The sequence below is a fragment of the Alteromonas sp. 76-1 genome (assembly GCF_900654235.1).
GTDB lineage: Bacteria > Pseudomonadota > Gammaproteobacteria > Enterobacterales > Alteromonadaceae > Alteromonas > Alteromonas naphthalenivorans.
Genome location: NZ_LR136958.1, coordinates 3,921,082 through 3,978,752 on the forward strand (window position 1 = coordinate 3,921,082; position 57,671 = coordinate 3,978,752).

The 57,671-nt window shown below is 42.4% G+C and carries 39 protein-coding genes (2 of these 39 only partly in view); 16 read left to right on the plus strand and 23 right to left on the minus strand.

What is annotated here, in order from left to right; genetic code table 11:
* The 4 genes from ALT761_RS16665 to ALT761_RS16680 form a co-directional block, all read left to right on the plus strand.
* Positions 1-1,392, plus strand: the 3' portion of a protein-coding gene (locus ALT761_RS16665) for a TonB-dependent receptor (protein ID WP_129740045.1). It extends 1,053 nt beyond the left edge of the window; the window shows 1,392 of its 2,445 coding nt (coding positions 1,054-2,445); the start codon falls outside the window, past its left edge; the stop codon is at positions 1,390-1,392.
* Between the two features lie 213 nt (positions 1,393-1,605).
* Positions 1,606-2,835, plus strand: coding sequence for a porin (locus ALT761_RS16670; RefSeq protein WP_129740046.1), 1,230 nt, complete (start codon positions 1,606-1,608; stop codon positions 2,833-2,835).
* A gap of 97 nt (positions 2,836-2,932) precedes the next feature.
* On the plus strand, positions 2,933-3,763 hold the full coding sequence (locus ALT761_RS16675; RefSeq protein ID WP_129740047.1) for an SHOCT domain-containing protein: 831 nt from the start codon (positions 2,933-2,935) through the stop codon (positions 3,761-3,763).
* Positions 3,764-3,915: 152 nt separating this feature from the next.
* On the plus strand, positions 3,916-4,575 hold the full coding sequence (locus ALT761_RS16680; protein ID WP_013782723.1) for a response regulator: 660 nt from the start codon (positions 3,916-3,918) through the stop codon (positions 4,573-4,575).
* 64 nt (positions 4,576-4,639) lie between these two features.
* Here ALT761_RS16680 and ALT761_RS16685 read toward each other — a convergent pair whose 3' ends face one another.
* From ALT761_RS16685 to ALT761_RS16715, 7 genes are all read right to left on the minus strand, one after another.
* Positions 4,640-7,243 carry a hybrid sensor histidine kinase/response regulator gene (locus ALT761_RS16685; protein WP_232043483.1) on the minus strand — a complete coding sequence of 868 codons (2,604 nt, stop codon included), beginning with the start codon at positions 7,241-7,243 and terminating at the stop codon, positions 4,640-4,642.
* On the minus strand, positions 7,230-8,405 hold the full coding sequence (gene nosP / locus ALT761_RS16690; protein ID WP_129740048.1) for a nitric oxide-sensing protein NosP: 1,176 nt from the start codon (positions 8,403-8,405) through the stop codon (positions 7,230-7,232). The genes ALT761_RS16685 and nosP overlap by 14 nt, the downstream gene beginning before the upstream one ends.
* A complete protein-coding gene (locus ALT761_RS16695; RefSeq protein ID WP_129740049.1) occupies positions 8,371-10,461 on the minus strand; it encodes a 4Fe-4S binding protein in 2,091 nt (696 codons plus the stop codon). Before ALT761_RS16695 ends, nosP begins: the two co-directional genes overlap by 35 nt.
* A 40-nt stretch (positions 10,462-10,501) precedes the next feature.
* Positions 10,502-12,019 carry an acetaldehyde dehydrogenase ExaC gene (gene exaC / locus ALT761_RS16700; protein ID WP_129740050.1) on the minus strand — a complete coding sequence of 506 codons (1,518 nt, stop codon included), beginning with the start codon at positions 12,017-12,019 and terminating at the stop codon, positions 10,502-10,504.
* A gap of 143 nt (positions 12,020-12,162) precedes the next feature.
* Positions 12,163-12,792 (minus strand): response regulator transcription factor, encoded by a 630-nt coding sequence (locus tag ALT761_RS16705; RefSeq protein ID WP_129740051.1) that lies wholly within the window; start codon positions 12,790-12,792, stop codon positions 12,163-12,165.
* On the minus strand, positions 12,789-14,030 hold the full coding sequence (locus ALT761_RS16710; RefSeq protein ID WP_129740052.1) for a sensor histidine kinase: 1,242 nt from the start codon (positions 14,028-14,030) through the stop codon (positions 12,789-12,791). The genes ALT761_RS16705 and ALT761_RS16710 overlap by 4 nt, the downstream gene beginning before the upstream one ends.
* Before the next feature lie 171 nt (positions 14,031-14,201).
* Complete coding sequence (locus ALT761_RS16715; protein ID WP_129740053.1) at positions 14,202-15,026, minus strand: alpha/beta fold hydrolase; 825 nt, start codon at positions 15,024-15,026, stop codon at positions 14,202-14,204.
* A 689-nt stretch (positions 15,027-15,715) separates the two neighbouring features.
* On the opposite strand from ALT761_RS16715, the gene ALT761_RS16720 reads away from it, so the two are divergent.
* Together ALT761_RS16720 and ALT761_RS16725 are read left to right on the plus strand one after the other, a co-directional pair.
* Positions 15,716-16,447 carry a FadR/GntR family transcriptional regulator gene (locus ALT761_RS16720; RefSeq protein ID WP_057789538.1) on the plus strand — a complete coding sequence of 244 codons (732 nt, stop codon included), beginning with the start codon at positions 15,716-15,718 and terminating at the stop codon, positions 16,445-16,447.
* A 241-nt stretch (positions 16,448-16,688) separates the two neighbouring features.
* Positions 16,689-18,152, plus strand: a complete 1,464-nt coding sequence (locus ALT761_RS16725) for a polysaccharide lyase family 7 protein (RefSeq protein WP_232043484.1) — start codon at positions 16,689-16,691, stop codon at positions 18,150-18,152.
* Positions 18,153-18,257: 105 nt separating this feature from the next.
* On the opposite strand, the gene ALT761_RS16730 is transcribed toward ALT761_RS16725, so the two are convergent.
* The 7 genes from ALT761_RS16730 to ALT761_RS16760 all read right to left on the minus strand — a co-directional run bounded on the left by ALT761_RS16730 (position 18,258) and on the right by ALT761_RS16760 (position 31,589).
* Complete coding sequence (locus ALT761_RS16730) at positions 18,258-19,199, minus strand: hypothetical protein (protein ID WP_129740054.1); 942 nt, start codon at positions 19,197-19,199, stop codon at positions 18,258-18,260.
* Between the two features lie 240 nt (positions 19,200-19,439).
* The gene (locus ALT761_RS16735) at positions 19,440-22,472 is read right to left on the minus strand and encodes a TonB-dependent receptor (RefSeq protein ID WP_129740055.1); all 3,033 of its coding nucleotides are present in this window, start codon (positions 22,470-22,472) and stop codon (positions 19,440-19,442) included.
* A gap of 51 nt (positions 22,473-22,523) precedes the next feature.
* A complete protein-coding gene (locus ALT761_RS16740) occupies positions 22,524-25,241 on the minus strand; it encodes a chondroitinase-B domain-containing protein (RefSeq protein WP_129740056.1) in 2,718 nt (905 codons plus the stop codon).
* 444 nt (positions 25,242-25,685) lie between these two features.
* Complete coding sequence (locus tag ALT761_RS16745; RefSeq protein WP_129740057.1) at positions 25,686-26,687, minus strand: polysaccharide lyase family 7 protein; 1,002 nt, start codon at positions 26,685-26,687, stop codon at positions 25,686-25,688.
* 48 nt (positions 26,688-26,735) lie between these two features.
* On the minus strand, positions 26,736-28,031 hold the full coding sequence (locus ALT761_RS16750) for an MFS transporter (RefSeq protein WP_129740058.1): 1,296 nt from the start codon (positions 28,029-28,031) through the stop codon (positions 26,736-26,738).
* Positions 28,032-28,106: 75 nt separating this feature from the next.
* Complete coding sequence (locus ALT761_RS16755; protein WP_129740059.1) at positions 28,107-30,428, minus strand: polysaccharide lyase 6 family protein; 2,322 nt, start codon at positions 30,426-30,428, stop codon at positions 28,107-28,109.
* A 414-nt stretch (positions 30,429-30,842) separates the two neighbouring features.
* Entirely contained in the window at positions 30,843-31,589 is a 747-nt protein-coding gene (locus ALT761_RS16760) for an SDR family NAD(P)-dependent oxidoreductase (protein ID WP_129740060.1), read from the minus strand.
* A gap of 771 nt (positions 31,590-32,360) precedes the next feature.
* Here ALT761_RS16760 and ALT761_RS16765 point away from each other — a divergent pair.
* The 5 genes from ALT761_RS16765 (at position 32,361) to ALT761_RS16785 (ending at position 39,737) form a co-directional block, all read left to right on the plus strand.
* The gene (locus ALT761_RS16765; protein WP_129740061.1) at positions 32,361-33,239 is read left to right on the plus strand and encodes an NAD(P)-dependent oxidoreductase; all 879 of its coding nucleotides are present in this window, start codon (positions 32,361-32,363) and stop codon (positions 33,237-33,239) included.
* A gap of 420 nt (positions 33,240-33,659) precedes the next feature.
* A complete protein-coding gene (locus ALT761_RS16770; protein ID WP_057789516.1) occupies positions 33,660-34,004 on the plus strand; it encodes a cupin domain-containing protein in 345 nt (114 codons plus the stop codon).
* A 4-nt stretch (positions 34,005-34,008) separates the two neighbouring features.
* Entirely contained in the window at positions 34,009-35,316 is a 1,308-nt protein-coding gene (locus tag ALT761_RS16775) for an MFS transporter (RefSeq protein ID WP_129740062.1), read from the plus strand.
* Between the two features lie 373 nt (positions 35,317-35,689).
* Entirely contained in the window at positions 35,690-36,253 is a 564-nt protein-coding gene (locus ALT761_RS16780) for a DUF2780 domain-containing protein (protein ID WP_129740063.1), read from the plus strand.
* A 91-nt stretch (positions 36,254-36,344) separates the two neighbouring features.
* A complete protein-coding gene (locus tag ALT761_RS16785; RefSeq protein ID WP_129740064.1) occupies positions 36,345-39,737 on the plus strand; it encodes a DUF748 domain-containing protein in 3,393 nt (1,130 codons plus the stop codon).
* A 50-nt stretch (positions 39,738-39,787) separates the two neighbouring features.
* On the opposite strand, the gene ALT761_RS16790 is transcribed toward ALT761_RS16785, so the two are convergent.
* The gene (locus ALT761_RS16790) at positions 39,788-41,179 is read right to left on the minus strand and encodes a DEAD/DEAH box helicase (protein ID WP_129740065.1); all 1,392 of its coding nucleotides are present in this window, start codon (positions 41,177-41,179) and stop codon (positions 39,788-39,790) included.
* A gap of 603 nt (positions 41,180-41,782) precedes the next feature.
* On the opposite strand from ALT761_RS16790, the gene ALT761_RS16795 reads away from it, so the two are divergent.
* Complete coding sequence (locus ALT761_RS16795; protein WP_232043485.1) at positions 41,783-43,861, plus strand: EAL domain-containing protein; 2,079 nt, start codon at positions 41,783-41,785, stop codon at positions 43,859-43,861.
* On the opposite strand, the gene ALT761_RS16800 is transcribed toward ALT761_RS16795, so the two are convergent.
* The 6 genes from ALT761_RS16800 to ALT761_RS16825 all read right to left on the minus strand — a co-directional run bounded on the left by ALT761_RS16800 (position 43,858) and on the right by ALT761_RS16825 (position 49,021).
* Positions 43,858-44,274 (minus strand): hypothetical protein, encoded by a 417-nt coding sequence (locus tag ALT761_RS16800; protein ID WP_129740066.1) that lies wholly within the window; start codon positions 44,272-44,274, stop codon positions 43,858-43,860. The two genes, ALT761_RS16795 and ALT761_RS16800, sit on opposite strands and share 4 nt — an antisense overlap.
* Positions 44,274-45,470 (minus strand): hypothetical protein, encoded by a 1,197-nt coding sequence (locus ALT761_RS16805; RefSeq protein ID WP_129740067.1) that lies wholly within the window; start codon positions 45,468-45,470, stop codon positions 44,274-44,276. The genes ALT761_RS16800 and ALT761_RS16805 overlap by 1 nt, the downstream gene beginning before the upstream one ends.
* Before the next feature lie 166 nt (positions 45,471-45,636).
* On the minus strand, positions 45,637-46,056 hold the full coding sequence (locus ALT761_RS16810) for a hypothetical protein (protein ID WP_129740068.1): 420 nt from the start codon (positions 46,054-46,056) through the stop codon (positions 45,637-45,639).
* A complete protein-coding gene (locus ALT761_RS16815) occupies positions 46,056-47,252 on the minus strand; it encodes a hypothetical protein (RefSeq protein ID WP_129740069.1) in 1,197 nt (398 codons plus the stop codon). The genes ALT761_RS16810 and ALT761_RS16815 overlap by 1 nt, the downstream gene beginning before the upstream one ends.
* Before the next feature lie 195 nt (positions 47,253-47,447).
* A complete protein-coding gene (gene eda, locus ALT761_RS16820) occupies positions 47,448-48,062 on the minus strand; it encodes a bifunctional 4-hydroxy-2-oxoglutarate aldolase/2-dehydro-3-deoxy-phosphogluconate aldolase (RefSeq protein ID WP_129740070.1) in 615 nt (204 codons plus the stop codon).
* A 29-nt stretch (positions 48,063-48,091) separates the two neighbouring features.
* On the minus strand, positions 48,092-49,021 hold the full coding sequence (locus ALT761_RS16825; protein ID WP_129740071.1) for a sugar kinase: 930 nt from the start codon (positions 49,019-49,021) through the stop codon (positions 48,092-48,094).
* 456 nt (positions 49,022-49,477) lie between these two features.
* On the opposite strand from ALT761_RS16825, the gene ALT761_RS16830 reads away from it, so the two are divergent.
* Both ALT761_RS16830 and ALT761_RS16835 read left to right on the plus strand, forming a co-directional pair.
* A complete protein-coding gene (locus tag ALT761_RS16830) occupies positions 49,478-50,209 on the plus strand; it encodes a FadR/GntR family transcriptional regulator (protein WP_129740072.1) in 732 nt (243 codons plus the stop codon).
* A 438-nt stretch (positions 50,210-50,647) separates the two neighbouring features.
* Positions 50,648-51,973, plus strand: coding sequence for a mechanosensitive ion channel family protein (locus ALT761_RS16835; protein ID WP_129740073.1), 1,326 nt, complete (start codon positions 50,648-50,650; stop codon positions 51,971-51,973).
* Here ALT761_RS16835 and ALT761_RS16840 read toward each other — a convergent pair.
* Both ALT761_RS16840 and katG read right to left on the minus strand, forming a co-directional pair.
* A complete protein-coding gene (locus ALT761_RS16840) occupies positions 51,970-52,455 on the minus strand; it encodes a hypothetical protein (RefSeq protein WP_129740074.1) in 486 nt (161 codons plus the stop codon). The two genes, ALT761_RS16835 and ALT761_RS16840, sit on opposite strands and share 4 nt — an antisense overlap.
* 394 nt (positions 52,456-52,849) lie before the next feature.
* Entirely contained in the window at positions 52,850-55,150 is a 2,301-nt protein-coding gene (gene katG, locus ALT761_RS16845; protein WP_129740075.1) for a catalase/peroxidase HPI, read from the minus strand.
* 502 nt (positions 55,151-55,652) lie between these two features.
* On the opposite strand from katG, the gene ALT761_RS16850 reads away from it, so the two are divergent.
* Together ALT761_RS16850 and ALT761_RS16855 are read left to right on the plus strand one after the other, a co-directional pair.
* Positions 55,653-56,231, plus strand: a complete 579-nt coding sequence (locus ALT761_RS16850) for a porin family protein (RefSeq protein WP_129740076.1) — start codon at positions 55,653-55,655, stop codon at positions 56,229-56,231.
* A 175-nt stretch (positions 56,232-56,406) separates the two neighbouring features.
* Positions 56,407-57,671, plus strand: partial view of a monovalent cation:proton antiporter-2 (CPA2) family protein gene (locus ALT761_RS16855; protein ID WP_129740077.1) — the 5' portion only. Its footprint extends 595 nt past the window's final position; 1,265 of the gene's 1,860 nt are visible here — the first part of the coding sequence; it begins with the start codon at positions 56,407-56,409; its stop codon lies beyond the right edge, outside the window.

The window sequence follows — 57,671 nt, forward strand, 5'->3', positions numbered from 1 at the left end:
GATGACGATGACGACGATTTTGAAGAGGATGATGACGAACTAGCCACCGTTGGCGATGATGTAGAAGCCGTTGCTTTCATTGGATACGATGAAAATACTGCGCTATCTGACATTTCAGATGTATCTCCTGATGAGATAGACGGCACTTACAACACTGGATTATCAAGTTCAGAAGCCTTTGGGGTTTCTTCCCAGCTTGCCAGCAATTATGAATTATTAGGCAAACCATCGGTACTGGTAATTGGCGCTACCTACAATAAAGGGGATATCAATTACTCTGCCGATACCACCTTTGGCATATTGGAAAATGACACGGCAAGCGACTCCCGAACTGTCATTCCACTTCAAGGGCTCCAATCTGCTGAAGCACGAGTTAGGCTTGATGTAGACACCTCAGCGTGGTCCTTACTCTTTGTTAATACTACCCAGCTTACTGACAAAGTATCACTCAACATAGGGGGCCGGTTCAATCGCGACCATGTACTAATGGAAGATTTAAGCGAAGACGGTGATGACTCTCTTGATGGCGATCATAGATTTACCCAGTTCAACCCTGCCATAGGGCTAGATATTGCGCTTAGTGATACGTCGCAGTTAAACCTAGCGTTTAGCCAGTCATCTAGAACACCAAGCCCTGCGGAATTAAGCTGTGCAGACGAAGATGATCCATGCCGCCTACCTAATGGTTTTGTTGCAGACCCGCCGTTAGATCAAGTCGTCACACAAACCATTGAAGCAAACTATGCCGCGACCTTTAACAACATCGACATGATGCTAAATGTTTACCGTAGTGAGAGTGAAGATGACATCATTTTTCAGCAGGCAGGCTCGGTGGCATCCAGAGGCTACTTTATTAACATTGATGCCACCCGTAGACAGGGCGTTGAGTTCAGCATTAGCTCATTTTGGAAAAAGCTGAATTATCGATTTAATTATAATTATTTAGACGCGACTTTTGAGTCTTCCTTTACTTCTTTCAGCCCATTCAATCCGTTAGGAGCAAATAGACAAGTTGAGGCAGGTGATACCATTCCTGGGCAACCAAAGCACAATATCAAATTTTACCTAGACTACGCGTTTAGCCAACAAACCGCCTTGGGTGCAGAAATCATTTCAGCCTCTAGCCAATACTTCCGTGGTGATGAAGCCAATGAAAATGACACCTTAGATAGCTATGTTGTTACTAATCTTTATTTAAACCATCAGTTTAATCACACATTTAGTGCCCAATTACGGGTGAACAATGTATTCGATAAAGAGTATGAAACCTTCGGCACTTACGGCGAAGCTGATGAAGTATTAGAAGACATCTACCCCGAGGTTGAAAGCCCCCTATTTGTAGGTCCAGCGCAACCTAGAATGGTAAGTTTAAATGTGAAAGCTAAATTTTAATTTGGCGCAGCTTTAAATTAAAAATACAAATTAGGCGCCATGCGCCTAATTTTTCTTAGTCCTAAAGAACGAGTCTAACAAGCCTTACGTCCAATGGTTCAAAAACTATATAAATCTATTATCAATTTTACTGACACCCGAAACTTAAATTAGGGCACATGAGAAAAATAAATTCTCATTATTAAAAAACACCACTCACACTGGGACAGTAAAATGAAAAATAAATTGCTTGTTAAATCATATTTATCTATCGCTATTTTAAGTACGTTAAGTTTGAACAGCTACGCAGAAGAAGAAAACTACTCTTGGAATATCTCTGGCTGGATTAATGAAGGATTAACGTATTACGATGATGGCATTGGAAGTGATGTCGCTCAACTTTCAGATAATGGCACCACGCTTGGTAGCCGCATTACCCTTTCTGGTGATTACAAATTAGAAGAGCACGGATTAGATGTGGGTTTCGAAGTCATTATTGAGCCGCTTTCAGGTACACCTAACTATTCAGGCGGCGGCCACCAAACTCCCCTTCTGTTCGCAAACCAAGATAATTTAGATACCTTCAATGGCGGCGATATTGGGCTTCTAGGTAGTAGCCTTCACATTGGGGGGGATTGGGGGAAAGTAACTATAGGCCTACAAAGTATGCCTACCGATAACATTGCTGTTCTTGCAGATCCATCAGGCACTATTTGGTCTGGCATTTCGCCATTATTCCGCGCTAATGGATTCTTCATTCGCGGCATTGACGAAGGTACGACTAATGTTGCCTGGGGTCAGTTTGCACAATGCTTAGCCACACCTGGGCTCGGTATCGGCCTTGACTGTAATGGGATTTACCGGAACGGCGTACGTTATGACTTGCCTAAAATGGGTAATTTTAGCGTGGCAGTTGGCTATGCCAATGATGAAATATACGACATCGCGGTTAAGTACTCAGCCGAACATGGCGGGTTTAAAACAAACCTACATGGTGGCTATTCAGTGAATAAAGACGGCGGCACTAATGTGGGCGGCGACGGCTCATCAACCTTACAATTTCAAACCGGCGTAATGCACCTTGAATCTGGTATTTTCGGTGTGGCCACCTATCAAATGGAAGAAACTGATGATGCGATCATCGGCTCAGGGGACGACACAGATGCCTATTACTTTAAAGCCGGTATTCGCAAGCAATATAACGCCTTTGGCGACTCCGCTTTTTACGCAGAATACGCAAGCTATAACGACCAATACGGTATGGCTCATCTAGACGGTGTAGTAGGCTCCGAACTTAATCAATGGGGCATTGCGGCAGAGCAGTATTTTGGCTCTCGTTTTCTCATTTATGCAAAGTATGAAAATTTAAGTCTCAGCGTAAGTGGCTCTGAAGCAGCACAGTCACTTTATGATAATGCAGAAGATCTCACGCTTATTCAGTTAGGTGGCACCATTTTCTTCTAACTCTCAACTCAAATAGGGAGCAATTCTGCTCCTTATTTAGATGTTTTTTAAGAGTAAGTAATTTTAAACGAAGCTTATATTTACTTGGTACTAAATTATGATGAGATTAATGTTAAGAATTCAAGTGATTATTATCATGGTATTTTTCTCCACGCCATCATTTTCATCAGATACTATTTTATGGCGTGAAAGTGAAAATTCTCTTATCAAAATACAAGACAACAATATTGATGGGAAAAAATTAAAAAATGGCGACATCGCAGAGAGTGAATTAACCGAAAAACTAAATTCTCAACCAGTCGAGATAGATGAAAAAGACATATTAAAATTTTTATCTAGTATAAAAATAATAAAAAATAAAAGTACAACTGAACCTCTATTTACAGAGAAACAACAAAACAACCTCGCGAAGTATTTAAGCATAGGCCTAAAAAAAGCAAAGCCTTATCAAGATATATTATTTTCCTTGGCAAAAGAAAAAAGAACCCTAGGAGGACTAAAAAAACAAACTTACTTTATAGCAGGTAGAGCATTTTTCAACGAAGGCCTACTTAATCTCATCATTGGTGAATACAATCGAGTAGCAAACAGCGCCTATGAAATGGCCTACGACCCCACTAACCAAGGGCTCGTTGAATACGACTTTAATTATGGTGAAAGAGTAGTATCAAAATTCCCTTTCAATGAAAAGCTAGCATTCACTTTATCGGGTGTAACCATGATGCCTACTAGAACTGATTGGGTCACCGTAAACGTAGCAGAGTTACATAAAACGCCACTGTCGCCCGACATTGTTAAGGAGGCATTAAAACCGAATGAAGATACGCTAATAAAAAGATTCAAAACCCTTGAAAAGCTTAGAAAAGAAGGGTTAATTACTGAAGAAGAATACGAACAAAAGCGTAAAGTGCTTTTAAGCAATTTATGATGAATTTTAAGGCTTTTTTGTTATAAGACTTCGGTCGTATTTGCTTGCTCACATTGTAACTATTTTGTTAAAATAAATTTAACAAACATAGCGATAGGTTACGTATTGTGTGAGTGCATTTGGGTACTTACTAAGCCGAGGGTAGTAATAGTATGCAAAGAATTCTTATCATTGACGATCACCCTATTTTTCGTCACGCCATGGTGACGATATTAGGCAAAAAATTTCCCGACTCTCAAACCATTGAAGCTAACTCACTCTCTGAAGCGCTTGAAGTACTCGAAGCTGATGCTGCTTTCGATCTTGTGATGCTAGATTTAAATATGCCAGAAACCTGCGGGCTCAATGGCTTACTTGAAATTCGGAATCAGCACCCTAACCTTCCTGTCGTTATCATCTCGGCGGAAACGGAAAAGCACAACATTCTGCAAACCATTTCTTATGGTGCAGTAGGATTCATATCAAAGAGCAGTAAAATAGAGGAAATTGCCACGTCAGTGGAGTCTATTTTTGAGGGTAACGTATGCCTTCCTTCTGAAATTTTACGTACATCATCGACAAGAAACCGAGTGAAAAAAGAAGACGCTATTTCTCTTGATCAAATTCGCTCGTTAACCAGAAAAGAATTAGCGGTTTTGAAATATTTAACCCAGGGTTTAGCTAATAAAGTTATCGCTTATGAGCTCAATATTTCAGAAACAACCGTGAAATCACACGTCTCATCTATTTTGAAGAAATTAGGGGCAAGCAATCGAGTTAAAGTGGTAGCTAGCGCTGCCAATATCGATTTTAATCAGTACGTATTTAACTAATACGTACACAGCATATATGTGTTGTGCCTAGTGTCCTCCACCTATGGGTTTATGCGAATAGCACTTAAGAAACAGCCGATTTAAGTGCTTGTTTCAAGCGTAGTGAATTAATCGGCTTGTGCAACAGCTGTATATTTGTCCCTTCTAATTCATTTTCTAGCGCTTTAGAATGATTGGCCGTACACAGCATAATGGGCATAGCCGGCATGGTTTGCTTAATATGCTTCGCAATTTCTAACCCATTCTCTCCGTCATCTAAATGATAATCGACAATAAGCAAATCACACTCGTCAAAGCAATGGTTCATCACCGCCATGCATTGTGCAAAACCTGAAAACGTAACCACTTCCACACCCCAGTTTTCGAATAGCGTCTGCATGGCTATCCGCATATTGGTGTCGTTGTCGATATGCCAAATTTGTTTATTTAAAAGGTTATCAGGCAAGCTATCTTGAGGTACTGCATCAAACAAAGCCTCGTGCTCAATGTCTTGAATAGATGCAAGGGGCACCGTTAAAGTAAAACAAGATCCTACCCCTTGCGTAGATATAACGTTGATATCATGCTCTAGTAGACGACTCATTTTATCAACGATATAAAGCCCAAGTCCTAAACTGTAAGAATAGTTAAAGTCATTTTCCAATCGACTAAATTCTTTGAAGATTACAGCTTGATCGGCGTGGCTTATTCCAACCCCTTGGTCGAATATACTGATGCGAAGATAGTTGCCTTTCGTCCTTGCCACAAAAAGCACTTTCCCTTTTGCACCGTATTTCATGGCATTACTTAGTAAATTACGAAGAATTCGTGACAGCAAACTTAAATCAGTATGCACAATAGCGTCTTGGAATTTATATCGAAAATTTACTTCATAGTCGTAACTGATGTGGCTGAACTCCTCGGCTAACTGCGTTAGCAACGGGAGTGCATCCTCTCGCTGTTTGTCAGGTTGCACCACTCCCGCGTCTAATTTCGATGTCTCAATCAGAGTACGGATTAGACTGTTCAAGTCGGATAGTGAGTTATCTAAGGCGCTTACTATTGGTTCAGCAGATGCTTGTACCTGATCTCTTAAAGACTCATTAAATAAAATAGCCGCACTTAAAGGCTGCATTAAGTCATGACTAATGGCCGCTAAGAATTTGCTCTTTGAATTCATCGCTTCTTGCAGCGCAATATTTGCGTGATTGAGTTCTCGAGTACGCTTTTCTACATTTGACTCTAGCTGGTCTTTCGCTGCTTGTAGCTGTTGTTTACTTCTTACTTGGTGGGACACATCAGTAGCAAGAACAAAATGCCCTTCTATTTCATTCTTATCGTTGAAATGGGGTAGATAGACTTTTTGTAAGAATCCGATTTCACCTTTTGCGTTAGTTTCTTCACTTTGAAAACTAACCACCTCTCCTTTATTTACTCGCTCTACATAATGAATAAGACGAGGATAGACGTGTTTAAGGTGGCTTTGTTCCATCGCTACGCCGTACAAGGGTTCTTCTCCTAGCCCATACCAATCTCGATAACCCTTGTTGGTGTATAAGAAGTTTTTATCTGTGCCGATATAGGCGATAAGTGCGGGCACATTATCGGTAATCATGCGGATCCAACTTTCGTTCTGCTTCAAGGTTTCCGCATACTGATGCTGAGACGTCACATTGGTAAAAGTACACAGGGTGTTTCCGTCAGGAAGCAGAGTAATTCGCCTATCGACTACCAAGTTTTCGCTAATAATTTGAGTGGTGTCACCACCTTTCTCAAGGTTTAAACCGCTCCAGTCAGCATGCATTTGCAGAGAATAAATATTCTTACAATCAAACATTGCCTGCTTCGACAAATTAGATTGGGTTATAAACGTATTGTTCCAAAAGGCAACGCCGCCCTCTTGGTTAATAAGCAAGATACCAACATCAACATTATCAATAAGACTTTGTAGCAGTTTGTTTTTCTCTTTTATTACTTGCTCATACCGATTTGACTCATTTAACTTCACTTCAGTGATATCGTTAAACAAGATAACTTTCCCGCCTTCTTGAGTACGGCGAATAGTGAGTTGATACCACCGGCTATTAGACAGCTGATAGATAACTCGGCCTTCGGAGTCAGGGGGAAGCACACGGCGGATAATTCCTAAATGCTTGGCAAGTTGAGTAATGTCATAATAATGATCACCAATCTTGGGCGTAACTGAATAGTTGTCCCAAACAGTTACAAAATGCCGATTGAAATAAACCACTGCCCCTTTACTATCGAGCAATACCATCGCTTGGTTGATACTTTCGATAGCGTCATTTAGGCGCTGCTTGAGTTGATTAGTTTCTTGATTAGCGCGTGCAATTTCAGTATTCGACTTTTCTAACTTCTGCAGCACGATTTGCAATGCTTCGGTTTTCTCGTTTACTTTTTCAGATAACTGCACGGCATGTTCAAAGGCCCGGTAACTATGGTGATTGAATCCACCTTCTTCGATACGATACATAAGCGCAGCGTTAATCTTTTCAAGCTTTTCATTTTCATCGATTTGGCGTGTGAGTTCGCGACGTAGCTTCTCTAGTTCAGTTTCCTCGTGCGTTTTATCCTCTTCAATCTCTGGGAACGCTTCATTCTTATTACGCGCTAGGTTCTCTTCATTACTTTGAGAGTCAATGGTTTGGTGCTGCTCAGTTTTTAGCAAAGTACACCCCCGTGAAGGTCTGGTTTAAATGCACCGAATGAATATGTTCGCCATAAGCATTAAACCCGCCTACATGATATTTTTGCTGCAATCGCTGAATTTCAGATTCTTTTTTGTTTTGTTCAATTTCTAAACGCCGCAAAAAGCAATCACAGGTATACACAAATTCGGCCTCTCCTAACTCCTGAGTTAGCGTTTCTAACTTGTTCTCTAGAACATCGATACAATCACCAAGTTGCACAAAGGTAAGAATAATGCCGATATCAACCGCACAGTAAAACGTTATAGCGTTGGTGGCCAAATCTACTTTTTGTATTGAGCGGATAAAATATCTATCCCCTACTAGTACCGCCAATGGGAATACTGAAAACACATCTGGGGTTAGATCAGAAGCCTTTAACCCAAGCAAACTTGCATAGTATTGCGCAGCGGGTTCGCCGTTAATCTCGTAAACCGTACGAGACTCTGGATCAGCTTTGGTTACCACCAACTTAGACACTGGCGAGTCGATATGATCGACAGAAAAAACAGAGAACGCTTTACCGGTTCCTATCAACATTAACACTGCTGCGTTTTGATGAAATTTCCCCTGATAAAAAACATAGGTGGCTTCAAGTTTTAAATCGTCACCAGCACTGCCGCCTAAATGAGGAATATTTCCGAACGCTGTGGCAAAGGTCTCTAAAAAATGTTCTTCGTGTCGGGTTAGCCCGTCTAGCACAGAAATGACAAAGTGCTGATTGGTATCGTACCGTTTATCTCTTGCCTGCAAGGTATGGCGCAATCCACTTGCAATGTCATGGGCTTCGTCAAAATTAATTTTATCTACGTTTGAAACTAACGCGGTAGCTATGGAAAAATCATGCTTTAAGAAAGCAACAACAACTAAGCTTTCGGTACAATACCCGTTTTTATTGAACTCTCCGGCACTAGTGCAACCGACCGTGGGCACATTGACAAACAGCGATGTCATATTATGCGCGACTTCATCTAAATCGAACGACGTTGAAGTATGAAAAAGTACCAGTTCTATTTCATCTAAAGTCGTTTTAGATAGAATTTCCCTGGCAACGTCATGACACGCGTCTGCCGCCGCATATACAGCGGACGCTGACTGACTGGCAGGCTTACTCAGCGCGGACAGGATGGAAGTTTTTGACACGTGTTGGCACCTTATTTTTCTTATATTTATCAATTTTGCATAGGTTAGGATTATCTAACGTCACTACGCATTCAAAGCACTGCACACATTCAGCATAATCAATACTGCCATCTTGTTCGATGGCATCTATACCGCATTTTTTCTGCTTACAGAGTTGGCATGGACTACCACATTCTTTACGACGCTCTAAAAGCTTAACTAAAGGGAAGCGGCCTAAAACAGCTAATCCAGCACCCAACGGACAAAGGTAGCGACAATATACCTTGTGAATTTTTAAACTTAATCCTAATAGTAAAAGCGCATAAAGTACGAACGGCCAATAGCGTACAAAATGGAGCGTGATCGAGGTTTTAAATGGCTCAACTTCTGCTAATTTCTCGGCCAATGTTAATGAGTAAAACGATGTTGCAACTAAACTAACCAGCACGACATACTTAAGTTTTTGCGCATATTTATGATGCTTTGGCTTTATTCGAATCTGCCTTATTTTTAACTTTTGTGCAACAATTGCCATAATTTCCTGAAGCGCTCCAAATGGGCATAACCAGCCGCAATAAAGCCCTCGCCCTACAATAAATAGCGACACAAACACAAAGCACCACAACACAAAAATAACAGGGTCGAGCAAATAGACTTCAATAGAAAAACCATCGGCTAAATCTAGTAGCAATGTATAAATATTAACGACCGACAATTGCCCTTGCGCGTAGAAGCCGATAAAAAACAAGACAAAGAGCAATGATGCCCCTCTAACAACATGCACCATGCGCGTATATTTCATTAGCTTGCGTTGGAAACCAAAGAACAACGACAGCGCAACTAAGTAAACAAGCGTAATACTGAGTTCCAACCACCTGCTTTGCCACAACTGCTGCCAAAGCGGCACACTAGCACTTTGTTGCGCTTCTGGGTTTTCCATGAATAGCGCGTCAGGTAATAAAAACGTGTGGTTAAACAGGTGCTCATCTTGCTCCATAAACCGAGGGCTAAAGGGCAAACTAATCGAGACCGTCATTTCTTGGTCGAGGGACAGCCCACCTTGTGATTTAATCCTAAGTACTTTTATGGTTTCAAATTCTGGCATCGGTTGCTTAAAACTAGGATCGTAAAAGCTATAAAAATCTAAGTCTCTAGCATCAATCGTAAATGCGGATTGCGAGAGGCGAAAAAACTCTGGCGCGGTTTGAGGAATAAACTCATCACTAACGAAACTAAATCCTTGAGTATTCAAGACTAGCAAGGCCACTTCGCCAGGTTTTAAGCTTTCTTGAAGCCTAAGGAATTCATCTTCGCTTAATAGGTTTTTCCCCACAATGGGTAAACTAAGAAAGCCGAAAAAGTGCTCGGAAAATATTGACTTTTGAGGGTCGGTAAAAGCATTTGCCGCGTCGATAACTTCAGTAGGAAGGTCATCTATTTCACTACGGTAAATGGTTTTTTTTTGGATATAACCGGCCGTAGCTAGTTGCTCAAAGGTGAGAGTTTCAAAATAATCAGGATTAATAATGCGTGTGCTGGGCAATACAAAACCATCTAATTTGGCCCGCGCTACCGCCAATGCAGAGGTAACAATAGTATCGTTTATTACCAGTACCGACACTGTGGCTTTTGTCACCCCATCAAAGTAGGTCGCATTTTTGCCCACATGGCTTTTTCCACCCACCACGAAACGTTCTTTCACATTGTGGCTTTTGTATTGCGCGATAAAATCTCTTAACGACTGCTCACCTAATCCATGCAAAAAAATGGGTTCGCTGTGTTTTTTTATGGCCAGATCGGCAAAATTACCTTGGGTGTCCAGTCCAATTAACACATTGACTGGTTTACCGGAGAAACCGATAAAGTCGACAAAGTCTTTTGATTCAAACACGTAGCCCAGTAATTGTTGCAATTGATAAACCGGTATTACGTTAATGTCAGTGTGCGCAGTGCCTACACGGGTAGCGGTAGGGAATAATTGATGAACGTCTTCGGGGATCTCAGTGGCATCTGATTGCGCATGAGCTAATGATATGGAGGTTATCGTAGCAAGAAGGAATAAAAGCGCTTTAAACATAAAGAAATAGGCAGCACACAAGTGCTGCCTTCCCGCTTAATTAAAAGAAACCAAGTGGATTGATGTCGTAACTTACCAGCAAGTTTTTAGTCTGCTGATAATGATCCATCATCATTTTGTGAGTTTCGCGGCCTATACCCGATTTTTTATAACCACCGAATGCTGCGTGAGCAGGATAAAGGTGATAACAGTTGGTCCACACGCGTCCAGCTTCAATAGCTCGGCCTACTCTAAAGGCAACATTGGCATCTCTGCTCCATAACCCTGCGCCTAGACCAAAGCTGGTGTTGTTTGCAATTTCAATCGCTTCTTCTTCGGTTTTAAAGGTTTGCACCGCGATTACTGGGCCAAAAATTTCTTCTTGGAACACACGCATTTGGTTGTGCCCTTTCAGAATAGTGGGCTGAATGTAGTAGCCTTTATCTAAACCTGGTAACTGTTCTTTTTCACCGCCGGTGACAACTTCAGCGCCTTCTGATTTACCGATATCAATGTACTTAAGGATTTTATCAAATTGTTCACTAGACGCTTGCGCCCCCACCATGGTCTCGGTATCAAGCGGGTTGCCACGCTTAATTTTGTGGATTTTTTCAATCACTTTATCCATGAAGGCATCGTAGATATCTTCATGAATAACAGCACGAGATGGGCAAGTACACACTTCACCTTGGTTAAAGTAACCCAGTACTAAACCTTCGGCACATTTATCAATGAACTCAGGTTCATGATCCATGATGTCGGGGAAGAAAAGGTTCGGCGACTTACCGCCTAGTTCAACCGTAGATGGAATAAGATTTTCAGCCGCGCAACGAAGAATATGTTCACCTACTGGTGTAGAGCCAGTAAAGGCGATTTTCGCAATTCGGGTGCTTGTAGCAAGCGCTTGCCCCGCTTCTGCACCAAAACCATTAACAATATTGAGCACGCCTGGCGGCAGCAAGTCTTGAATAAGTTCAGCAAAAACCAAAATAGACACTGGCGTTTGTTCTGCAGGTTTTAACACCACTACGTTACCGGTCACGATAGCCGGTGCGAGTTTCCATGCCGCCATAAGTAGTGGGAAATTCCATGGAATGATTTGCCCTACTACACCGTATGGTTCGTGGAAGTGATAAGCCACTGTGTTCTTATCAATTTCGCCGATAGTACCTTCTTGGCTACGTATACAGCCAGCATAATAACGGAAGTGGTCAGCGGCTAATGGGACGTCGGCGTTAAGTGTTTCACGCACGGCCTTACCGTTATCCCATGTTTCTGCAACCGCGAGCATTTCAAGATTAGCTTCAATACGATCGGCTATTTTTAACAGAATGTTCGAGCGTTCAGCGACTGACGTATCCGCCCACCCTTTTTTGGCAGCATGAGCAGCATCAATGGCTAGCTCAATATCTTCTGCAGTAGAGCGTGGAATTTTGGCTATATCACTACCATCGACAGGAGACGTAGTAATAAAGTATTCGCCCTTAACTGGCGCAACCCACTCACCACCGATAAAATTACCATAACTTTCTTTGAAACTGAGTACTGAACCTTCACTTCCTGGATTTGCGTAAATCATAATGACACCTTTTTTGAATGCTTAGCGCGTCAACACGCTGCTAGTTATCGCTTACTGTGTCATTTGATAATCGTACTTTTGCAGCCAATCCACCATAATGCGATAGGCCGATTTGGCTCCTACTTTAGGAGGGGAAAAGAAGTTTATGCCTTGCCAATATAACCATGCTTTGTGGCTAACTCGGTAAATTCTGAAGGAATGGTATTTAACTTTCGCTTTATCACTGTTAGCGCGTTTGACACTGTTTTCGCAGACAGGGCTAATTCTTTGGCAATATCAAATCGGGTTTTACCCATCGCCGTTGCCATGAAGATTTCAAACTCACGCTTCGTCAATTTTGCAGCAATATCGACATCAGCGTTTAACAGCTGATTAGCCAAATTCACCGCCAACGAACGTTCGATGTACTTTTGCCCTTTGGCTACCACTTTTATCGCTGATATAAGCGTATCCGGCGGGCTACTTTTACTGATATATCCCATAGCGCCTGTTTGCATTGCCCGCTGTAATATGGCGCAATCCTCAAACATGCTAAAAAATATGATTTTCAAATTAGGTTGCATGGCTAAAAAGTCAGCGGCGAGCAATAAGCCACTCTCTTTCGCAAGATTAATATCCAGAACCAAGGTGTCGATATTGTGCGTTTTAAGTAGACGATGAGTTTGCTGCCCATCAGCCGCTTCTAAAACGGTGCATTCAGGCATCATGGCATTTAGCAAAGCTTTATAACCTTCTCTTACTACAGCATGGTCATCTACTAGCAAGATATTCATGCCACGTTAACCTGACGCAAGTCTTCAGTGCCACGTAAACTTAGAGATAACTGTACCCTTACACCACCTTCTTGGTGTGATTTTACAGCACAGGTAGCGCCTATACATCTGGCTCTACTGTGCATAGACAGCATACCAATACTTTCAACAGCGTTTCCATCAAACCCTTTTCCGTTATCTCGAATATTGATAGTAAGCCCTTGCTTATCACCAGCAATATTCACCCATACTTTTGACGCTTCAGCATGCTTTACCACATTGTTAATCGCTTCCTGAACGAAGCGATAAATATGAATATCTCGCTCATGCTCTTGGGCAAATTTATTTAAATTGATAGAAACTTGCCACTGGGTTTGAGGTAACGCTAATTCTTGTTCGAATACCAGTTTTTCAAGGGATTGCTGTAACGATACTCTGTCTAACACTAACGGATGAAGGTGAACCGTTAAGTGGCGAATGGCGTCACTAATTTGCTGGCTCATGGCTTGCACTTTATGGGCAGACAATTCAAGCACACTGGGCTCATTTGAATTCACTAAAATATAGGCGTGAGCTTTAATGGTAGTAAGTAGTTGCCCTACATTATCGTGTAACTCTCTAGCAAGATAGCTCCTTTCTTGCTCCTGTAACAACGCGAGTTTCTTATCTATTTTAACCAACTGCCTTTCTTTGCTTTGAAGTGAATCTTGTAAACGCTGAAACTGCCCAATTACACGCTTAACTTCTTTAATATCACTGTCTTCAAAATCATTCGTCGCTTTCCCCTCTACAAGTTGTTGCAGAGCGTCGCCCAATTGATTTAAAGGCTTCAAGCGCTGCGCTACGGCAACTTTTAGCGTAAATAGCAATACGCTTAAGGTTGTAAAAAACAGCGCGGCCACTAGCCAAAAAAGGTTCATGTTTTGCACCAATTCGGCAGTATTGTGCGCTCTAACTACCAAATATTGATTTTCATGGATGGGAATATAGATAGGTTGATTGTCAGAATGATAATTAGTAGGCATTGATAACCGACCAGTAAAGCCTGATACCGATAGGTGTGGGCTTTGCTCTGCAACTGCCTTGATATCGTTAGCATTCATATTCGCTTTAAGCATCTCTTGCACTTGGTTTAGCGCGCTGGATGTTTCATCGTTTATATTTTGGCGAATTTGGAAATAGACCGCGCAGGAAAAGACAATAAAACACACGATAAAGACGGCCACGATGGCACTGGATATTTTCTTAAATCCCGACATGGCAATACCATAAACACAAAATAGACGTGTCTATGCTAAACAGTCTTCGTTAACAAACCCATCCTGCAATAGCGCTGTTTTATTCATTCAAAAGGAGGAGAAGATGAAGGCGGCTAATAAGGCAATCGTCAATTTTACCAGTGTTCAGCCGCCAGAAGTACTTTGGTTAAATTACAAAAACGCTACGAGTGACTCCGACACAGATTCAGGTTGCTCATCAGTAACCCAATGTGCGGCGCCCTCTATCCACTTGATAGAAGAATCGGGAATAGCATTCGCTAACATTGGTGCATATTTGGGTTTTTGAAACTCGTCTTTATCTCCCCATAGTATTAGTGTTTCATGAGCAAGGGTGGGAAGACTTCCCGCAATGGCTTGGGTGTATTCTTTATTCAGTCTACGCATATTGCGGAAGAACGCAGCTTTCCCCTTTTCGTTACTCCAAGGAGTAATGTATAAATCTATCATCTCTTCAACCGGCACCTCGTCTCCGTAAACGCCGTTAGGAATGAAATCTTCAAGAATACCGCTAAACTTTTCCACACTCGTATTTTCTTCGAAACCAGGCTCTAGCATGGGTTCAAATTCAGAAATGGGCCAAGAATCGAAACAAACACTGTCAATTAACACTAGCTTGCTAACCTTTTCAGGAGCGTTCACTGCCATTAACTGTGCCACGCCACCGCCAATGTCGTGAGCCACTACATGGGCACTCGCTATACCCAGCGCGTCCATCAATTTTATAATGATTCGGCATTGCGCATTAATGGAAACATCCACATCGGTTGGCATGTCTGATTCGCCATAGTTGAGGAGGTCGGGGGCAATCACTCTGTGTGTTTGACTAAGAGATGGGATTAAATTGCGCCAAAGAAACTTGTTAGTAGGTATACCATGCAATAGAAGAACAGGCATCCCTTCCCCCGTATCCTGATAAGCAATATTATGACCTTCGATTTTAGCGAATTGTGTTTCAATAACCTTGTTAGTACTCATTAAACCCTCCTAGTTTGTTTGCCATCGCTGATCTGCAAAAAAAAGACAAGTAAGTCTCTTTCATCTTACTTTTACTCACATAATTGGTACCAACGTCTATGAGCGAGAGATCACATGAGATTGCTTCTTCGACTAGCAGCAACATTCATTATCTTTTAGTGCCTGGGGGAAAACTTATAAATAAATATTCAGATTATTTTTGGAAACCGGATTCGAAACCTCTCTACGAATAAACTGTTATGTTAACGCCGAACAGATGAAACCAGTAAAAAATGAACACCAAATGTTAACCAATTGATAAATTTAAGCACAAAAAACCACCTCAAATTGTTGACCAATACAGCCTGTATGCTATAACTAACAGTAGATAAAATCCTTCAAACCCTTAGTTTTTGAGTGCTTGCGGCTGTAAATAGAATAAATCTAATCCCGTTGGTGCACATAAATATATGATTTGATAAGCCTCTTTTAACAAATACTTCTGTATTTGTAGAATAAGACGTAGAATGTCCCGAATTGATTGTTTTAAATGGTAGGTTTTGTTAGCGGCATTAGCAGAACAAACGTAGCTAGGCACCGGTATGCTTGAACCTTTTAAAGCAATTGAATTGTGTTGAACAATAAGTACAATTTAAACGATTAAGTTGTATCTGTTTGTACCTAATTATTGCAGTTATAAGGTTTAGTTGATGAAAAATCGTCGCATGTTCTGGCATATCGTTGAAAAAATAGAAGCGCAAATCGACGCTGGCCGATATCCCCCTGGAAGTCGCTTGCCGCCCGAAAGAGAACTTGCTGAAAATTTTGATGTCAGCAGACCAACCATCAGAGAAGCCATTATTGCACTTGAGGTGCGAGGCCGTGTGGAAGTTAAAGTAAGCTCTGGTGTATACGTGCTAGACAATCAGCCTCAACAAAGCGAAGTGCAGCGTATTAGTGCGTTTGAGCTTACCCAAGCGCGTGCGCTGGTAGAGGGCGAAGCTGCGGCACTAGCGGCGCTTTCTATAACCGATGAAGAGCTTAATAGTCTTAACGACACCCTTATTGCAATGGAAAATGACGACGAGCCGGAAAAAGCCGATAGAGAATTCCACTCTATTATCGCCAAGGCTACTCGTAATAACGCGCTGTTGTTATCTATTCAACATTATTGGAAGTTAAGAGAATCTCAACCTCAAATCATATCGTCGTACAAAAGCGTTTGCGGTACCAGTAGTCAAGACCGGCTAGAAGAGCACAAGCGTATATTTATGGCGTTAAAATCACGTGATTCACAAAGCGCGCGAACCGCCATGCATGGACATTTTAATCGATTGATTAATGCTTTATTTGAAGCTTCAGAGGCCAAAGCCTTGGAAGAAATTAAAAAGAAATCAAGCGAGACCCGAGACAGATACTCTATTACTCATTTAGTCGGTTAAGCCGACAGCTCGAACCTATCACTTAATATTAAGCCGCTTAATTCACCTTAAGCGGTTTTTTTATGTCTGTACAACCCTCCTTCTAGAAAATATTCAGTAACCAAAACCTTCACACCAGCAGACTTACCAAAGTGTAAGAATAATAAAAAATTTTGGTATGACATAAGTGTTGGATAAAACTATCCACGCCCTTATACTTGAAACTTATTAATTACATTGCGTTTACATTAAGGAGTGCGCTGTGTTGTCTCAAAAAGTACTGACCAATCAATCTTACCTTTGCCTTTTTACGAGTTCATTACTCGTTCCACTACTGCTAACCGGCTGTGGTGGCGGTGGAAGCTCCGGCAGTACATCTCCTGTCACAACACCCACTCCACCCGCTGTTGAAACACCTGTAACTGAAGTTTGCGCTAACAAAGTACATACCATAGTCAGTGCAACCGATGATGGCAGTTCGGCAACAGAGTTTTCGCCTGCGAATGCTATCGATGGAAACACCGATTCAATATCAAGATGGTCTAGCGACGGGGTAGATAAAGCCCTCACCCTCGACTTAGGAACAACAGAAACCGTTGGCGCGCTTACCATAAAGTGGTTTGAAGGCGCACAACGTGTTGCCAGCTTTTCGGTTGAAACCTCTGTTGATCAAAGCACATGGGTTACTGTTCTCGCCCAAGCTGAGTCGAAAGGCAACCAAAGTGGCTTCGAACTCGTCAATGTCGACGCGTCGCAGGCACGCTATGTCAGAATCGTTGGGTTAGGTAATAATGAAAACACCAACAATGGCATTGTTGAAGTGCAAATGCACAGCTGTGAAAACGCAACTGGCATCTACAGTGACGTATTGCCCAACGAGGTAGGTATTGAGCTAGTTGATTGGTATTTAAGTGTGCCGACCGATGAAGATGATAGCGGGACATCCGACTCTATCTCTGAAACCGAACTTGCAAACGGATATAGTAATTCTGAGTATTTTTACGCCTCAGGCGATAATGGAATCGTAATGCGATCGCCAAGCTATGGCTTTAAAACGTCAACGAATACGAATTATGTGCGTGTTGAGCTGCGAGAAATGCTACGAAGAGGCGACCGCGCTATTAGCACCCAAGGTGTAAACAACAATAACTGGGTATTCGGCAGTGCTTCAGCTGATGGACAGCAAGCGGCTGGAGGTGTAGACGGTGATTTACGCGTGACTTTGGCGGTAAACAATGTAACTACCACAGGTGAAAATTACCAAATTGGCAGGCTGGTTATAGGGCAGATTCACGCAAACGATGATGAGCCTGTTCGCTTGTATTATCGCAAGCTACCGGGTAATGAACTAGGTTCAGTGTACTTTGCCCACGAGAGCCGAGTGGAAGACAATGAAGGTGATAATATTGAAACCTACGTCGAACTCATTGGCTCAAGAAGCAATTCAGCAAGCAACCCATCTGACGGTATTGCACTGGATGAAAAGTTTAGTTACCACATTAGCGTAAACGTAAACTTACTGACCGTAACCATCAGCCGTGAAGGTAAAGCTGATGTTTCTGCTCACTATGATATGACTGAAAGTAGGTACGATGAAGATGGTCAATATCATTATTTTAAAGTGGGTGTCTATCACTTAAATAACTCTAGTGACCCAGAGGAATATGCGCAAGCAACGTTTTACGAGATTAAAAATAGCCATACAGGTTATGCTGAGAGCGAATAGAAAAATAGTAAGGTGCTAATGAGTCATTAGCACCTTCATGTTTTAATGCGCATAGAACGCTTACACTCCTTCTAAAAATTAAGCTTCTATAGCGCTCTTTTGTGCTTAGCAACGCCTATTTATCGATTTCGAACGCCCAATTATCATCATTACTCCCCCTAATATTATTAGTACTAGTCCCGATGGTTCGCTAACTCTTGCTGTCGTTGTTGCAAATGAACTCGCCAGTACAATTTCTCCATTAATGATGGGATCGTCAATACTTCCTCCTAGTCCAGGGAACGGTATCGAGAAAAACGAATTGTATAAATTACTTAAAGAAAAATCGTTAAACTCTACTCTAACAGCGTTTCGTGATTCGGTGCATAAAGTGTCAGAGCACGAACTATTTGCTTCATTTACAAAGATACCTAGCCCGAAATCAGCAATATTTAACCCTGCAAAGAGTGATTGATTTTCCAGTGCAGACACCGTGGCTTTGACACCTAACAAGTCTACCTCTACATTCGTGATAGTTGAACCGCCTGCGTTAGCGAGCGAGTAAGAACTTCCTGACGCTGCGTTTGCATCGACTTTTGATGTTGTACTCAGTAAGTCGGCCGTTATAGATAAGAAACCATTAATGCCCAACAAGCTTGAAAACAAATCAAGCGATAGCCCATTAATAGTAGCGCTACCTAATGTAGAAAAACTACTAGGCAATATACTCGTTAATGATGAGGTTGATAGCCCATCCATAACACTAGCAGAAATATCCCCTTGCAAACTCGTCCTATCTATAAAGGTCTGTGAATATACCCCTGCAGTTAAATCTGCCGCCGCTAGCGTGCTACTATCTATATAGGCACCGGGGGCACTACCGTTTGAGTGAGAAATATCCACAACTGCGCTTGCTAAAGAATCTATCGTTAAGTCAACGTGGACGGCATTTCCGTAACTACTACTGATAACACTAGCATTCGCTATACTTATAGAGCTTGATACTGTCGCTACTGTGAGGCTCAACCCCAGCAAAGTGCATCTCATATTATTCATACGTAATCGCATACGAACTCCTTAATTTTTCATGATTTAGGCGATGTAGCAAAATACCCACTTACAAGATATTTACATTTAAATATAGACAGCGATAAGTCTCTTACGACATGGGGAGATCCCCCTATTTTGATAATTGCTCATTAATACAAAGAACAGCGAACACAAAAAAGGCTGCTAGTCTTTCGACTTGCAGCCTCATTTTTTTTAAAGGTCAGACGCAATATATTGCGGCTACCTTGAACCTATTAACTAGTACTTCAAGCTAACACCTGCGAACAAGCGAGGACCGTAGTCATTTACTTCACCTAGGTTACCTTGTACATAGTAATCCTGTGATTTAGGTGCGCTGAACAAGTTAATCGCTTCAAGTTTCACACGAACATGCTCGTTAACTTTGTAAGACATACGAGCTTCCCAAACACCTACTTCATCTACATAACGTAAACGGGTACCGTTACTAGTGTAAGGTTGGAAGTATTCACTACGATACTTGTAGATAATAGCGGTATCTAAATCACCAATTTGGTAGTAAACCTGAGTACTGAATACGTGCTCAGAGAAACCTGGTACCGAAGCTGGGTCAACAATACCTGCTGTTAACTGCGTGGTGTTGCCATCTACATCTGTGATGAAGGTGTCACCGTACAAGCTATCTTCAAATTCGAAGTCTGTGTCAGCGTAGTTGTAGCCAATTTTAATACCTAGGCCATTATCCCAGCGGTAAGCAATTGACGCCTCTAAACCAAAGATATCGCTTTCTTCGTCGGTAGTTACAGAGTTGGTCACTGGAAGCGCAAACTCTTGACCATCAATAACGAAGTTTTCAAGTACGGTACGCTGCTGGAATCCACCTTGGAATTGCTTGTAGTATAAGCCAAACGCAAAGATTGAATCTTCGTTAGGATACCATTCAAAAGCAACGTCATAGTTCCACGACATAAGAGGCTGCGTATCAGGGTTACCTGAACCATTAACACCTACTAATAAATCGGCAAGTGACGTTGGCGCTAAGTCATCATCGGTTTGGAACGTACGGCTATAGCCTAAGTCAGATGGATCGGCACGAGACATACCACGGTAAATACCACCACGAATTAAAATATCGTCGCTGTAATCAACTACCAAGTTAAAACTTGGAAGTACTTCAGTGTAATCACCACCGCCTTCAATTCTTTCAAGCGAGTCACCGCTCACTAAGCTAATTACACCTAGCTCGTCAGTAACCACATCGAACGAGTTTCTAAAGCCCACTGAGGTGACTTCGGTATCAACAATACGCACACCAAAGTTACCACGAATGAATTTGTTGAACATTTCTGTATCGTAGCTAGCCATCACGTAAGCAGAGTTTGTTTTCTCTGTTACATCGATAGTACCGCTGTTTTCATACTCTACGTCTGGGTAGCCAAACTCACCGTTTTGAGACGCAACAACAGCTTGTGAGAAACACACATTATCGTAAGTAGCCCAAGAAGAACCGCCGCCAATTACATTGCCGTCACTATCAACGTTAGTAATCAGGTCGCCATCTGACACAGCATCTAAGAAGTCAGATTCAGGGAAGTCTTTCTGACAGCTTTGTAGTAACTCAAGTGCATCTGCATTTGCAGTATCTAGCGTAAACTCGTTACGCGAACCATTACCTTGGCTACCACCATATTGAATGAAGCTAAGTTCAGATGTTCTTAAACCTGCTTGAACACTGGTGAAAACTTCGCTGTCTAATATATATTCAAAGTCTAAACGCGCGGACTTGATTTCGTTATCGCGGGTATTTTCTCTATCGATACGAGTACGAAGGCTATCTGTGTAGTTAGAAATGTCAGTAACATCAAAGTCACTCACGGTGAAATGAGGAATATATTCACCCATATCCCAGCTGAATGATTGTCTGTCGGCTGTTCTCGCACGGTTAGAAATTTGTAATTCTTCACGTGATGTTTTTGAGTAAGCCAAATCCAACTTAACGGTTAGTGCATCGGTAGCATAGTGCTCGATGTTCAGGCCGTAACCACGGTAGTTCTCTTCACGAGAGAATTGCTCACCTGAAGATTCAATACGGTCTTGCCCTTCCCAATGTAAGATACCACCTACATCGTTCGTTACTAGCGTAGGGCCAGTAAGCCCTGGGATAGCACGTTTTTGTAAGAAGATTAAATCGTGACGCGACTCTTGTTGCGTTCTATCCGACACCTGAGCATCAAAGTTAATATCCCAAGACTCAGACGGTTGGAATTGAAGCGCTAAGAATAGCGCATCACGCTCATCAGACGTTTCGTTTTGACGATAACTACGGCTGCTTCCTGTCCATGCATAAGGAGAACCAGCACTAACCGCTTCGCCTGTTTCAGGATCAATGGCAGTATCGTAGCCTTGGTTACTGCTACCACTAACTTGATCTTCACAGTCACCCGCACTGCTACGATAGAAACCTTCGTTAGTGTTAGTTGGGTCGTTCAAACATGCCCATAGTGAAGAACCTGTAGGGCTTGAACTTCTGTATTCTGCTTCTGGTTGGCTGATATCTTGACGTTGCATACCAAAAGAAATACCTAATGCTTGACCGTTATCAAATTCAAACTGATCGACATAACTAACGGTACCGCGAAAACCTAAATCACCTTGAAGTGAGTTATCGACATTGGCTTGATCAGGGTTGTAGTTAGTTTTAACTTCACCTTGAATACGTTGCTTGCCGTAATCTAGCGGCTGTACCGTTTCTAGTGAAATAACACCGGCCACACCACCTTCAATCATAGAGGCGTCTTGGGTCTTATAAATAGCCACTTTCTTCACAAGTTCCGAAGGGAACTGAGAGAAGTTTACTGAGCGGTCACCACTACCGTTGGTTGCTTCACGACCATTGATATGTGTAGCACTTAGGAACGGGCCAAGACCACGAATGGTAATTTCAGTAGCGCCACCGTTTTCACGGTGAGAAGCCGCACCAGTAATAGACTCTAGTGCTTCACCGATAGAAAGTGCAGGTAATTCACCAATGTCTTCTGATGATAAACCATCAACAACGGTTGTAGACTCACGCTTAATAGCAATTTGATCTTGAATTGTCTTACGTGTACCAACCACGTCGATAACTTCGACGTCAGCCTGGTCTTCTTCAGTTACATTGGCTTCTTGAGCGTGAAGTGAAAATGCGCTGGTAGTGGCTACACTGGCAATAATTGCGGTACGTACCCACTTGGCCACAGGGCGAAGCGTGAATTCAGCATTCTCCACGTTTTCACCGCTCAAGGTTTTACTCTGTTGTGTTTTCAACGACATTACGAGATCTCCGTTGTGTCTTTTAATGTGTATAGGGCTGTGTGTGTTGTGTTATTCATCGTCTGCTGTCCATGTAGAACCTACGCCCACATCAGATGCTTGAATGTAGTAAAGGCCTTTTGCACCAGCAACTGCTTGCGCACCACTTTCGTCAGTCTCGATAAGTGTGCTTTCAGCAACTACAAATTCAGGAACTTCTTTTCCATTTCCAGCAGGGTCTTGGTCAATGGCGCCATCGGTATCAAATTCGCCATTTCCATCAATATTTCTGATATCTACCCAGTCATCCGAGGTATCACCAGACATATAACTGTCGCTGAAACCAAAGTTGTTAGTCAGGGTTGATTCTGTGTGGTTGATTAAGTCGCAGTCATATTCGAAGGAATGGTCACTAAAGCCGCCGTCAGCATTCAGATACAAGCCTTCAGTCGAAGCGTCATTGTTCAAGCCATTTGCAATTAAGTTAGCGTCAAAGTCGATAACGAAAAATTGATTACTAAGACCGTATAGTGTTGAGGTTTCGGCTAAGTCGTCACAATCACTAACACCGGCTTTCGAACCAATTTCAGTACTGAATACAATAGGCTGAAGCGAGTTAAGTACGGTATTGTTAGTTACAGTAAGCGATAGGTCGCCAGAACCATCTAATACAGCTTGGTTACCAGAATTCGGTACACCGCCATCAGCTTGAGAGAATGGGTTTACCGTAAATACGATACCGCCAGCTTCTTTGTTGCCAGAGCGAATACCCGCAATGTAGTTGTTGGTAATGGTGTGACCTAAAGGCGTTACTAGTACACCACTTGGTCTGTCGTCAGAGCTTACAATATCGGATGTGCGAATAATGATGTTATCGCTAACCGTATTAAACCCACCGTCTTCAAGTGAAATACCACCGCTAGCATTTACAATAGTATTGCCTTTGATTGTGGCACCTGAGGTTTGAACACGCATTAAGCGGCGGCCAGTAGTCACATTGTCAATCAAGTTATACTGAACAGTGAAGTTAGCCATGTCGGCTGAATCGTCACCGGTAGTGCTGCCTAAATTAAGTAAAAGAAGGCTTGAGTTATCAAAGTTTGAATTCGGGCTTTCGCTAAACAAGTTGTATTGAATAACGTGGTCAGCACCGGAAGAAGCTAGCTTGATAATAGAGCCTTCTGCTGCCACTGAGCGACCAGAGAATGTGTTACGTTCTATCAACGCGCCGCTGCCTTTCACTACCATCCAATGGAAAGCATCATCTGGGTAGTTCAAAGTGGTCTGCTCATTACCCATGGTGTTTTGTGAGAATACGAAGTTATCGCCTTCAGAATAAATCATGGCTTCTTCGCCACTATCACAGGTTGAACCTGAAAGCGTATCGATATCTGTGAAGGTTAAGCCCGTTACCGCTGCGCCATCAGCTGAGCTGGCAACGTGAATACAGAAATCACCGCTAAAGGTAGGGGTCTCACCTTCAACCGCACGAAGTTCAATACCACTGGTTAATTCAAGCGCTGCCATACCTGTATAGGTATTCGTATTTAAGCCGAGTACATCGCCATCCGCTAAGGTAACTAAAGCAGATTCAAGCGTTGCAGCGTCACCCACTACTTGGGTATACACCACTGAGTCCAACGCGTCTGTTACTGTATCGGTGAACGAATCATTATCCGTATAAGCAGCGCTAACTGAAATTATCGCGCCAGCATAAGCCGATGGCGTGAAGGTCTTAGCGTTTGAATCGGCAATTTCAACACCATCAGCAGACCAGGTGTACACAACGTTCGCTTCATCAATGCCGTTATTATCAGTGATTTCAGCCGTTAGTGTGGCACTGGCTAAGTAAGGCGCAGTACCCATAATTTCGATACTACCCGCTTGGTCTACCGCAACACTGGTAACTGGAATAGTGGGCGCAGACGTAATGTCTTCTTCAAAACCGTTATCATCAACATAAGTCACTTGCACGGTAATCACTGTGCCAACCAATGAAGCATCTACCACGTAAGTACTGTCGGTTGCTCCATCAATGGCCGCATCATCAGCATACCACTGGTAAGAAATATCCCCTGTTGCGCCGTCTTCATCAGCAATTTCAGCGGTAAGGGTGTTGCCTACCGTCGGAGTACCGGTAATAGCAACTGCACCTTCAGAGTTCACACGAGCCACTACATCAGTAGCTGCGGAGGTGACTGATTCGCTAAAACCGCGATCGTCTTCGAATGTGGCACTAGCAGTAATTACTGTGCCGAACTGAGCGTCGTTAAGCATAAGCTCTGAAGTGACTTCACCTTCTATTTGCGTATCGTCTGCGAACCATGCGTACACGATAACCGCATTTTCGATTCCGTTTTCGTCTGCAACAGTAGCTGTTAACGTTGAGCCTACAAGAGCGTCGCCACTTAGGGTAATTGTCGCATCTGACGCAATGGCCATTACATCGTCGGTAGGGTCACTGATGTGGGATTCGTTAATGCCACCATCATCGGTATACAGCCCTTGAACTGTAATTGGTGAACCAATTTGATCGTCAGTAAGAGTGAATGATGAAGAATTCGCACCGTCAATAGCAACACCATCAGCGTACCAGTAATAGGTAACTGTACTAGAAATACCATCCGGATCGCTTACGGTTGCATTTAGCGTTTGACCGCTAATCGCTGTACCCGCTAGGGTAATAGACCCCAATGTATTAGGGTTGTTGTCTGAACTAACGTCTGTGTCAACATTACAGCCTGTTATCGCTGCTGCAACTGCACAAAGTGCAAATGTTTTTAATTTCATAATGGCTCTATTCTCCGAGTTATTGGTTTTGGCTATTGAGTAGTGAACCGCACAATATTTTTATAATTAACTATTATTACCAAATTAAAGAGTTATAGGTTACCAATTGAAATTACATTAAGACAACATTGTTAACCTGTCGGCACATATAACCACAATAATATAACTTTTGCCACCATTATCATGCCATTGCAATAACATTTAATTCACAAAAACATTTATAGCGGCAGTCAATAAGGCTTGCAACGTCAGACCAATGGTAAATACATTGTTATTACCAATTTATTTTTACGGTGAATGTTGAATATAAAACGGCAAGATGCCATCAGGAAGCAGTATTGAAAGTAACTTGGAGCGCTAAATGAAGTGAAGTGAAGTGAAGCAACGCTATGTGTGGGAATAGGTGCCATTGGCTGTATTAAATAGAGTTTATTTACCCTTCATTTAATGTTGATTATCTAAATGATAAAAGGTGGCTTGTACGTAGTCTTTGTCCGAACCACTGTTATTTTGATTGTAAACACCGGCTTTAAAATACATGTATTCGTTATTTTTGTTATAACCACTTTTACTCATATCAAAGCTTTTGGTTACGTTTGCTTTACCTTCTCGGACTAAAGTGACAAATAAGATGTCATTCTTTACTGTAATCTTATAACTAAATTTTTCGTTAAGGGCTATACCCTCCTCAGGATTTTCTAAAGTGTGTGAGCGGCCCCCTACTAAGTTTACCCATTCATCATCGCCACCGTTAATTTCATGGGCAAAGTAGATTGACCCGTTGTCATTATCCGGTAATTTACGGTAGTACAGCCTAATGGGCTCATCATCGGTAGCATGTATTTGTCCAATGATCACTCGCCCTACTTTTTTCTCGTCTCCAGTGGTAGAAACGCGATTCACGGCAAGCGTTGCTTCAAGACTACCTTCCACAGCTCCCGCTTTTCGCTTAACTGAACCGTGTGCCGAGCTGAATACCCAGTTGTTCTTAGTGATACCTTTAGTTTTAAAACGAGTGTTACCTCTGCGGAGCATCTCTCGCAATTCAGTTCGGGCGTACTTGGTATTTTTTGATGTTTTTGCCCCAGTATTAGGGCAGGCAAATACCATACCTCCATCAACGGCAGTGTAAAAAAGCGGTTTGAGTACAAAACTGTCACTTAGTGCTTTTTCATAAATAATGTCGGCTTTTAAATCTTTATTTAGATCGGTAGGAAGACTAAGTGTCCAACTTAATAAGTCAAAATTTTTACTTGGTGGTTTCGATGGGTCAAGTGAACTAAAATCACCAAGCAGCTCCCCTTCAGGTAGTACTTGGTGAGACTCGGGAAGTGTATGGGTAGCAGCTATAATTTCAGCCAATGAAGTGTTTACTACAACAATATTAACCAGTGTTAATGAAGTAAAAACGACACTGCGTAATAACGCTTTTGTTATCGCTGCCATAAAAGCTACCTACCCAATCTACACGACTAACATGAAGCTAAGCGATTATTATCGCTTAGCTTCAACCGGTTCAATCTTCGGGCATAAAACCCAAATACTAAGCATGGCAATAATGGCTAATGCCGCACCAATAACGAAGACCACTGTGTAACTGCCGTCTGCAGTTAACGAAGGTACTGCGTATATCAAAAGCCCTGCCGCTAGTTTGGCCGCCATACCCGCAAAACCCGCCAGTGTACCTACCGACTTTCCGCCGAATAAATCACTTGGTAATGTTTGTACGTTTCCAATTGCTGTTTGAAAGCCAAACAAAATGGTTGCCATAATCAGTACCGCAGCAACCTCACTGTTTGGGTTAGACAACATCAACAGTGCTGGCAACATGATTAAGCAACCAAGCGTAATAACTAACTTACGGGCTTTGTTTACCGACCAACCCGCTCCCAGTCTATTTTGCGCGAGCAGCCCGCCAAACCATGCACCTAGCATGGCACCTACGTAAGGTACCCAACCATAAATAGCCAAGCCCTTTACATCCATGGCATAAACTTCAACCAAATAGGTAGGGATCCAGACAATAAATAGCCACCAAATAGGGTCGATTGCCGCAGTGGCAATAATCACGCCCCAGCTTTGTTTGTGAGATAGTAATTGCCCTGTAGTAGGTGTGTATTCGGCAATAGCACTGCCATCGGCGTTGGTAGCTTCGTTTCTTTGACCTGTAAGAATGTACTCTCTTTCTTCGGCAGTGATCCAAGGGTGTGAACCTGGAGGTGATTTAACCACTATAATCCACGGAATAAGCCAAAGAAGACCGGTACAACCCACTATTACGAATATCGCTTTCCAACTAAAAAATAATGCAAGATAAGCAATTAAGGGAATTGAAATAATGCCACCAATGGCAGCACCAGAGTTGAATATACCCTGCGCTAATGCACGTTCTTTAGTGGGAAACCACTCCGCATTAGCCTTAGCAGCCCCAGGCCAGTTACCTGCCTCTGAAACACCTAAAATAGCGCGGAATATGCTGAAGGTAAGAATTCCTTGGGCAAAAGCATGAAGTACGGTAGCAATCGACCAAATACCAATAGATAGCACGAAACCTATGCGGGTACCTACCCAGTCAAACACCTTACCAAACAAGGCTTGACCGAAGGCATAGGAAAATAGAAATACAATACTAATAATCCCGTACACTTCTTTTAATTCAGCATCGGTTTTATTAGGGTAAATTTCTTTCCCCATAAACGGCCACAATACGCTAAGCGATTGTCTATCTATGTAATTAATCACCGTTGCCAATGCAACCAGGGCAATTACCCACCATCTCAAATTCTTCATACTACTACCTTACCTACTATTACTTGGTCGTCTTTTTTATAAAGCGTACGCTCGAAAACGCTATCCCGTAGGATCTCACTTCGACTTATTACCTTTTACAATTGCCGTTGATGCCCCTTTGGTAAAGGTTTCAGTCACTTTAGGAAGTGGCGTATTATCAAAGGTATTATCAAGAACTTGAGTTTTTGGCTCACCTACCGTGTGATCGATAGTCACTAGCTTGCTATCTACAAACGTATTGCCGCTAATTAGGCTTTGCTGAACACCCAATAGAAAAATGGAAGACTGAGACTTGTTACGCTTGCCCTTTCCAACATTAGAGACATCACTTTCAGTTAACGTGAAATGAGGACCAAAAGTACTTTCATCTGTGCCGCCGCGATAAATTTTTGCAATAGCACCTTCAATGTTTGAAAAGGTAGAATTTTTGATGGTGACGTATTCGGCATTATAAATGCCTAGATCATCTTGCTCTTTGTCTAAACGCAGTACGTCACCAGTAATGTTTTCAAATACACTGTCAGTGATATCGATACTGTCGGCCAAGCTTCTGTAGCCCGCATCGAATACGTGAGAGGAATGGTTCACGTTCAAGTCGGTAATGTGTGTGTTATGAATGGCAAGCTTGTGATTAAACAAGGTAGGTAATTTAGTATTACGAATTAGGACATTACCTGCACTATCAGGCGATTTTTTACCTGATATATTCAACCCATCAAGTTTCAAGCTTCCCCCATCTTCAATTTCAATCATTAAAGAGCGCATGGGGTATAAGGTAACAGAGCGCGGTGACTCTGCTTTTAGTGTTACTACACTTTTCACCTGTAGCTGCTTGTTCAGCGAATAACTTCCCGCTTTAAGCAGTATAGTGCTTCCGCTTTCTGCTTGAGCTACTGCACTGTAAAGCTCGTCTGCAGAACTTACATCAACCGTTTTACCAGAGTCAAAGTCTATGGGTAAGCCTGCTTTCTCATACCAGTTTACACCGGTATCTTCTTTTAGCGTTGGGCTTAAAGATGCTGGAGCGCCGATGTCTAATTGCTGTGCCTGTTCACTTTGCAACAACCCATTCTCGCCACGCACTAATTCAACTTCTTTAACATCGAAACCTTGCGCGAGCTCGTCTTGTGGAAGCTGGCTGGTAAGGTTATTTTTAAACGTAATTCCTGACACATCATCGAAAATCTTAAACGGATTTTCGCCGCTTTTATTTACTACTAGGTTATTGGCAAAGCTGCTGTTGATAGGCGTTGCCGAACGTTCTGCGTCACTACCAGCTGCTAAGTTGATATTGTCCAAATTCACCAAAGTATTGTTGTCAATTTTGGCATTGTTAACTTGATGGTAGCGGTTAATAGAAGAATTCGGCACGCCATTCATTACAGTAAAACCACCGCCAAATCTTATACCCGTTAACCCTTCCATGTAGTTATTACGAACCGTTTGGTCGGCATTGATAATACGGATACCACCAGTGTGGTGCTTACCATTACCAAAGAAAACATTCCCTTCCACTAGGTTTCCATTGCCGTGACGAAGGGTTAGCGTACCTCTACTTTCGAAAAATACGTTATTTAAAAACTGGTTCTTACCTGATTTATTCGAAATGATTTCTACTTCGCCGTTACATCTGTCGAAGTAGTTGTTCTCTACAATAGTGAATGAATCACTTAAGGAGTATTTACTGGTACCAATACGAAGGGTTTCACCACCGTTAGAACCTAAAATTGGGCGAGGGCCAAAGTAGTTGTGATCGATACGGTGATGATTTTGTTGGCTATCTTCCGTATTCAAACGCACCGCCATTGTCACGCCAGCGTTACTTTTGCCTTCTAAGTGGCTATGGTCGAAGCGATTGTGCTTACCGTACATCACTACCCACTTATCAGCGTTAAATTTATCTGGGTTACTAAACCCGTCAATAACCACTTGAGTAACACGAGAGTGATATGCAAGGTTGTCGTCGTTCTCTTTAAACGATACCACTTCACCGGTAGGGCTATATCCGTCTTTAAAAACCAAGCCTTCAACGACTAAGTATTCACCCGCCAGTCGAAGGTTTGACATTCCGGACAATACTACGCCGCCATTAGTTTGCGCCTTTAACGTAATAGGCTTATCTGGTGTACCAACACCTTTAAATAAAATCTCAAAATCTTCCCAAACGCCATCAGCAAGTACAATGGTATCGCCCGCTTTTAACGACTTAGCATGTTTGAGAAATTGCTTTTTATCGGCAACTAAAATGCCATCTGATTGCGATACTTGTAACAAAGGATTGGAAACATCGGTGCTGTCTTCTTTTGCACCAGCTTGTGGAGAAGTGGAATTACAGCCGGCAACAAATAGTAAGCTACAAGTGACTAAAACAGGAACAGAAAACACACTAGCATTCATGCAAACAACCTAAGTTATCTGAAAGACGACAATCGCCTTTATATGATTAAAGAAGGGGCTCTTCAAAACTTAACACTTGCATGAAGCATAAGCAGCGATATCAAATAGCGAGGTGCTGATTAGCGTCATGTCAAAAGTCGAAAATGTTTCAACCTGAGCCGAAAGATACTAAGTATCAATGTAACCAACCCCACAACACAATGTCAACCAGTTGTTAACTTTCTATATTACCAATTAATATACCTATTGATATTACCAAACCAGAAGACAAACATAACTTAATGATTTTGTTTAATTATATAAACTTAACAATTGTAAACCAGGCAAAAATAAAAGCCTCGCAAAGGAGGCTTTTATTTAACTATCGGTAATAATTTATCAACATCTATGTTGATAGTGTTTACTTATTGACTGCTATGAGAAAAGCAAGCCCCCATTAATATCCACATTATTGCCGGTCATATAAGAAGCATCATCACTCGCTAAGAATGCCACAAGCTTAGCGACTTCTTCAGATGTACCTTCTCGCTTAATACAAGTTGCCCCCGCCACATTTGAGCGGACATTGTCTGGGGTGAAGGTGTCATGAAACCCAGTCGATATCATACCTGGGCAAACTGAATTCACGCGGATATCTGGCCCTAATTCTTTCGCTAAGCCTCTGGTAAAGGTAGAGACAGCCCCTTTAGATGTAGCGTATGGAATAGCGCCACCGCCGCCACCATCTCTTGCGGCTTGAGATGAGAAGGTAACAATTGAACTACCCGCTTTCATGTGAGGAATAACCCCCTGTACCATAAGGAACAAAGACGTTAAGTTAACATCGAGTACTTTGTGCCAATGTGCTAAATCCATTTCCAATATCTTTTTACGCTCTACCAGACCACCTGATACATGAACCAGGCAGTCTATAGCCCCGTAAGTCGACAACGTAGTTTCAACCGTATTATGAACATCGGCCTTTTGAGTAAGGTCAGCATGAATAGCAATCGCATTCCCTCCCGCAGCAATTATCCTTTCAACAGTTTCTTTCGCCCTGTCAGCGCTAGCTTGATACGTAATAACAATATTAGCCCCACGAGCAGCAAGCTCTACCGCACAAGCAGCACCAATATCTCTGCCACCACCCGCTACAATTGCAACCTTACCTGTCATCGACATAATCTTATCTCCCGAAATTCATGTTTCTGTATAAGTAGATATTCACGCGAAAGGCTCGTTGATAGTAAACCAGTGAACTGGATGACTCGAATCTGTGGCGAAAACTGCTAGAATGAATATCTGAATATGGTTTAACCCTCAACCTGTTCAAAGACTAACCAACACTATGATAGTCGTCAACCCTCCACCAAACCACTAGTTACCAATTAAAATTACCAAATAGATCAAGATATTCACGGTTATTAAACATTTGATAGGCACTTTTAAAAAACAAAATAAATTGATATAAATCAGATCTATACAGCAAAACCAATTCTTGGAAAACGATTTCAAGCTAAGAAAATACGTTAACAAAAAATTCAAAAAACAACTAAAAAACAAACCAAATTAGTCCCATTTTTTAATTATTGGTTGACAATATGGCATGATACTAATACTGTTTTTGATATGCTGATTGGTTCAAGAAGCAAAATGAACTGTCATCATACTAGTCGATAAGAGACACGAATTAAGTTTGGCATTGGTTAATGGTGAATATTTAATTGGTAAGTGATTTTTTGATAGGAAAAATTTATTGCCCCTTCAATTTTAGCGGGTACATCTGTCATAAGCCACTTTGTTCAATACAGAACCCAATTATTTAGCGAGATGTTAATCTTAAGCTCAAATTACTTATTAAATTAATTAGAAGCAAGATAGCGCACTCGGCTACGAAGTGAAATTAACATCACTCTCAACACAGCCTGTGCCATGATATTTTAGGAGTTATACATGTCAAAACCTGTCATCGGTTTCATCGGTCTAGGCCTTATGGGCGGCAATATGGTCGAAAACTTACAAAAGAAAGGCTACGAGCTTAATGTAATGGACCTTAACAAAGATGCGGTAGCAGCATGTGTTGCAAGAGGTGCTAATGCAGCTTCTTCGGCTAAAGAGCTAGCTGAAGCATCAGATATCGTTATGCTGTGTCTAACCACATCAGCCATTGTCGAAAAAGTAATGTATGCAGAAGACGGTATTCTTGCAGGCATGAAAGAAGGCTCTGTATTGGTAGACTTTGGTACTTCTATTCCTGCATCTACCCGCAAGATTGGTGCTGACCTAGCAGAGAAAGGCGTTGGTATGATCGACGCACCTCTTGGTCGTACACCAGCTCACGCTAAAGATGGTTTGCTTAATATTATGGCTGCGGGCGATATCGAGACCTTCAACAAGGTTAAGCCTGTACTAGAAGACCAAGGTGAGAACGTTTTCCACCTTGGCGCATTAGGTGCTGGTCATACAACTAAGTTAATTAATAACTTTATGGGTATGACAACGGTATGTGCAATGTCTCAAGCATTTGCTGTAGCTGACTTGGCTGGCGTAGATCGTCAACAACTTTTCGACATCATGTCGACAGGTCCATCTAGCTCACCGTTTATGCAGTTCTGTAAGAACTATGCTGTTGATGATGTAAGTGATCTTGGTTTCTCAATCGCAAATGCGAATAAAGATCTTGGTTATTTCTTACAAATGGTAGAAGACTTAGGAACACAGTCTAAAATTGCAGAAGGTTCATCTTCTAACTTGCAGGCTGCATTTGAAGCTGGCATGGGTAACGGAAACGTACCAGAGATTTTTGATTACTTTCTAAAATTAAAAAAGTAGATCCTGTCTGAACTACTTGGGCGCTTGATGCTAACTAATAGCTTTGCTAATTCTGGTTGGTATTAAGCGCCCCGCTACACTTCAATTTATAAAGCAAATAGCAAGACTACTGTGATTTTTGGGGTTACGAGGCAATAACGAAAGCACACACCTGTCGTTAACGTGCTGTGAAGTTAATCGAACTCTTACTATGTTAGTAACTGAACTGTTTCATTAACAATAAAAAGGTGAGGTAACACCCGATGTGCTTCTTATCCTATATCACACAATTGAGACCCCTTTCTTCTACTGTATTTGCTTCGTTTGGTAGCAACGCATCTCTCAAAGACACTCGTTTCAAATTCACATAAGAATTCAAACCCTATTTGTTAAATGGTAGACCGCCATTTAAGAGCTATTTAATTATTAGGAGCAAGTAAAATGCAAAAGCAAAGCGCACTTTTTTTATCAGGCAACGAAACTGAAATAGAAGATATCGGCGGCGGGCTAAAACGCCAAATGCTTGGATATAACGAAGAATTAATGATGGTTAAAGTCTTTTTCGACAAGGGCGCAGAAGGGTACGTGCACGCGCACAGACACTCTCAAGTCACTTACGTTATTGAAGGCGAATTCCACTTCAGCATCAACGGCGAAGTTAAGGTAATGAAACCAGGTGATAGCTGCCTTATTCCACCGCATGCAGACCACGGCGCAGTTTGTCCTACTGGCGGCATATTAATTGACACCTTTAGTCCTCCACGCGAAGACTTCTTAGAGGAATAAAACTGTGAAATTAAATGGCTTACGTTGGTGGGTAATCGCATTAATTGCGCTTGCCACCGTGATTAACTATATCGACCGTCAGGCACTTAGCGTGTTGTGGCCTGATATTGTTGAAGAGTTATTTCCGGATGAATCAGCGTTAGAACGCAAGCAAATTTACGCTAATATTTCCATTGTGTTTGTATTTGCTTACGCGTTTGGGCAAGCCATTTTCGGTAAAATTTTCGACTGGGTTGGTACCCGCTTAGGCTTTGTGCTGTCTATCGGCGTATGGTCGTTGGCCACCATTGCTCATGCATTTGCACAAGGTTTGCTAACTTTTAGCTTATTTCGCGCCATTCTAGGTATTGCTGAAGCAGGCAATTGGCCAGGTGCTGCAAAAGGAAATGCAGAATGGTTTCCCACGAAAGAACGTGCGCTTGCACAGGGTATTTTTAACTCTGGTGCTGCTATTGGTGGCATTATTGCCATACCCTTAATCGCATTTTTGACCGTTTATTTCAGTTGGCAGATGCTGTTTGTTGTTGTGGGCGCAGTTGGATTACTGTGGTTAATTCCTTGGTTAATTCTTGTAAAAGCACCACCTGGTGCTCACCCTTGGATTACTGATGAGGAACGTGAGTATATCCTTACTGGTCAACGTCAAACTACGATGTCAGCAGACATGGTTGAGACTGAAGTAGAAGAGTACAACCCCTCTACTGGTGAGCTACTCAAACGTAAGCAAAGCTGGGGCGTTATTATAGCTTCTGCTGCTATTGACCCTATCTGGTGGCTGTTTGTATTTTGGATCCCCATTTATTTGAATGAAGTTTACGCCATGGATGTTAAGTCTATTGGTATTTACGGCTGGGTACCTTATGTGGGTGCTATGTTTGGTGCTTGGTTTGGCGGGTTGCTTGCTCAAAATAGGCTTAAGGCTGGATGGAATACAGATAAAACTCGAAAGCTCACCATTACGCTTGGTTGTTTAATTATGCTTCCTTCGCTTTTAGCCATGTCTCAGCCTGGTTCTCCTACCATGGCGGTTATTATCATGGCGATCATCTTGTTTGGTTTTCAAACCGCGATTGGTAACGTACAAACACTACCAAGCGATTTATTAGGCAAAAAAGCGGTAGGCACCTTGGCTGGATTTTCAGGCATGGCAGCAAAGTTAGGGGCGGTCGGTTTAACCGCTTTGGTTCCTTACCTTACTGCCGATGGGAACTATGCCCCTGCGTTTATCATTGGCGCAACGCTCGCCATTATAGCAATGGCAGCGGTATGGTTGTTAATTCCTAAAATTGAGCCGCTGAAAAAGCTAGACTAAGCTAGGCTTATACTAAGAAAAGTACTGACGATGGCTACAACATACGTTGTAGCCATTTACCTAATACAAACCCTTTAACTAATAACGTGTCAGCCTTTTTTTTGAGATAAATAGTGGCTACACGATTCTGTAGGCGCCGTACTCCCCACTTCAATGTAAAGCTGCTTTACACTTTATTGCAGGCAATAGCACTTAATTTACGATAGCATAGCGCCTCAGAATACCGCCTAAATTTCACCTATTGCACTATTTAAAACACTATCTATTGCGCTATCGAGCTAGGCTAAAGAGCTAGTTTAAAGAGCACCTTGCTTCTTAGTTTACTGACTTACTAGCTACAGCCCGATAGATTTCTACTTCAGAGGAAAATCTTATGAAAATTTTATCTTTATTCGTTATCGCTACATTATCATTCTCGGCACACGCTTCTGCCAATGACACGCTAAACAAACTAAAAGGTATGTTGGGTGATGCCACTACCCCCTCTTCACAAACCACAGAGACGGCTGAGGCGAGCTCACTGGATGTGTCTAGTTTGGTAAGTATGGTGTCAGAAAATTTAGGCGTAAGTGAAACACAGTCTGAAGGTGGTTTAGCCTCGATTTTTGATTATGCTAAAGGCAACCTGACTACTGCTGATTATTCAGAACTCGCCAGTGCGATCCCTGGTTTAGATTCTTTGTTAGAAAACGTACCTTCGGTTGCGGCAGATTCTACAAATGGCGGCTCAACCATGTCTGGATTACTAAGCAAAGCCTCAGAATATAGTAGCTCTCTAGGCTCTATAAACGAATTAAAGCAACAATTCGATGCGCTTGGCTTAGATGCAGATATGATAAGCAGCTTTATCACACAAATTAACACTTACCTAAACAGCAATGAAGAAACACAGTCTTTACTTCAGTCTGGCTTAGGTAATTTAGCCTCAATGCTTTAATATTTATTTTTGGCGGCTGTATTAGTGATTGACCTATGCCATCACTTATTCGTCGCCTTTTTCTCTTCTTTTTAATACGTCTAGAATAATTATGCCCATAAAAAACTTAGCTACCTCATTTAAGCAGCAACCTAAATGGCGGCGTATTGCTACCTACTTTCTGTTGGCATACTTATTCTACGCATTAATACTGGGCCTTGTTGCGCCTATGGTTCTTGAATCCAAAGCACCAAAAATATTGAGTGAACGGTTAGGCCGAAATGCCAGTATCGAAAGCATTCGTATCAATCCTTTCTTGCTGCGTGCCAGGGTGTCTGGGCTTTCTATTGATGAAGCTAGTAACGATGAACCATTCATTGCGTTTACACTGCTGGAAGTTGATGTGGGCTTTTGGCACACCCTATTCAGCTTTACCCCTACCCTAGAGCACATCTATCTAAATGCCCCTTATGCACGCTTTGCTCGGGTATCGGAAGGTGATACTTCACTAGCGTCTGATCAAGATACCACCGTATTTAATTTTTCTGACATTATAGATACGCTCGCTAAAGCTAATCACGATACAACCGAGCCTGAAGCGCAAGAGCAAAGCGAAATACCTCATATTCGCTTGGGGAAATTTCGCCTGAGCAATGGCCACATTTCAGTGGCCGATTATGTCACCGACACACAGCTTGATTATCCAGAGTTGTCTTTTACGCTAAACAATCTTGATACCCTAGCCACTTCCTTAAATGTAGATGCAGACCAAAGTCAGGTTAGTGGCGCTGATAATAACTCCCTAAGTGCAAAGAACAGCACTGAAAATAGCAGCAAAGAAGAATCAGCCAACCACTATTCTTTTACCCTCGCGACCACCGAAGGCGGCAGCGTTCAATTCGATGGGCAGTTTCAGCTGTCTCCCATAGATATAGCGGGTAGTTTTGAGGTGAGCCAAATTGCGTTAGCTCCGCTTTGGCCATTATCTGATGACATGATTGATGCGAAAATAACAAATGGCGCCCTAAGTTTTTCCCTGGATTATCATTTATCAGAAAACAATAATGATTTTCGCTTTCGAGCAAATAATGCCGACTTATCTTTGTCTCAATTAGTTATCTCAGACAAAGAAAGCCCTAGAATTAAGCTTGCTGAATTACGTGTCAGTGACATAAGCCTAGATACCGAAACGCAGCAGGTTAATGTTGCTAATTTTAGCCTAGAACAGCCTTGGATAAGTGCTCAAATCGACAAATCGGGTGTAGATTTAGTATCAATATTTACCCCAAAAGGATTCGATGAAAAAGCTTCACAAGCGGCCTCGAGCACTTCGTCCACAGGCCCGACAGCCCCGACAAAAGCCTCACCTGCGACGCCTCCCGCAACCGCGCCAACGTCATCAGATTATAGCGCCAGCGCAGCGCCAAACACAGGGAACTCAGCTTCTGTTGATGCCACACAAAGTGATAAAGCGGCGTGGCGGGTAGTACTGCAAGCGTTCGCGTTAAACGAGGGCGATGTACTCGTACGAGAAAGTATGGTTTCTGACGGGGTTAATTGGCGAGTGTTTCCGCTAAATTTAACCACGGGCGTGATAGATTCTACCCTGACAACCCCAATCGATTACACTATTGATATAAAGCTCGGTGGCAGCCTAGCGCAGTCTTCCACTTCAAGCCTACCCGACACTTTATCGATAGCCACACCCGCTTCATCGATAAGCAGTAAAGGCGCTATTTTGGCAAATGTTCAAGCCGTGTCGGGGACTATTGATATCAGCCAATTCGGCCTTTCCCAACTTCAGCCTTATGTAGAGCAGTATTTAAACCTTGCTCTTGAAGATGGCAGCGCAGCTCTTTCAGGTAGTTTTGAAGCCAATAGTGACAGTAAAATAGTATTTGATGGCCAAGCAAATGTAGCTTCACTCACAATTATTGAGGGCTTAAAGCAAGAGCCTTTACTGCAATGGGCCGATTTGCAAGCAGAGGGAATTAAATTTAACTCTATTACCAACGCCCTTTCTTTAGAAAAAATAACGCTGGATAAACCTTACGCTAAACTTCTAATTGCACAGGATAAACAAACCAATTTTGGCAATATCGTCGTTGACCAAACCGCTTCAACGACTCCTGCTACTTCAACAGCAGAAATGGAACCTGATACCCAAACTGAATTAAATCAGGAAGCCCTCCTAAGCGCTGGCGAAGACGCCTCTGAGCTTGTTATTCGTATCGATGAAATAGTCTTTAATGATGGTAGCGCCTACTTTGCTGACAATTCTTTACGCCCACGCTTTGCTTCTGGCATTGAGAGCTTAAATGGCAGTATTACTAAGCTCTCATCAAATGCCGACACCGCCGCAAATGTAGACGTAAAAGGTAAAATAGATGGCTACGCGCCAGTTGCTTTGTATGGCGCAATTAACCCGCTAATAGAAGACATCTTTTTAGACCTCACGTTTACCGTAGAAGGCGCGGAACTAACGTCTGTAAACCCTTATTCGGGTACTTATATGGGCCACTTTATTGATAAAGGTTTATTGTCCCTCGATATACAATATTTGCTTGAGGACAACCAATTAGCGGGCAATAACCATGTTGTCATCGACCAACTTACCTTAGGTAGAAAAACGGACTCTGAGAAAGCGTTAAGCTTACCGCTTGGGCTGGCCATAGCCTTGTTAGAAGACTCGAACGGTGTTATTGATCTGGGTCTTGAAGTATCTGGTGATTTAGATAGCCCAACCTTTGGGTTCGGCTCTATCATATTAAAAGCAATTGGTAACTTGATCACGAAGGCGGTGACTGCGCCATTTTCGTTGTTGGCGAACTTAGTGGGCAGCGACGACGATGAGCTTAACGAAATCGACTTTGCACATGGCTCATCACAGCTAAGTGATGCTGCATCAAGCAAACTCGCTACCCTTGCCGATGCGCTAGCAAAACGCCCTGGACTTCGCGTGAATATTGAAGGCACTGTAGACGAAGTACCTGACGCTTATGAACTAGCGGAACAGAAACTGCAACAACAGCTGTTAGCCCTTTCTGGCCAAGAGGCGCTACCAGAAAGCTTGTCGCCAAGTACCATGCCGATAAGCGGCCCTCTAGCTGACGCATTAAGTGAGTTATTCGTTAGCAGCACCGGCAAAACAGTAGAAGAAGAACGCGGAGTGGTAATAGCTAAGTTGCAGCAAAGCGATGGTGATAAAAGTGAAGGTGAAGGTACAAAAGATACTGAAAATAGCGAAACAACACCTGTTCAAGTAACACCTGATGCCGCACAAGTTGAACAAGCACTGTATATTGCCATGTACAATCAAGTAAGAAGTGCCATGGACATACCGAAGCGGGAACTTGCCCATCTAGCTGATGCGCGCGCCAAAATGGTGAAAAACTTTTTGGCAAATGACCTTGCGATAGACGCTAATCGTCTGTTTTTGTTAAACAGTCGACAACATTTACAGCTTAAAAAAAGCGGAGTCGCCTTAACGCTTGAGGCCAACTAAAGGTAGGGGCTAAGGTGTCTGGGTTAATCCCAAACACCTTCATTTAAGTCTTAAGCTTTACTCGTAGGTGCTCTGCGCGAGCTAGGTTTGCCAGCGTTAGAGCGACCTGAGCCTCCCGGCTTTCCTGAACCGCCAGGCTTACCAGAGCCACCTGGCCTACCCTGTCCTCTTGGACCATTTCGGCTACCTGAACGACGTGCTGGTCTATCACCTTGGCTATTACCATTACCATTGCCACCTTGAGATTGACGCGGGCGCTTAGGCTTGTTTGGCTTTTTAGGCGCTGACAATGTGGTTTCAGGTACCTTAGCTTGAGGCTCAAAACCTTCAATAATTTGGCGCGGAAGTAATTGTTGAATAAGAGTTTCGATATCTTTAAGTTGATCTAGCTCATCAATACTAACGAAAGACCAAGCTTGACCACTGGCCCCAGCTCTACCCGTTCTGCCAATTCGATGCACATAGTCAGCAGGCGTGTTTGGTAAGTCGATATTAATAACAATAGGTAGCTCGTTGATGTCGATACCGCGAGCAGCAATATCAGTCGCTACCAGCACATCAATTTCACCACTTTTAAACTCAGACAGCGCCTTTGTACGCGCACCTTGGCTTTTATTGCCATGGATTGCTGCACTTGGAATACGCGCTCTACTCAGTTTGTCTGCAATACGGTTAGCGCCATGCTTAGTTCTGCTAAACACTAACACCTGCTTCCAACCATTTTGCTTAATTAGGCTAATTAAGGCCGCTGTTTTCTTAGACTTGTCGATAGGCACTAAATGCTGCTGAACTGTTTCAACAGTAGTATTAGCAGGTGCCGTAGACACTTTCTCAGGATTGTTCGTAATCGTTTGCGCCAGCGTGGTTATTTCAGAAGAGAAAGTCGCTGAGAACAATAAGGTTTGTCGCTTAGTCGGCAACAATTTAAGAATACGTTTTATGTCATGGATGAAGCCCATGTCTAGCATTCTATCGGCTTCATCTAACACCAAGGTTTCAAGTTGGCTGAACTTAACCGCGTTTTGTTGGTATAGGTCGAGCAAGCGGCCAGGGGTGGCGATAAGTACATCAACACCTGAGCGTAGCGCTTTCATTTGCGGGTTAATACCCACACCACCGAATACCACGGCGGTTTTAAGTGGCAAAAACTCACTAAACGATTTTACGTTTTCTTCCACCTGCGCCGCAAGTTCACGGGTTGGCGTTAAAATAAGTGCGCGAACACAATTAGATGCAGCGGGTCTGCCGTCCAATAAACGGTGTAGCAAAGGCAAAGAAAAGCCTGCTGTTTTACCTGTACCTGTTTGCGCTGCTGCCAGTATGTCTTTGCCTTCAAGAATAATGGGAATAGCTTGCTGCTGAATGGGCGAAGGCGTTGTATAGCCTTGTTTTTCAATAGCTTGTAGTAGCGGGGCAGCTAGGCCCAACTCAGAAAAAGACATGGATAACTCCTGGAAATAAAAATTAGGTTACGCAACGTAACCGGTCTGCGCTGAAGGGTTATCAGTCTGAAGCAGGTGTAAAACGGTAAAGTTCGTAATGTGAAACGCGAGAGGGACTTGCAATAGTAATTATAAAAGCAGAAACAATTATCAAATTAAAATAGTACCTACAAAATGCGGGCGCATACTACCACTGTTTGGCCTCACTCGCTAGGTTAATTTTTAACCTCGACGTAAAGATCACATACAATGAAGGTATGTATAACGTAGCCATGGCTTTACCTTTCACTTTGTAGCGCTCATCACATTGTTCATAGCACTATGCAATCGCCAGACCCGATAGAAACGTCTATTGAAAACTACTCTTGTGTCTAATTGAACTAATTCAAGAAATCGACATAATTGTGCACAAATAAACCGATTATTAACGGGTGAATTAGTTTAGTAACCTTATAAACATGTGTTTTGCCAGCGAAATCCGTTAACCAGTATTATACTAATCGTTAAATGCCTCGTTATATGCATTAACGTCATCATTTACTAATAAAAAATAACTAGGCATTAAACGACATTTGGCATTATTGATTAACTCGAGTTTCTTGATTGAAAAGTCTTCGTTCCGACATTGCACTTACATCTATAGCTTCTGTTGCCATTATCAGTGTATTGATAATGGCTTTGTCTATTCGTGTTTACGAAACCTTGTATCAAGATTTTGTTGCCTACCAATTTGACGCTCTGGCTGAAAATATGGCCGTCGATTTACTGCCTGTAATCAACTATAGCGCCGGAAGCTTTGACCAAACTCAAGTTCTACTTCGATTAGACAAATACGAATACGTTGAGTTTGCTCGTATTTACAACGAATACGATGAATTGGTCAATCATTACGTTGGTAACCCAAATATCGAAAATGGGTCATCTTCCACTCGGGCTGTTGATGAAGCTAATTACCTTCATTTAGACAATGGCTTTCACACCATTAATAACAACATATTTGTTATTAAAACGATTGGTGAAGTGGATCTTCCCATGGGAAAGCTCGTTTTATCCTACGACATTCAACATCCACTTGCCGAAAATCGTTGGAAATTTATTGGACTCGTCTCGCCTGTTGTCATCATTCTTCTTCTCATCACCGTCATCACTACTGTGCGTTTACAAAGGCGCTTGCTTACCCCGCTGACTTCGCTAATTGCGAAAATGAAAAAAGTCGAAAAAGAAGCAAACTACGATGTAAAAGTCTCGGAAGAAGGCAAGTTTGAAATTGCTTCACTTGGGCGCGGTTTCAATAGCATGATGCTGCACATAAAAAATCAAATAGACATTAATAAGCGCAAAACCCTGTTGCTCGAAAGACAGCAGTCTCAAATGGAGAAGCTTGCTAACTTCGATACGCTAACAGGGTTACCCAACAGACAGTATCTAATGAAAAGCTTATCGATTGAATTAGCTAGTGCTAAAAGAGACAAGTCCCAAGTTGCGCTTATGTTTCTCGACTTAGATGGTTTTAAGCAAGTCAACGACTCTTATGGCCACGATGCTGGTGACAAACTACTTTGCGGCATTTCATCTGAAATATCTGATGCTATGCGCGATGGCGACATAGTGGGTCGTCTTGGCGGCGATGAATTTCTTATTATCTTAGTGGGCAACCCTACGAACTCACAACTGGAAGCAATAGCGAAGCGACTCATCAATAGAATCACCCAACTGCATCATATTGATGGTTGGCGAATAGACCCTAGCGTTAGCATTGGTATTGCCCTTGCTACAGATAGTAATTACGCCGCGTCCACGTTAGTCACAAACGCTGATGTTGCTATGTATAAAGCGAAGAACGAGGGCAAAGGTCGTTACGTTTGGTTTACTGCGTCGATGCAAGAGGCAACTAGACGCAAAATTCAGGTGGCTACTCACCTTCCTCAAGCCATCGAGAACAATGAATTCCATTTAGTTTATCAAGCTAAAGTCAACAGTGAGGGTGAGGTGGTTGGTTTTGAGGCCTTATTGCGCTGGTTTGACAACGAGCTTGGTAATATTTCTCCAGCTGAGTTTATACCCATAGCCGAGCAAAGCGACAGAATTTCAGAAATTACACTTTGGGTGATAGTCCAAGCTTGTTTAGAGATACCCCATATATCGGAGCACTATGGTGAAAATATTAGAGTTTCAATCAACCTTTCCGCTTACGATTTAAAAAACGTTCATGTGACCGAATTTATTTTGGAGGGGTTACGTTCCGGTGGGATACCCAGAAATAATGTGGAATTTGAAATCACCGAATCGGCTTATATGAATAATTTCTCTATCGCAAATGCCTTTTTAGCTGAGCTCAAAAAAGAAGGCTGCAAGATATCCTTAGACGACTTTGGAACGGGTTACTCATCATTAAGTTACATCACAGAGTTTAACATCGACACGCTTAAAATAGACCGTCAGTTTGTGAGTCAAATTGGCACATCAAAACGTTCTGAGCTTATCACTATCACCATTATCGAAATGGCGAAAAACCTGAATTTAAATGTATGCGCTGAGGGTATTGAAACCCATGAACAGTCCGCGTTTTTAACCGATAATGGTTGCAACATTTTACAAGGTTTTTTATACAGTAAGCCTATACCGCTTGACGCTTTGTTTTCACAACTAGAAGAACAGGCTTTTTTGCGCCAAGTGAACTAAATTGATACATACACCACGGTTAGACCATTAGGAATTGTTGTTCCCTCTGGTAGATAGCCAACACTTGACTCATGTTCTATAAGAAAAGTGACCATTTCTTCGATATTGCTAACATTCGAAGGTGGAACACTACGCCCACTGAATCGCATTTGCGCCCAGAATGACTGAATTCGGGATTCAGGCAACCCTATAACTTGAGTATTGAAGACTTTTCGAATATAGGTACCAGATTCGAACTCTACGGGTGACAACCCATTGAGAGAACCTCCCATAAACAAATTGCGTATTTCGCTTTTACTCAGCTGAAGCGTTGACTCGGCTGAATTAGCCACCACCAACACACGTTCACGTGCGTGCGCTAAAGAGGCAAGCACTGTCGAAGATAAGAGCACGAATAACACTAAGTAACGCATCAAAACACCCACTCTACGCCCACTTGATAGAGACTTGCGCGCCTATCAAAATCAGCATTTGTAGGTGGAACATAAAACAGCGATGTTTTGCCCTCTTTGCCCTTCAAAAAAGAAACTTCGGTCTTAAACGCAAGGCTAGTACTGTAATCCCAACGAACACCAAAGGTTAAAGAATCTAAGTCATCGGTAGGAAATAAAGCATTAATTGAATCAACCGAGGTTGATAGTAAATCGAGTAACGGGCTCACCCCTAACGGGATAGTATTTTCAATACTGTTCTCGTCCTGACGTGACCTTGCTATCGTAGCGTGAAATAACAACGAGTTATGATATCGCCCTAGTGTTAGGTAATAGCTGTTGATACCAGATAAAACATCAAGATCAGAATCTACCGACATTAATTCTGCGCTGACAAACCAATCCAGTGATGTATAGCCTGCACCAAACTCATAAACTGAGACACCGTCGTCTAATCTAAATTTTGCTGCAAGTTCTTCGAATCCAGCCGAGGTGAGCCCCCCAACTAATTGGTCGATTAGCACGCTATTATCGACAACTTCAGTTACTCTCATAAAAGACGAGCGAAAATGGAAGCCATCATAAGTCAATGAAAGCACCGCACCATAAATATCGTTGATATCAACATCAAATGCGTCTTGGCCTGAGAAAAGTTCGCCATCGAAATCTCCCCAATATCCCTCAATCTCTAGTCCAACGTTTTGAAATTGTGTTTTGTGCCTAACGTTCAAGCCTTCGTAGCCCGAATAAAAAAGCCGTCGACTATAAACTTGCTCAGGTGCATTAAGCCAAGGGTAAGAAAAACCTACATCAACAACATCGGAATACTTGAGTACAGGTAATCGAAGTCGCCCAACATTGAACTGCCACGATGATGAAGGTTGATAGGTAAGATAAAGCCAATCTAATCCTGAATCTCTATCTGGCCCGGTGTGGAGTATTCCCTGAGCAGAAATTGAAAACTGATTATTAATCGCATAATCGGCTTGCAGTGCGATGAGTGAATCTTCAGAAAAGCTCCACGAGTTATCGTAATTTGCATAAGACGCTTCGCTTGTGGACAGCTGACCACCTACGACCCTAGCAAACCCAGAAAACGTTAGATCGCGATGAGTATCTGCAATCGCAATAGGCGTAAAAAGCGCTAAGGAGAGCAAAGCAGTAATATATTTCAGCATCTAGGTCATAACTCAGTAGATAGCTATAGCAGACCAAAGCAAGGGAGCTAGCTGCTAGCTTTATTAGATAATTAATAGCATCGGTGGTAACAATTACCAGCCAGACTTAAGTATTAGGGAGTATTCATACGGCCTTTAAAACCACTAGATACAACGCTAAATGATACTAGTCTGTTGTAAAAATAACGGTAAGACTGTCTGGAAGCTCAACATCTTCAGGTAAATAACCAATGCTGGCTTCGTTTTCACTTAAGTAACTTATCATCTCGTCAACACTGTCCACACTGGTGGGCGGTTTATTCCTACCGCTGAACTTCATCTGTGCCCAGTAAGACTGAATTCTAGATTCAGGTAGCCCTATAACATGAGTATTGAAGATAACCCGAATATGGGAGCCGCTCGCAATTTCTACAGGAGCAAGGTTAGATTCCGAGACACCACCCATGAAGATATTTCTGATTTCCCCCTTACTCAAAGAAACCGGTTGATCAGCTAAATGCGCGACCACTACCACTCGCTCGCGCCCCTGGGCAAATGCACAAAAAATAAAGGAGATAATGATTACAGCGAAGGCAAATTTCGACATTAAAATACCCACTCCATACCTAACTGATAAAGTGTGGCTCGCCGGTCAAAATCAGAATCAATGACATCTAATTCAAAAAACGATGTTTTTCCTTCTTTTCCTTTTAAAAATGACACTTCAGCTTTTAATGCTAAATTATTTCGAAAATCCCACCGGGCCCCTAACGTTAATGAGTCTAAGTCATCCGTTGGGAAGTACGTTTTTACTTCCTCTACAGCGAAATGAAGCGCATCAAGTTGCGGCGCAATACCAACAGGTATCGGGTTTTCAATATCATTCAATGATTGGCGAGATGAGCCCACCGTGGCGTGTAATAGCACTTCATCAAAGTAATAACCTAAAGAGACATAAAAACTGTCGATACCGCTTAGAATGTCTAAGTCTGATTTAACTGACATCCATTCAGCAGAAGCAAACCAATTCAGCGAATCGTAGCTGATACCGAATAAATAAGAGGTAGCTCCACCGTCAATATCTAAGATATCTGCAGTGTCTGAAAAGCCTGCGGCTCGTAAGCCTTGAATTAATGGGTCCAACTCGGTTAAATCAGTGTCGGTATCGTTCGCATGAATAGTGGCCGTTCGAAATTGAAAACCTCGGTAACTTAGCTCTACTACTCCGCCATACATGCCATCGACCGTAACATCAAAAGCCGTTCCGCTGGAGTGTATCTCGTCGCTGTAGTTCCCCCAGTAAGCTTCTAATGAATAGGCGACCTCATTAAATGAACCTAGATAACGCGCATTCACCCCTTTGTACTGAGAAAACAGATAGCTGCTGTAAAGTTGCTGCGGCGCATTTAACCATGGATAAGCGAAACCAACATCTATGACATCAGAATACTTCAAAAAAGGCGTGCGTATTTGCCCAAGATTAAACTGCCAAGATGCGTTAGGTTGGTAGGTTAAATATAACCATTCAATACCTGATTTTCTCGTCTCATCACTATGCCATAATAACTGCCCAGAAAGAGAAAAGTGATCATTGAGAATATAATCGGCTTGTAGCGCCGCCAATGATTTTTCAGAGAAGCTTACCGAATTTTCATAGCCCTCGTACTTAGCTTTATCGGTAGATAAGTAACCGCCGACTAAACGCGCAAACCCAGAAAATTGTAAATCATTTGAAGTTTTGGCGAAGGCTCCAAAGGAAGAGAAGCTCGCGATTATAAGCAGTATTGTGAACCGACTAACCAATGGGAAACCTTATAAGCAAATAAGTAGTAAATTAACTATCACAAGCATCTTGTAATTATTAACCTAAAATCCACTTTTCGCCAGTTTAGGCAGTAAGTTAAGAGAAATTTTTTGCTGGGAGATAAAATGCGCTACCAGAAGTGAAAGTGACCCCCTCACTCTGGTAGCAACTTGTAGAATAGATGGTTTCTTTTACTATTTAACGTCTAGACATGCATCAGTAATAGCTTGCCAGTTTTTCGTTTCAACCCACTCAGGCTTGGCTACCCAAGTTCCACCCACAGCGAAAATATTGCTCATGGATAAATAATCTTGGTAGTTACTTTCTGACACACCGCCGGTTGGACAAAAGCGTGTATCTTTAAATAATCCACCTACCGCTTTTAAAAACGCCGCGCCGCCAGAAAGAGAGGCAGGGAACAACTTCATTTCACGAAAGCCATGCTCTCTTGCTAAAACAATATCAGCAACGGTGGAAACACCAGGTAAAACAGGTAAGCCACAGGCTGTTAATGCTGTGAGTAAGCGCTCGGTGACGGCTGGCGTCACTATGAAATCAGCGCCCGCGTCTTTAGCAATTTTTAAAGAAGCTTCATCGATAATTGTTCCCGCGCTTACAATCATTTCAGGTAGAGCTGCTTTTATCGCTGTAATAGCTTCGGCAGACTTTTCTGAGCGAAGTACCACTTCTACCGTGCGCAAGTTCGCTTCATACATCGCTTTTGCGATATCTACACCATCGTCTGCGTTATTGACTTGGATAATAGGTAAAAGCTTCTGCTCTCCCATAATTGAAGATATAGAATTCATAGTTTTCTCTGTGTAATTTTGCGTAAGGATCAGGTTAAATTTTTACTAAAGAGGCTATAAGCGGTGGCATCCACAATGGCGCCTTTGTGCTGGATAACAAAGCCCGCACTTTTTGATGCTTTCTCAACCGCTTCTTTTTGTGACGAATCTTCTAGTCTTGCCCCAAGATAAACGCCGTTGAAAGCATCGCCTGCAGATGTTGTATCTACCACATTCTCAACTGGCGTAAGAGGGACTTGAGATATATCACCCTGTTGATTGATAACGGTAACAGCGTCACTACCATTTTTTATAATCACTTCGTCGAAGGTGTAATCACTCAAAAACTTCAGTGTTTCGTCGATAGTGTCTATGCCGTATAAGAAGTTAAAGTCTTCAATACCGGGAAGAATAATATCTGCTAGCTCATAAGCTTTTGCGTAAAGGCGCTTAGCATCGTCTTTACTTTTCCACAACGAAGGGCGGTGGTTGATATCAAAAACTAACTTAACGCCAGCCGATTTTAATCGGGTTAATAAAGAGAAATACGTCGAAAGGTCTTCTTCGTTTATTATCGCTAGACTAATACCACTAAACAACACCATATCGAAGGCAGTCATTGCTGCGATATCGTTGCTATCTAGCGTTTGCATCATGCTTTTAGCTGCAGAATCCGAACGCCAATAAACGAATGAGCGTTCACCAGTATCATCTGTGTATATACGGTATAGACCTAGGTGCTTATCTTCATGCCTGCCAATAAATCGTGGATTTATCCCTTCATTGACAGCATGCATGACCATTTCATCACTTAGCGCATCTTTGCCGACTGCACTGATGTAATAAACATCATGTTGGGGAAACGTACGTTTCATATAAACTGCTGAATTATATGTGTCACCTGCGAAACCTTGAGAGAGTAAGCCGTTTTCGGCTTCCCTAAGCTCTGACATACATTCGCCAATAAAACCAACTCTCATGCTACACAGACTCCAATTTAATTTGCACTGTCTACTTAACGTAGTAGCCGTTTAATCCGAAGGCCAGCTAAATGTTGATTCCAGATAGACTTCGCTTACCTAATCCCCTTTTTTATGGGATTATCGTCGCTATCTAGCCTAATCACAGTGAACCTATACTGACTTCACTTTTTTTGCTCGCCAACTATGGCCATATAAGCCATTTACGATGTTCATTTTGTGTAAAAGAAATGTCACACGAAAAACACAATCTAACCAATTGGACGACCAAATACAACCAATTTATTTTACCAGAGAGAAGACCGGTTATTACCAAGCATAAATATCTCGACATTTATTCGTACTTTTAACTGTGATTAGCACAACGATATTTGTCGCACTTTGCGAATAGACGCATTTTCAGGCTACAATCTGTGTAACAGCGACGTTACCAAAATATGTAAATAAGGTTAAAACATGAAATCTCGCCGGCTTTTCTGGAGTATTGTAGAAAAACTCGAAGACTTAATCGATCAAGGTATTTGCCCAGCTGGGAGTCGACTGCCAGCGGAACGAGAACTAGCACAGACCTACAATGTGAGCCGTCCTACTATTCGCGAGGCAATAATCGCACTAGAGGTTCGCGAACGAGTGGAAGTGAAAACCGGGTCAGGAGTCTATGTATTAGCACAAAAGAATGCCCAACACTCAGTAAAAACTATTAGTGCTTTCGAGCTTACTCAAGCCAGAGCATTGATTGAAGGAGAAGCCGCCGCGCTGGCCGCATCTACTATAAGCGATGACGAAGTTTCTGCGCTTAAGAAAGCCTTATCAGATATGGCCTCCCCAGACATTGCGGACGAAGCTGATCAGCGTTTTCACCATATTATCTCCCAAGCCACACATAACCATGCGGTGCAACTTTCGGTTGAAAACCTATGGGAACTTCGCCGATCAACGCCCGAAATAGTAGCGGCCTATAACGATGTCTGTTCTCAAGGTATTGAACAACGAATAAAAGAACATACGGAAATTTTCAACGCTATTGCCAACAAAGACACTGCAGCCGCTCGTAAAGCAATGCACAGCCACTTTAATCGTCTAATAAATGCGTTATTTGATGCTAGTGAGGCCAGAGAGTTAGAAGAGATTAAACGGAAAACGGATAAGACAAGAGGCTTATATTCTATTTCTCATCTAAGTAAGTAAATCACCTGCCTTGATGAAAACTGTTTTTTCGTAAAGCACAAACAAAACAGGCTTCTTTCGAAGCCTGTTACTTAGTAGGGTACTCAGAGTATTTTTGTTTTTCTTGTATGAGTTTGTATTTGAGTAAATCTGTTTTTACTAATACGGGTGTTTAAAAAGTAGCGCGTCAGCATTAGTCGCGTTAGCTTCAGCTTAAAATATATAAACATCACGCCACTTTGTCAACCATAACCGATAAAAGACATTACCAATAGCCATTACCAATAAACATTAAAAGGCTATAACGTTACCTTCTTCAACTTAACTGCTTTTATTTAAATACACATTTTGTGTACAAAATTGCTTTACGGCATGCAAAATTCAGTTTAAAAAGCGCGCTATTGTTTAGTCTATAATTTCGAGTATTCTGCTCGTCATGGTTTTGCGAATTATAATCAAATGATCTTAAATACGTTTTTCGACTTCATACAAGAAAAATGGGCTCTGATACAAGCATCGGTGTATACCACGACGTTTCTCATTCAAGTTTTGCTCATCGCGGTTATATACGCACTGGCTTTTATTCTGGCAAGACAAGTTAGAAAGCCTTTCAAGTTCACACGTGAATTGCCACAAAGCGGGGCACATACAATACACAACATGCTATTCAAACTTGGCGGCACACTGTTTCCCGTCATTACCATTAGCATACTTAAATTGACGACTGTTTTAGGTGAACAATTTCAATTCGATGCATGGGTACTAGAAATAGCGGTTGTTGTGGCAGTTATGCTATTTGTTGCTTCGTTGATTAGAGGGTTTATAGATAACCCTGTTTTCGCCGGTTTCATGCGGTGGATAGGCTTGCCTATTTTATTCTTACATTTAGTCGGCGTATTACCTGTTGTTACTAGTGCACTGGAATCGATGTCTTTATCGATTGGCAATGTGGATATTTCAGCCTATGGAATAACACGCGTATTTCTTTTTGGCGGCTTACTGTTTTGGTTAGGTCGAGCATCTAACACTCTTGGAAAAGACATTATTCGCAGCCACACTACGCTAGATGTGTCTACAAAAGAAGTGTTCGCAAAACTCTTTGAAGTTGCCTTATTTTGCATTGTATTCCTGCTACTACTAAACGTGATGGGAATAAATCTCACCGCCTTAGCGGTATTCGGTGGTGCACTGGGCGTAGGGTTAGGCCTTGGGTTGCAATCTATCGCTTCAAACTTTATATCCGGCATTATTATATTGCTTGATAGGTCATTAACCGTAGGTGATTTCGTAGAACTTGAAGACGGCCAAAAAGGTATCGTACGGGAATTTAAAATGCGCTATGCGGTTCTCGAAACCTTCGACGGCAAAGACATACTCGTGCCTAACGAAAAGTTTATTAGCTCGCTATTAATAAACTGGACTCACAAAGATCCTAAACAGCGCTACCGCATCGATTTTTCAGTCGCTTATAAAACTGATATTCGAGCAATGGTAGAAATTATAAAAGATGCAGTAGCTCAACACCCTCAGGTTATCAGTGGTGAAGACATCCCCTTTGAAGAACTGCCAGATTGCGAAATTGACAGTTTTGGCGACTCAGGCGTTAATATGTTTGTTGAGTTTTGGATGGATGGTGTTGATGATGGAAAAAACCGTGTTGGCGGAGACCTTTTATTAACCGTGTTCGAAACCCTGAGAGAACATCAGATTGAAATCCCCTTCCCTCAACGTGAAGTGCGTGTGGTTAATGAAAACGGTATTGGTATTCGAAATACCACCCCTTAGTAACGAGAAAGTAATACATCCCACTGCCATTGGGCATCGCGTAGATTTAGCAGGTCGATAAACTTCTGATAATCGGCCTGCCCCATGGCATGGGCTACCGTTTTTAGCTGAGCTTTGGCTCTTATGGCTTTCACCTGTAGCAACTCTAAGCGTTTGTCGGCACTTTCACCAAAGTTAGTGTCTAGAATGTCATTGGCTTTTTTGCTTGCATCCCAAAAGGTTAGCACATAGCCAATGAGTTTCAGGTGTACACCTATCATCTGTTTACTTTCCAGAACGTGAGCCAAAGTAGACGTAGTCAGCCTTTTCTTAAAGCCACTCTCCGTTTCTGGTTTTGCACTATCTGATAAGTGCTCAAGTGCTTCTTTGTATTCTTCAATTAGCCTAATATGCTGCTCGCCCCCATACTGCTCACTTGAAAGTGAATTCAAATCCTCGGCCAGTATTTCTAGGTTCACAAGCTGTCGCTGTATCGTTGCCATGATTAGTTATTAAATACTTAGGTATGCTAGATGGTTTTATGGGTTATTGTCTGATGCATCAGTGGCGTTCAATCACTGCGTTAACATTACTACTTTGCAGGTATTTTTTGCCGCTACTACTCTGTACTCAGCTTTCACACTTTAACTGCTATTTATTCATCGCCACTTCTATGCACTTAAAACGAGAAAATTTAAAACGTGATAATCTGCAACATGACTAAAGCGCGTATTAGTTTTTATCTAAGCTGTTCAGTGTATAGAAAGTTTGCGGGAGGTGCAGCGTTAATCTTGGGTATCTTTTTAACGCCTCTCAGTGTTTCTTTTATTTTTACAGTAAAAAACGCGGGCACTTCAACAATGCCCGCGTTTCTATTAAGTAAGATAGTCTTTAACTTTACTGTTTTAAAGGACTGCTTAAGTCATGACGTAAATCGAAGCGATCAAGGGTCATCACTTTTGTCCACGCATCTACAAAATCCTTTACAAATTTAGTTTTCGCGTTGTCATACGCGTAAACTTCAGATACTGCGCGCAATTCACTATTTGAACCCAACACTAAATCGACGGGTGTAGCTGAGTAGAGCACTTCCCCGGTTTTACGGTTTATACCCTCATAAATAGCAGCGTCGTCTGTTTTTCTCCACTTCACATTCATATCAAGCAATGTGGTAAAGAAATCATTGTTGAGCGTGCCTACTTTATTAGTGAAAACACCATGAGTGCTATTACCGTTGTTCGCACCTAACGAACGCATACCACCAATTAGTACCGTCATTTCTGGAACGGTTAAGTTAAGTTGGTCTGCTTTATCTACCAGCATTTCTGCAGGTGAACGATAGCTAGTATCTGCATTGTAGTAGTTGCGGAATGCATCAGCCGTTGGCTCTAACAGTGAGAATGAGTTCACATCAGTTTGCGCTTGGGTTGCATCACCTCGCCCTGGTACGAACGGCACCGAAACCTCAACGCCTGCATCGGCAGCCGCTTTTTCAATCGCCGCCCCACCTGCTAATACAATAAGATCAGCCAATGAAATTTTAGGGCTTGATGACTTTTTGCCATTAAAGTCTTTTTGGATCTCTTTTAATTTAGCGATCACAGCTTTAACGGTTTCAGGTTCATTTACCGACCAGTCCATCTGTGGTGCAAGTGCAATACGAGCGCCATTTGCGCCACCTCGGTAGTCAGAAGCTCTAAAGCTTGCCGCCGAGCCCCACGCTGTTTTAACTAGCTGCTGTACGCTAAGTCCCGAATCTAAAATAGTTGCTTTTAACTTTTTAGCATCGCCATCACTAACAAGCTTGTGATCAGTGATAGTTACTGGGTCTTGCCATACAAAATTTTCTTCAGGAATATCGTTACCAAGATAGCGTGCTTTAGGGCCCATATCGCGATGGGTTAACTTGAACCAAGCTTTAGCAAATGCCGTTTGATATTCTTTGGGATCGGCTAGAAAGCGTTCTGCAATCTTACGATATTCAGGGTCGTATTTAAGTGCGAGATCGGCCGTTGTCATAACCGGCGCGTGTCGCTTCCCTTCCACATGAGCGTCTGGCACTGCAGTTTGCGCCGACTCATCAGTAGGTATCCATTGAATAGCGCCCGCTGGGCTACGAGTTTGTTTCCACTCAAAACCTAATAGGTTTTGCAGGTATAAACTGGTCCATCGCGTTGGCAGTTGTGTCCAAGCACCTTCTAAACCACTAGTAACGGTATCTTCAGAATGTCCTTTGCCGCAGTTATTTTTCCAACCAAGGCCTTGTTCTTCTAAACCGGCACCACCGGGTTCTGCTTCTAAACAGTCCGCAGGCTTGTGAGCGCCATGCATTTTTCCAAATGTATGACCACCAGCGATAAGCGCCACTGTTTCTTCATCATTCATGGCCATGCGATTAAATGCGGTACGAATGTTCTTCGCTGAACCCAAAGGGTCTGGTACACCTTTGGGGCCTTCTGGATTGACGTAAATTAAACCCATGTGAGTCGCGCCTAATGGGCGTTGCAACTCACCGCCTTTGTCTTCACGATCGCTTGCTAGCATTTCTACTTCAGGTCCCCAATAAACCATATCAGGTTCCCAGTCGTCGGTACGGCCACCCGCATAGCCATAGGTATCAAAACCCATGTTTTCCATACCTACCGTGCCAGCAAGTATCATAAGGTCACCCCAAGATAATGCTTTCCCGTACTTTTGTTTTATTGGCCAAAGAAGTCTGCGCGCTTTATCTAGGCTTGCATTATCAGGCCAACTATTAAGCGGGTCGAAACGCATTTGCCCACCATCGCCCCCGCCTCGTCCATCTAACGTACGATATGTCCCCGCGCTGTGCCATGAAAGTCGGATAAAGAATGGACCATAGTTTCCATAATCTGCAGGCCACCAATCTTGAGAGGTCGTCAGCAATTCATTTACATCCGCTTTAACTTGATCTAAATCGAGTGAAGAGAATGCTTTTGCGTAGTCAAAGTCATCGCCTAGCGGGTTTGAGCGGCTGTCGTGATCACGAAGTTGAGATAGGTTTAATTGTTCTGGCCACCAAAAATTATTCGTTCTTGCTTGAAAAGGCTGAACCATGCCAGACCCTTTTGCGCCGGCTGGCTTGCTAATTTCATTGTTAGCAAATGAATGCGACGTACCTAATGCCAATGAAATTAAGCCTGCTAATGTAGCCTTGCGTACCCTGGTAGTTTTCATGTTGTTGTCCCATTTATGTGTATACACCTGCAAATGTATGCGTTTTGCAGTTCGCCCACCCGCCACAATTTACAGTTAACAATTAATTCACATAGTCAAGGTAGTTATCGGTGCGCTTAAAAGACAGTTAAAAAATTGAATTGATCCGATAGGAAATACTGATTAAAAAATTTTGCGCTTCAAATTAGCTATTCAAAAACGCGTTGGTGCACGTTAGCGCATAAAAGAGACATACATATGGTAAGCGCTATGTACTCTTTTCATACTGTAAGAAAGTTATGCCGTACAACTTTTAATCGGCGGCTAAAACTTGCTCAACCTGAACGTAAAATAGAGCAAGACTGTGAAACTCTTTCCCACTATTTCCCTTATTTACGACAATTTTACGCTGGCACGCCGATTGAATAGTCAGTGTTATGAAACGTGAAGCATTTCATCTTCACGTGGATCTTCCTTTTTTGGAAGCTAATGGAACGTTGGAAATTAAAACGAGGATGTCATTATGAAAAACACACTTACAGCACTTGCAGGTATTGCAGCACTTACATCATTCGGTAGTTTTGCTCAGTCAAACGACTACTCCGTCGACGAAAGTGGCTTTTATGTCGGTGGTAACTACGGTTACCTTCGCGTAGAAGGTGAAGACGATTTTGATGACGACAAAGATGTATGGCAAGGACTTGTTGGTTATAAGTTCAACGAGTGGGTTGCGGTAGAAGGTAGTTTCATCGACTTCGGTGACTACGGAAACGACATCGCTGGCGGGGATACCGACGGGTACACGGCAGCAATTAAAGGTATTCTTCCAATAACAGACCGTTTTTCACTGTACGCTAAAGCGGGACAGTTGTGGTCAGAAACAGAATATAACCTAGGCGGCGTTTCTAGTGACTATGACGACGAAAGTCTTTTCGTTGGCGCAGGTTTAAGTTATGCCATCACCAAAAACTTTTTGGTAAACGCCGAATACACAGTATATGACGCCGAGCTAGATGCGGAAGAAGCCGCTGATGATATCGACGATACTAACTTTGAGACAGACCTGAAGCAGGCAAGTATCGGTGTTGAATACCGATTCTAAATACTAAAATTAATTGAGTTACTCCTAAATGCGGCGCTGCAAAGCGCCGCATTTTTATTTACATCTCTTGCTAAAAACAGTTATCTCAAAAACAGGTAAGTGAATGTCAAGCTAACGACATGTTTTTGAGATAGCATAAATCATTCCTATAAACGAAAAGACGGCAGTAGAACTCATGCTAACACTTGCTCTTATCTACCTTGGTGCTGCGCTAATTGCTGTACCTATTGCTAAACGATTGGGGCTGGGCTCAGTGCTAGGCTATCTCATTGCCGGGATTCTTATAGGTCCATTTGTTTTATCGCTAGTCGGTGACCAAACCGAAGTGATGCACTTCGCTGAATTTGGGGTAGTGATGATGCTGTTTCTTATTGGGCTGGAGTTGCAACCTTCCCGATTATGGACATTAAGGCATTCAATCGTGGGGCTAGGTGGCCTCCAAGTGTTGCTCTCGACCGGGGCTATTTTTGCCATTACCTATTACGGTTTGGGGCTTGCTTGGCAAAGCGCATTAGCAATTGGCCTAATGTTAGCACTCTCTTCAACCGCTATTGTTATTCAATCTCTGGAAGAAAAAGGCTGGTTAAAATTAGACGCTGGCCAAAATAGTTTCTCGGTTCTTTTATTTCAAGATATCGCCGTTATCCCTATATTGGCGCTTATGCCCCTACTCTCATTTCTTCCCGCCAGTACCGTTGAGGGGTCTAGCCACTCTCTGGTATCGGATTGGTCGGCCATGGGTAAAGTGGGTATTTCTATTGCCGTGATTGTTACCATTATTCTGGCGGGAAAATACATTTCCACCCCCATTTTCAGGTACATATCCCAAACCCATATGCGAGAGATATTCACGGTTTTCGCGCTGTTCTTGGTGATTGCAATAGCACTACTGATGCAGACCGTGGGCCTTTCTCCTGCATTAGGCACTTTCTTGGCGGGCGTGGTGCTTGCAGAGAGCGAATTCAGACATGAACTTGAGGCTGATATTGAGCCCTTCAAAGGACTGCTGTTAGGGCTATTCTTCGTTACCGTTGGCGCATCCATTGATTTCGGATTATTAGCTGAGAACAGTTTATTCATATTACTGCTGGTTGTTGGTCTTGTTGCTATTAAAGGTTTAGTGCTTTATGGCTTAGCCCATCTTTTTTCGATTAATTCTCGTCAACGACTACTGTTCACTCTCGCCCTAGCACAAGGTGGAGAATTTGCCTTCGTGTTACTTTCGCTATCTCGCGAGTTGAGTATTTTAAGTTCTCAGGAAGCCAATATCGTTACCCTAGTCGTGGCGCTTTCCATGGTTATTACCCCATTACTGTTAATGGTTTACGACCGCGCGCAGAAATTTCAAAAGTCATCCGCACCTGAATTTGATAAGCCTGAGGAAATAGAGGCTTCTCGACATGTGATTATTGCGGGCTACGGCAGATTCGGACAAGTGAT

Coding starts and splice junctions, on each gene's coding strand:
- ALT761_RS16715 (WP_129740053.1), bottom strand. CDS start 15,026: ATGAGTACTAACAAGGTTATTGAAACACAATTCGCTAAAATCGAAGGT.
- exaC (WP_129740050.1), bottom strand. CDS start 12,019: ATGATTTACGCAAATCCAGGAAGTGAAGGTTCAGTACTCAGTTTCAAA.
- ALT761_RS16805 (WP_129740067.1), bottom strand. CDS start 45,470: ATGCTGAAATATATTACTGCTTTGCTCTCCTTAGCGCTTTTTACGCCT.
- ALT761_RS16680 (WP_013782723.1), top strand. CDS start 3,916: ATGCAAAGAATTCTTATCATTGACGATCACCCTATTTTTCGTCACGCC.
- ALT761_RS16765 (WP_129740061.1), top strand. CDS start 32,361: ATGTCAAAACCTGTCATCGGTTTCATCGGTCTAGGCCTTATGGGCGGC.
- ALT761_RS16730 (WP_129740054.1), bottom strand. CDS start 19,199: ATGCGATTACGTATGAATAATATGAGATGCACTTTGCTGGGGTTGAGC.
- ALT761_RS16770 (WP_057789516.1), top strand. CDS start 33,660: ATGCAAAAGCAAAGCGCACTTTTTTTATCAGGCAACGAAACTGAAATA.
- ALT761_RS16835 (WP_129740073.1), top strand. CDS start 50,648: ATGATCTTAAATACGTTTTTCGACTTCATACAAGAAAAATGGGCTCTG.
- katG (WP_129740075.1), bottom strand. CDS start 55,150: ATGAAAACTACCAGGGTACGCAAGGCTACATTAGCAGGCTTAATTTCA.
- ALT761_RS16780 (WP_129740063.1), top strand. CDS start 35,690: ATGAAAATTTTATCTTTATTCGTTATCGCTACATTATCATTCTCGGCA.
- ALT761_RS16800 (WP_129740066.1), bottom strand. CDS start 44,274: ATGCGTTACTTAGTGTTATTCGTGCTCTTATCTTCGACAGTGCTTGCC.
- ALT761_RS16850 (WP_129740076.1), top strand. CDS start 55,653: ATGAAAAACACACTTACAGCACTTGCAGGTATTGCAGCACTTACATCA.
- ALT761_RS16705 (WP_129740051.1), bottom strand. CDS start 12,792: ATGAATATCTTGCTAGTAGATGACCATGCTGTAGTAAGAGAAGGTTAT.
- eda (WP_129740070.1), bottom strand. CDS start 48,062: ATGAATTCTATATCTTCAATTATGGGAGAGCAGAAGCTTTTACCTATT.
- ALT761_RS16810 (WP_129740068.1), bottom strand. CDS start 46,056: ATGTCGAAATTTGCCTTCGCTGTAATCATTATCTCCTTTATTTTTTGT.
- ALT761_RS16830 (WP_129740072.1), top strand. CDS start 49,478: ATGAAATCTCGCCGGCTTTTCTGGAGTATTGTAGAAAAACTCGAAGAC.
- ALT761_RS16825 (WP_129740071.1), bottom strand. CDS start 49,021: ATGAGAGTTGGTTTTATTGGCGAATGTATGTCAGAGCTTAGGGAAGCC.
- ALT761_RS16735 (WP_129740055.1), bottom strand. CDS start 22,472: ATGTCGTTGAAAACACAACAGAGTAAAACCTTGAGCGGTGAAAACGTG.
- ALT761_RS16745 (WP_129740057.1), bottom strand. CDS start 26,687: ATGGCAGCGATAACAAAAGCGTTATTACGCAGTGTCGTTTTTACTTCA.
- ALT761_RS16750 (WP_129740058.1), bottom strand. CDS start 28,031: ATGAAGAATTTGAGATGGTGGGTAATTGCCCTGGTTGCATTGGCAACG.
- ALT761_RS16760 (WP_129740060.1), bottom strand. CDS start 31,589: ATGTCGATGACAGGTAAGGTTGCAATTGTAGCGGGTGGTGGCAGAGAT.
- ALT761_RS16710 (WP_129740052.1), bottom strand. CDS start 14,030: ATGTCGGGATTTAAGAAAATATCCAGTGCCATCGTGGCCGTCTTTATC.
- ALT761_RS16755 (WP_129740059.1), bottom strand. CDS start 30,428: ATGAATGCTAGTGTGTTTTCTGTTCCTGTTTTAGTCACTTGTAGCTTA.
- ALT761_RS16840 (WP_129740074.1), bottom strand. CDS start 52,455: ATGGCAACGATACAGCGACAGCTTGTGAACCTAGAAATACTGGCCGAG.
- ALT761_RS16670 (WP_129740046.1), top strand. CDS start 1,606: ATGAAAAATAAATTGCTTGTTAAATCATATTTATCTATCGCTATTTTA.
- ALT761_RS16720 (WP_057789538.1), top strand. CDS start 15,716: ATGAAAAATCGTCGCATGTTCTGGCATATCGTTGAAAAAATAGAAGCG.
- ALT761_RS16785 (WP_129740064.1), top strand. CDS start 36,345: ATGCCCATAAAAAACTTAGCTACCTCATTTAAGCAGCAACCTAAATGG.
- ALT761_RS16695 (WP_129740049.1), bottom strand. CDS start 10,461: ATGTTTAAAGCGCTTTTATTCCTTCTTGCTACGATAACCTCCATATCA.
- ALT761_RS16675 (WP_129740047.1), top strand. CDS start 2,933: ATGATGAGATTAATGTTAAGAATTCAAGTGATTATTATCATGGTATTT.
- ALT761_RS16740 (WP_129740056.1), bottom strand. CDS start 25,241: ATGAAATTAAAAACATTTGCACTTTGTGCAGTTGCAGCAGCGATAACA.
- ALT761_RS16790 (WP_129740065.1), bottom strand. CDS start 41,179: ATGTCTTTTTCTGAGTTGGGCCTAGCTGCCCCGCTACTACAAGCTATT.